The following is a 56,023-nucleotide window of genomic DNA, read 5'->3' on the forward strand; positions in this document are numbered from 1 at the left end:
GCGCTCACCACCAATGTCGATGCCGCGAAGGCGCTGGGCATCACCACCACCTTCGGTTTCTGGGACTGGGTGGGCGGGCGCTATTCGCTGTGGTCGGCCATTGGCCTGCCCATCGCGATCGCGATTGGCTCGGCGGGCTTCCGCGATCTGCTCGCCGGAGCGCACGCCATGGACGAGCACTTTCGCACGGCGCCCCTGGCGCAGAACCTGCCGGTGCGTCTGGGCCTGCTGGACATCTGGTACCGCAACTTCCATGGCTTCACCAGCCGCTGTATCGCGCCCTACCACGCGGCATTGCGCCGCCTGCCGGCCTATCTGCAGCAGCTCGAGATGGAAAGCAACGGCAAGCGCGTGGGGCTGGACGGCCAGCCGCTGCCCTATGCCACGTCGCCCGTGCTGTGGGGCGAGCCGGGTACCAACGGCCAGCACGCGTTCTTCCAGATGCTGCACCAGGGCACCGACGTGCTGCCGCTGGAGCTCATCGCCGTGCGCCAGCCCACCCATCCCCTGGAAGGCCACCACGACAAGCTGCTGGCCAACGCCCTGGCGCAGGCCCAGGCGCTGATGGTGGGCAAGGACGGGGAGGACGGCCACCGCCACTTCCCGGGCAACCGGCCCAGCACCTTCCTGCTGCTGGATGCGCTCACCCCCGCGTCGCTGGGCGCGCTGATCGCGCTGCAGGAACACCGCGTGTTCGTGAGCGGCAGCCTGTGGGGCATCAACAGCTTCGACCAGTGGGGCGTGGAACTGGGCAAGGTGCTGGCCAAGGACATCGAGGCGCGCCTGGCCAGCGGCGATGCCGCAGGGCTCGACGGCTCCACCGCCGGGTTGCTCGCCCGGCTGCGCGCCGGCATTTGACAAAGACCGGTGGCGGCCGTCCTGCGGCGGCGCGACCACGGGCACTGGCGATTTTTCGAGGAGACACCATGACCGCACCCCGGCCGGATTTCCGGTCCGCCGACTTCCTGCGCGCGCACATCCGCCAGACCATGGCGTTCTACGAGCCCGTGGCCACCGACGCGAGTGGCGGCATGTACCACTTCTTCCTGGACGACGGCACGGTGTACGACACGCGCACCCGCCACCTGGTCAGCGCCACGCGTTTTGTGGTCACCCATGCCATGCTCTACCGCACCACGGGCGAGGCGCGCTACCAGAGCGGCATGGTGCACGCGCTGCAGTTTCTGCGCACTGCGTTCCTCGACCCCGCCACCGGCGGCTACGCCTGGCTCATCGACTGGCAGGGCGGCCGTGCCACGGTGCTGGATGGCACGCGGCATTGCTACGGCATGGCGTTCGTGATGCTGGCCTATGCACGGGCGCTGGAGGCCGGAGTGCCCGAGGCACGCGGCTGGCTGGCCGATGCCTTCGACACCGCCGGGCAGCACTTCTGGCAGCCCGCGCAGGGCTTGTACGCCGATGAGGCGTCGCCCGACTGGGTGCTGGCGGACTACCGGGGCCAGAACGCCAACATGCACGCCTGTGAGGCCATGATCTCGGCTTTTCGCGCCACCGGCGAGCAGCGCTATATCCAGCGCGCCGAACTGCTCGCGCAGGGCATCTGCCAGCGCCAGGCCGCGTTGTCGGACCGCACCTCGGCCCCTGCTGCCGAGGGCTGGGTGTGGGAGCACTACCACGCCGACTGGTCGGTGGACTGGGACTACAACCGCCACGACCGCAGCAACATCTTCCGCCCCTGGGGCTACCAGATCGGCCACCAGACCGAATGGGCCAAGCTGCTGCTGCAACTGGACGCCCTGGCGCCGGCGGACTGGCATCTGCCCTGCGCGCGCTTCTTCTTCGACACAGCGCTGGAGAAGGGCTGGGATGCCGTGCACGGCGGCATCGTCTACGGCATGGCGCCCGACGGCAGCATCTGCGACGACGGCAAATACCACTGGGTGCAGGCCGAGAGCATGGCGGCTGCGGCGGTGCTGGCTGTGCGCACCGGCGACGAGCGCTATTGGGACTGGTACGACCGAATCTGGGCGTATTGCTGGGAGCACTTCGTGGACCACGACCACGGCGCGTGGTTTCGCGTCCTCGACGGTGCCAACCGCAACCACACGCGAGAGAAGAGCAACGCGGGGAAGGTGGACTATCACAACATGGGGGCGTGTTATGACGTGCTGGGGGCGATGAAAACGGGTGATTGAGCCGTGGGTGGGCTTCGTCGCCTCGGCTGGCACCGCACGCGGCTGCGGCGGCGCATGCATGGCGGGGCGGTATGGTGCACAGGAACGATCCCGCCAAAAGGAGCAGTTCATGAACAGGTCGCTCGCCCGAATCCACTTCGGGCTGTCAATCTTCTACGGCATCGGCGCGGCGCTGCTTTGCGTCATTTACTTGGCCGGTGACAACGCGAGTGGAAGCGGAGTGTTGATTCTTGCGGGCATCTTCGGCACGCCTTTCGTGCTTCATTGCGCCGCATTGCGTGGTGTCCGCTCCGGCCATTTGTGGGGTCGGAATTTATCGCGAACTCTCGGAATCCTGCTGCTTTTTGCATTCCCCATCGGAACGGTTCTGGGTGTGCTGATCCTGATGCGGACCCGGCGGACGGACTGGGAGCAAGGGTTGAAAAGTCGCGCTGGCCCCCGCCCGGTGCTCACCCGGTAAGTTCGGCAGTCGCGACGTCTACTGCGCTCAACTTTGAATGGGCAATGTGCCGCGAGGCCCCGCCCCTCGCGCCTTCGCCTGCCCGGTTCAGGCCTTGAAGCGGTTCACCGGAAGACCGGTCACCGTGACCCGTACGCTCAAGAGCGACCCCGCAGGAATCGCCGCCTCCTGTTCCTCCACCGGCCTTCCCGCCCGCGCCGACGTGATGTACAGCGTCCGCAAATCCGCCCCTCCAAAACACACCATGGTCGGGCACTGCACTGGCACTTCAATGCGCTGCAGCACTTGCCCCGCTGGAGACAGCTGCAGCACACAGGCCCCCTCGTACATCGCCACCCAGTAGTTGCCTTCCACATCCACCGCCGCGCCATCCGGCCGGCCGCCGTAGCGCTGGCCTTCCACCTTGCGGCCGAACTGCACCCAGGGCTGTCGGTTGGCGATGGCGCCCGTCGCCACATCGAAGTCAAACCGGTCGATGCGGTGCTCCGGGGTGTTGGACCAGTACAGATACCGGTTGTCGGGGCTGAACGCGAGGCCGTTGGCGGTGAAGTTGTCGCCCGCCATGTAGTGCACGCGGTAACCGCCCTCGGCCGCCTCCAGGCGCCAGAGCGCGGCGTCGGGGGCCGTGCGCGGGCTGATGACCGACCCCGCCCAGAACCGGCCCGCCGCATCGCAGCGGCCATCGTTCAGGCGCAGCACGCGGGTGTCGTGGCGGGCGGGGGGCAGCAGGGCCAGCAGGGTGAACGCGCCGGTGGTGGTGTCCAGCAGGTAAAAGCCGTCCCGTAACCCGATTACTATCTTTTTGTCCGCGGCGGGTGCGCAGCAGCCGGGTTCGCTGGGGGTCTTCCATTGCCGGTGCTGGCCGTCCGCCGGGCGCCAGGCGTTCACCGTGAATCCTTGGATATCGCACCAGTAGAGGCAGTTTTCCTCAGGGTGCCAGAACGGCGATTCGCCCAGCTCGGAGGGCGGAAGGGGCAGGCGCTGCAGGGTCATGGGTTGAAGTGAGATGGTTATCGAGTTACATTCTAGGGCACTCAAACAGTAGCCCCGTATCCAATCCGAGGGCTTACCCACCGATGGAGCATCCCATGCATTCAGTCGTAGCGCGCGTGACGGCCCGCATCATCCAGCGCAGCACGGACACCCGCTCTGCCTACCTCGCCGGCATCGACGACATGCTGGCCCGCAAACCCACCCAGGAGCGCATGGGCTGCGCCAATCTGGCCCATGCCTATGCGGCGCTGCCTGGCGCCGACAAGTTCAAGATCACGGTCGAAAAGGCGCCGAACATTGGCGTGGTCACGGCCTACAACGACATGCTGTCGGCCCACCAGCCGTACCAGAGTTACCCCGCCATCCTGCGTGACGAGGCCGCGCGCCACGGCGCCACCGCGCAGGTGGCGGGCGGCGTGCCCGCCATGTGCGACGGCGTGACGCAGGGCACGCCCGGCATGGAGTTGTCCCTGTTCTCCCGGGACGCCATTGCCATGGCCACTGCGGTAGCGCTGTCCCACGATGTGTTCGACGGCGTGCTGCTGCTGGGCGTGTGCGACAAGATCGTGCCCGGCTTGCTCATCGGCGCGCTGCACTACGGGCATCTGCCCTGCGTGTTCGTGCCCGCGGGCCCCATGGGCACGGGGCTGTCGAACAAGGACAAGTCCAAGGTGCGCGAGCAGTACGCGCAAGGGCTGGTGGGGCGCGACGAACTGCTCAAGGCCGAGTCCGCCGCGTACCACAGCCCTGGCACCTGCACTTTCTACGGCACGGCCAACAGCAACCAGATGCTGCTCGAGGCCATGGGCCTGCACGTGCCCGGCGCGGCCTTTGCACCGCCCGGCACCGAGGAGCGCGAAGCCTTCACGCGCCAGGCCGTGCGCACCGTGCTCGACATCGGCAAGCGCGGCCAGCGCTTCACGCCCATCGGGCGGATGGTGGACGAGCGCTGCATCGTCAATGCCATGGCGGCCTTGCTGGCCACGGGGGGCTCCACCAACCACCTGATCCACTGGGTGGCCATTGCGCGCAGCGCGGGCATCCTGATCGACTGGTCGGACTTTGACGAGCTGTCGTCCGCCGTGCCGCTGCTGGCCCGCGTGTACCCCAATGGCGATGCCGACGTGAATCAGTTCCAGGCCGCGGGCGGGCCCGCATGGATCCTGCGCGAACTGCTGCAAGGGGGCTTCATGCACCCGGGCGTGGGCAGTGTGAACGCGGGCGGCATCGCCGCGGGCGGGCAGGGCGCACCGGCGGTGTCGGGCGACGAGACCGTGCTGCGCCCGGTGTCCCATCCGTTTTCCCCCACGGGCGGCCTGCGCCTGCTGCAGGGGCGCCTGGGCCGCGCGGTGATCAAGGTCTCGGCCGTGCCCGAAGACCGCCACGTCATTGAGGCGCCCGCGCGCGTGTTCGATTCGCAGGAGGCCTTGCTGGCCGCGTTCAGCGCGGGCGAGGTGCAGCAGGACATGGTGGCCGTGGTGCGCTTTCAGGGCCCGCAGGCCAACGGCATGCCCGAGCTGCACAAGCTCACCCCGCCGCTGGCGGTGCTGCAGAACCAGGGCTTCAAGGTGGCGCTGGTGACGGACGGCCGCATGAGCGGCGCGTCGGGCAAGGTGCCCGCCGCCATCCACGTCACGCCCGAGGCGCTGGCCGGCGGCCCGCTGGCCAAGGTGCTGGATGGCGACATCGTGCGGGTGGATGCCGTGGCCGGCACGCTGGATGTGCTGGTCGATGAGGCCACCTGGGCCGCCCGCCCCCTGGCGCCCTACACCGCGCCCCCCGCCACCGGCTTCGGCCGCGAACTCTTCACCAACTTCCGCCGCCACGCGGGCGGTGCGGAACAAGGCGCCTGCACATGGCTGTAGCAGGATGCACCCCCTGAGTCGCTGCGCGCCTTCCTCCTCCCTCCCCGCGCGGGAGGGGGACGCACCCGGTGGCCTGGCAAAGCCCGTTCCACGGGTGCACTGGCATCGCGCCGCGCTAGTTTTGTAGGCCGCTTGCGGCATCCGACACCGAACACACCAAGGAGCACAAACCCATGAATCCTCTCGACATCGCCAGCCATGGCCCGGTCATTCCCGTCATCGTGATCGACCGCGTGGAAGACGCGCTGCCCCTGGCCGAGGCCTTGCTGGCCGGTGGCGTGAAGGTGCTGGAGGTGACGCTGCGCACCGCCGCCGGCCTGCCCGCCATCGCCGCCATCGCGCGCCAGTTGCCCGAAGCGGTGGTGGGCGTGGGCACGGTGCTCAACGCCGACGATGCGCGGCGCGCCAGCGAGGCCGGGGCGCGTTTTGCCGTGAGCCCTGGCTACACGTCCGAGGTGGGCAGCGCCTGCAAGGGGCTCAACCTGCCACTGCTGCCGGGCGTGGCCACGTCCAGCGAGATCATGGCGGCCTTGGCGGACGGGTTTTCGTTCCTCAAGCTGTTCCCGGCGGAGGCCGCGGGCGGCATCCCGCTGCTCAAGTCCTGGGCCAGCCCGTTCGGCCAGGTGAGCTTCTGCCCCACGGGGGGCATCACCCAGGCCACCGCGTCCAACTACCTGGCGCTGCCCAACGTCCGCTGCGTGGGCGGCTCGTGGCTGACCCCCGCCGACGCCGTGCGTGCGGGCGACTGGGCGCGCATCACCCAGCTGGCGCGCGACACGCATGCGTTGCGCAAGTCCGCGTGAGCACCAGGATTCATGCTCAAATAGGCCGTCAGCGCTTATCCGGCAAGCGCTGCAAGCTATAAAAAAAGAAGCAAAATTTGCCCTGTGGCCCGGCTGCCGGGCGTGGGGCCGCCGATGGGATGGTGGGACGTGTGGACTGGATGCCCTGTGCGCCCCTATCATGGCGCGGGGCTTGGCCCTGCCACAACGGCTTCACGTTTCAAAGAGAGGGAGTTCTGTATGGATTTTGTTTCGGCTGTCAAAAGCTGCCTGACGCAGTACGCGGGTTTCTCGGGTCGCGCCGTGCGCTCCGAGTTCTGGTGGTTCTTTCTGTTCCAGGTCGCGGTGATGGTGGTCGCCAGCTTCCTGGGCGACGTGATCTCCGGCATCGTCTCCCTCGCGCTGGTGCTGCCCGGGCTGGCCGTGGGCGCGCGCCGCCTGCATGACATCGGCCGCTCGGGCTGGTGGCAGTTGCTGACCCTGACCGGCATCGGTGTGCTGGTGCTGATCTACTGGTGGGTGCAGCCCAGCGAGGGCTGATCCCGCGCCAGGCAGGCCCGCCTGGCCTGCAACCCGCGAAGCCCGCTTGCCTTACGGCCGGCGGGCTTTTTTGTTGGGGCCGCGCTTTTGGGCACATGGGCATCGCCCTGGTTCTTCTAGAGGGAGTCCGCCGCCCGGATCGTGAATAAAAGTGGCCCTGACGCTTGATATACAAGCGCAAGCCGCTATTAAATTTGATGAATTCAGGAAAAAATCGGGGGCCAGGGATGTTGTCGTTGTACGACATCCCGCGCCGGATCCGTCCAGGAGGCTGCTTTGATTTTTAAAATGGTAATCATTCTTACTTCCATTCTGAAAAATCATGGCAATCCAACATCGGCAGACGGCGGTCTGCATGGGCATCGCGCTGGCCTTCGGTTTGGCCCCTACCTGGGCGGTGGCACAGGGCGCGGCGGCCACGCTGTCCGAGGTGCGCGTCGACGCCAGCGCGGAGAAGGAGACGGCTACCGGCCCGGTGGTGGGCTACCGCGCGCGCAATGCAGCCACCGCCACCAAGACCGACACGCCGCTGTCGGAAACCCCGCAGTCCGTCACCGTGGTCACCCGCGACCAGCTGGTGGACCAGGGGGCCACCACGTTCCAGGAGGCGCTGCTGTACGCGGCGGGCGTGCGCAGCGACGCCTACGGCCTTGACAGCCGTTCCGACAGCGTGCGCGTGCGCGGCAGCTCGCCAGACACCTACCTCGACGGACTGCGCCAGAACTACAACTGGTACACCAGCAGCACCCCCGCCGAGCCCTACACGCTGGAGCGCCTCGAGGTGCTGCGCGGCCCTTCGGGCATGCTGTTCGGCGCAGGCACGGTGGCCGGCGTGGTCAACATGGTGAGCAAGCGCCCCCTGCAAGAGGCGCAGCGCGAGGTGGGCGTGCAGATCGGCAGCTGGAACCGCAAGCAGCTGCAGGCCGACCTGACCGGCCCGCTCACCCAGGACGGCGAATGGTCGTACCGCCTGGTGGCCGTGGCGCGCGATGCGGACACGCAGACCGATTACGTGCAGAACGACCGGCGCCTGATCGCGCCCTCGCTCGCCTGGCGGCCCAATGCCGCCACGTCGCTCACCCTGCAGGCCCATTGGCAGCAGGACCGCACGGGCAGCACGGCGCAGTTCCTGCCCTGGTCGGGCACGCTGCTGCCCAACCCCAATGGCATGCTGCCCATCAACCGCTTCATCGGCGAGCCCGGCGACTACTACGACAGCGACCGCGAATCCATCGGCTACCTGTTCGAGCACCGTTTCAACGATGCCTGGACGGTGCGCCAGAACCTGCGCCTGGCGCGCAACGAGAACCGCGGCGGCTACCACTACGCCGATTTCTTCACGGTCCCCGGCGGGTTCGGCTGGGACCCCGTGAGCCAGCGCCTGACGGGCCGCATCTACGGCAAGAACATCACGCGCACGCGCATGGCCGCGGTCGACACCCACCTGCAGGGCAACCTCACCACCGGCGCGCTGAGCCACCAGCTGCTGCTGGGCGTGGACTGGAACCGGCAGACCGAGAACAAGAACGAGGCGGACGATGCCTACAACACGCCCATCGACGCCTATGCGCCGGTGTACGGCCACCGCCTGAATCCCACGCTCATCGCCAGGCCCGAGAACGTGCAGCGCCAAAGCGGCCTGTATGTGCAGGACCAGATGAAGTGGGGCCCGTGGATCTTCATCGCCGGCCTGCGCCACGACCGCGCCGTGAACGGCCTGGCGGGCCAGCCGGATGACCGCACGAGCGACACCACCAAGCGCCTGGGCGTGATGTACCAGCTGGCCGGGGGCTGGACGCCCTACATCAGCTACGCAGAGTCCTTCAGCCCCGTGAGCGGCACCAACGCCTATGGCCAGCGCTTCAAGCCGCTGCAGGGCGAGCAGATCGAGGTGGGGGTGAAGTACGCGCCCGCGGGCAGCTTCACGCAATTCACGGCGGCGGTGTACGACCTCAAGGAAAAGAACCAGAAGGTGGCCGACCCGACCAACCCCGACAACTCGCTGCAGGTGGGCCAGACCCGCAACAAGGGCCTGGAGCTGGAGTACAAGGCCCGCGTGGCCACGGCCTTCGACCTGACGGCCCATTACAACTACACGGACGTCGATCCCCTGCTGGAAGGGCTTCCCCGCCACCAGGCCGCCGTGTGGGGCGTGTACCGCTTTTCCATCGGCGGTGTGCGCGGCTTCTCGGCGGGCGCGGGCTACCGCTGGCTGTCGTCGTTCCGCGACGGCACCGGCCCCGAGGTTCCGTCCGCCGGGGTGGTCGATGCCCTGCTGGCCTACGACACCCAGGACTGGCGCTATGCCCTCAACATCAGCAACCTCGCCGACAAGAAGTACATGAGCACCTGCCTGTCGCGCGGTGACTGCTGGTGGGCCACGCGCCGCAACGTGGTGCTGAGCGCGACATATAGGTTTTAACCCCCCTGAGCCGCTTCGCGTCTTCCCCGAGGGGGACGCCGCCCATGCGGCGGGGCGGCCCTTGCACGGCGGCACTGGCACGGGACAGTGCCCATGCGAAGGCCGGGCCCTTTGCTCTGGGCTGGCGCTGCGCAGTGAATCGCGATACAAATGTCGAAAGAGCGGCCCGCGCCACGATGTGCTTCACGTGGTCCAAGTAAAAAACCCCGCAGGTCTTGCGACCTGTGGGGTTTTTTGTGGGCTACCGGGCAGAACCTGGGCTCCACCCGGAGCGGCCGGCCATTACATGCCCATGCCGCCCATGCCACCCATGCCGCCCATGTCGGGCATGCCGCCGCCAGCACCGGCCTCGTCCTTGGGTGCTTCGGCAACCATGGCTTCGGTCGTCAGCAGCAGCGATGCCACGGAGGCAGCGTTCTGCAGGGCCGTGCGGGTGACCTTCGTGGGGTCCAGGATGCCCAGCTCGAGCATGTCGCCGTACGTGTCGTTCGAAGCGTTGAAGCCGTAGTTGCCCTTGCCGGCCAACACAGCGTTCACCACCACCGAGGCTTCGCCGCCGGCGTTGTTCACGATTTCGCGCAGGGGCGCTTCGATGGCCTTGAGCACCAGCTTGATACCGGCTTCCTGGTCAGCGTTGTCACCCTTGATCGAGTCACCCACGGCTTGCTTGGCACGCAGCAGGGCCACGCCACCACCGGCCACAACGCCTTCTTCCACAGCTGCGCGCGTTGCGTGCAGCGCGTCTTCCACGCGGGCCTTCTTTTCCTTCATTTCGACTTCGGTGGCAGCGCCGACCTTGATCACGGCCACGCCGCCAGCCAGCTTGGCCACGCGTTCTTGCAGCTTTTCGCGGTCGTAGTCGGACGTGGCTTCCTCGATCTGCACGCGCACTTGCTTGACGCGGGCTTCGATGTCACCCGCAGCGCCAGCGCCGTCGATGATGATCGTGTTTTCCTTGCCCACTTCGATGCGCTTGGCCTGGCCCAGGTCGGCCAGGGTCACCTTTTCGAGGGTCAGGCCCACTTCTTCAGCGATGACCTTGCCGCCCGTCAGGATGGCGATGTCTTCCAGCATGGCCTTGCGGCGGTCGCCAAAGCCTGGAGCCTTGACGGCCACGACCTTCAGGATGCCGCGGATGGTGTTGACCACCAGCGTCGCCAGGGCTTCGCCTTCGACTTCTTCGGCAATGATCAGCAGCGGACGGCCGGCCTTGGCGACTTGCTCCAGCGTGGGCAGCAGGTCGCGGATGTTGCTGATCTTCTTGTCGAACAGCAGCACGAAGGGGTTGTCCAGAATCGCGGATTGCTTTTCTGGGTTGTTGATGAAGTAGGGCGACAGGTAGCCGCGGTCGAATTGCATGCCTTCCACGACGTCCAGTTCGGAGTCGAGGGACTTGCCGTCTTCCACGGTGATCACGCCTTCCTTGCCGACCTTGTCCATGGCGTCAGCGATCAGCTTGCCGATGGTTTCGTCGGAATTGGCGGAGATCGAGCCCACCTGGGCGATTTCCTTGGAGGTGGTCGTGGGCTTGGAAGCCTTCTTCAGCTCGGCGACCAGGGCCGTCACGGCCTTGTCGATACCGCGCTTGAGGTCCATCGGGTTGATGCCGGCGGCCACGTACTTGAAGCCTTCGCGCACGATGGCCTGGGCCAGCACGGTGGCGGTGGTGGTGCCGTCACCAGCGTTGTCGCTGGTCTTGGAGGCCACTTCCTTCACGAGCTGGGCGCCCATGTTCTGCAGCTTGTCCTTGAGTTCGATTTCCTTGGCCACGGACACACCGTCCTTGGTCACGGTAGGGGCGCCGAACGAGCGCTCCAGCACCACATTGCGGCCCTTGGGGCCCAGGGTCACCTTGACCGCATTGGCCAGGATGTTCACGCCTTCAACCATGCGTGCGCGGGCTTCGCCGCCGAAAACTACGTCTTTTGCTGCCATGTTTGGCTCCTACAAGATTTGAATCAAAAATGCTTCTAGCGCTTATTGGTAAAGCGCTAGCAGCTATGAAAAAGTGAGTAAACCGAAGGAGAAAGGATTACTTCTCGACGACTGCGAACAGGTCGTCTTCCTTCATGACCAGCAGTTCGTCGCCCTTGACCTTGACGGTCTGGCCCGAGTACTTGCCGAACAGAACGCGGTCGCCGACCTTCACGTTCAGGGCGATCAGTTCGCCCTTGTCGTTCTTCTTGCCGGGGCCAACGGCCAGCACTTCACCTTGATCGGGCTTTTCAGCGGCGTTGTCAGGGATCACGATGCCGGAGGCGGTCGTGGTTTCGCTTTCGATACGCTTGACGATCACGCGATCGTGCAGAGGGCGAAGGTTCATTGCATTGCTCCTGTTTTCAGTGAAAAAAAGCTGACTTACCAGCACCCGGGGGTCCAGGCGCTGCGAAATTTCCGGCAGGCGGTGCGGTGTTAGCACTCGTCTGTGGTGAGTGCTAATGATACGGGCATTTGTGGCGGTTTCAAGACGCCGCGCACATTTCGGCTGTCTGTTACTGCGGATGTTGCGGAACGTGCGGAACGCCACTCTACTTTCGTTGTTCCGCCATTCAACTTTAGATTTCGGCACCCGCGACCGTGAACCTGAGGAGCACCTCGCATGAACGCCATTTAGCTGAGCACCAGCCACAGAGGTTTGAACTGGAAGTGAGCAATAACGCACTTTGCCATTGACCACTGCGGTCGTACTTCAAGGTCAGCTACAGGCTGTACCAAGTCATTCGCGTCGACAACCTGAGCGACGGCTTCGTATTGAGCGGTCAATCGACGGGCAGCCGCACCGACGGCCACTGCTCCGCCGAGACCGGGCGTTCGATCGTTGCCGACGGGGATACCGGTGCGAGTGACCGGTTTGGTGTGTGACCGGCGCGTGTCGACCCAGAGGAACCATGCGCCGTCGTGAACCGAAGGTTGTCCTCTGTCTTTTCCTTGGTTGCCTTCCCGTGGCTTCCACCTCGTTGACTGCCCCCCCGGGTTCGTGACGACTGCGATCGTGCACATGACGGGGCGCCGCGCCCATATTATGGTGAGCTGTGTGATGTCATCAGTTCTGAGGACAGACAACGGCCCGGCGCGATGGCAGCATCGCGCGCACCACTCGCCTGTGCGCAGGCGCATGGCTGAAGAACTATCAAAACAATAGCTGCTTGCGCTGAATGGATAAGCGCCGGAGGTCAAAACATGCCAAGAAACCTGCTGTCCGCGCGCCACCGTGCCGCCTTGTGTCTGGCCTGGCTGCTGGGGGGCTGGCTGCTGCTCCAGGCGGGCGCTGCGCAGGCGCAGGCTGTGGGCTGGGCCAGCGGTGCCAGCCTGGCTGCCGCGCGCAGCGACCACAGCACCACCGTACTGCCCAATGGCAAGGTGCTGGTGGCCGGTGGGCAAGTGGCAGGCAACGCGCGCACCGCCAGCGCCGAACTGTACGACCCTGCCACCGGCGCCTGGGCGGCCACGGGCGCCATGGCTGCGGCGCGCCAAGGCCACACCGCCACGTTGCTGCCCAGCGGCAAGGTGCTGGTGGCGGGGGGCATGGATGGCGCTGTCCTGGCCAGTGCCGAGCTGTATGACCCCGCCACTGGCACCTGGGCCGCCGCTGGCGCCCTGGGCCATGCCCGCCGCGAAGCCACCGCCACGCTGTTGGCCAATGGCAAGGTACTCGTGGCGGGGGGATGGCCCCCCGGCCCAGCCACCAGCCCGGCGGAGCTCTTCGACCCCGCCGCGAACGGCGGCTTGGGCGCCTGGTCCGACACCGGCGCCCTGGCCCAGCCGCGTTTTGAACATACGGCCACCTTGCTGCCCGATGGCAAGGTGCTCGTCGCAGGGGGCACGGCCAATGGCAGCGCCGCTTTGAATAGCGCCGAACTCTACGACCCCGCCCTGGGCACCTGGACCACCGTCGGCAATACGCTGGCCACCGCGCGCTATGACCACACAGCCACCTTGCTGCCCAGCGGCCAGGTCCTTGTGGTGGGCGGAGCCGACAGCCTGGCCCTGGCCCTGGCCCAGGCCGAGCTGTACGACCCCGGTGCCGGCACCTGGACCGCCGTCAGCCCGCTGACCACGGGGCGCTTCAGCCACACGGCCAGCCTGCTGCCCGACGGCACGGTGCTGGTCGCGGCAGGCTCCAACTTGATCCATGGGCTGCTCGGCAGCGCCGAGTTGTTCAACCCCGGCACCAACAGCTGGACTGCGGCCCCCGCGCTGGCCAGCCCGCGCCTCTACCACACGGCCACGGTGCTGCCCGATGGCACGGTGCTCGCCGTGGCTGGCGCCGGCGCCGGCCCGCTTCTGGCCAGCACGGAGGTCTACACCCCCGCCAGCGGCGCGTGGAGCGCGGCGGGCAGCATGGGCATGGGGGGCAGCGTCACGCGGGCCTCGCTGCTGCCGTCAGGCAAGGTGTTGGCGATTACCAGTTTGTCGACCTCCGCACGGCTGTATGACCCCGTGGGCAACAGCTGGAGCCCTGCCGCCAACCACCTCACCAGCCGCGAAATGCCCACCCTGACCTTGCTGGCGTCCGGCCAGTTGCTGGTGGCCAGCGGCACAGGTGCCAGCGCCGAGCGCTACGACGAGAACACCAACACCTGGACGGCCACCGGCCCCATGAACGCCGCACACAGAGGCGGGGGCGCCGCGCTGCTGGCGTCGGGCAAGGTACTGGTGGTCGGCGGGGCCAACGGGACAGGCCCATCCAGCAACACCGTGGAGCTCTACGACCCCGCGACCGACACCTGGGCATTGCGCGCGCCGATGCTCTCGGTCCGGCACTACTTTGGCAGCAGCGTGATGCTGCCCGATGGGCGCGTGCTGGTGGCGGGCGGGTTCACCAACGGTGGCCGCACCGCCCTCGCGGAGATCTACGACCCCCAATCAGACACCTGGACCGCCACGGGCGCGCTGGCCATCCCGCGCAGCGACCACACCACGACCCTGCTGCCCTCGGGCAAGGTGCTGGTGGCGGGCGGCGCCACCGGCCCCTTCAACAGCCCCACCGCCGAGCTGACCGCCGAGCTGTACGACCCGGCGACCGGCACCTGGTCGCCCGCGGGTACGCTGGCCTCAGGTACCGGCGGCAGCGATCCAACGGCCATGCTCCTACCCGGCGGCCAGGTGCTGTTGGTTGGGGGCTACCTCAGCGGGGCACGAAGCGGCAGCCAGCTGTACGACCCCGCTGCCAACACCTGGGCCAGCACGCCACCGCTGATCACGGGCCGTGCGCAGCACGCCAGCGTGCTGTTGCCTTCGGGCCACGTGCTGGCCGCGGGCGGCATTGGTTCCGGTGGCAATTTGGCCAGTGCCGAACGCTATGACCCCGCTGGAGGCACCGTGCCAGCGGCCCGCGTGCCCCAGCTTGCCAGCGGCCCGGCCCGCCTCGTGGACGGTACCGCCTTCACCCTGGGCGGCTTGCGCCTGCACGGCGACAGCGAGGCCAGCGGCGGTGGCACGGGCGCATCGCCCACGCCGCTGCCGCTGGTGCAGCTGCGGCGGCTGGACAACGGCGCCACGCGCTGGCTCACGCCCACGGCATCGTCGGCCACCACGGTGGACGTGGCCGCGCCGGGCGTGTTGCCGCGTGGCCGCTACGCGCTGCGCGTGTTCGTCAACGGCATGGTGTCCGACGCGTTGCCGACAAGCACCCATGCCACGCCCGCGCTGGCCCTGGCCGCCAGCGCCAACCCCAGCCCCGTAGGTGCCAGCGTCACCTTCACCGCCACGCTGTCCGGGGCGGACAGCCCCACGGGCACGGTGGCGTTCAGCGCAGGCGGCGTGCCGCTGTGCGCGGCCGCGCCCCTCGTCGGCGGCGCGGCCGTCTGCGCCGTGAACACCCTGCCCATGGGCACGCAGGCCATCACCGCCAGCTACGGCGGCGACGCCAACAACATGGGCGCCCTGGCGGGCATCACGCACACCGTGAGCCCGGTCAGCCTGCCGCTGCCCGGCGGCGGCATGGGGCAGCAGGTGGTGGTGGGCATCAGCGGCGGCCCGGTGGGCTGCGTGGTGGGCAGCCTCGCGTTGAGCGCTGCCACCGCAGGCGACAACCTGCCCGCCAACGCCACGGCCCCGCTGGGCGTGCTGCGCTTTGCCGCCACGGGCTGCGCGGGCGCCACGCTGACGGTGCAGATGGACTACCCCGCAGGCAGCCTGGCGGGCCTGCAGCCCCACAAGTTCGGCCCCGCCAGCGTGGGCGCCCCGGCGTCCACGTGGTTCCCTCACGGTAGCGTGGCGGGTAACCGGCTGACCTTCACCGTGACGGACAACGGCGTGGGCGACGGCGACACCACCACGCCGGGCGCGATCACCGACCCGCACGCGATGCTGCTGTTTGCCGCGCCACCCGTAGTGGGTGCGCAGGCCATCCCCACGCTGTCGGAGTGGGGCGTGCTGCTGCTGTCGGCGCTGCTGGGCGCCCTGGGCTGGCGTGGGCGGCGGCGCCTGGGGGTTTGAATGAAACTGGCCTCCAGCGCTTTTCCAATAAGCGCAAACAGCTATTGATTCAATAGCATTCCGCTTTTCTCGGCCTCCAGCAGGCGCGTGAGCAGCGGGTGCATCAACTTGCGCGCGCCGTAGATCAGGTGGAACTGCTCCTGCGCGTCGGGGGTGGTGCCCACCTGCACCAGCCCATGGGTCTTTTGCAGGTGCGCGCCCACCGACACGGGGGCCGGCATCACGCCCATGCGCCGGTTCCTACGTTTGCTTCGCCCTGGCCATCGGAAGGCGCCACCAGATGGATTGGCGATGGCAGAAAACCCCCGTCACTACAGGGAGGTCCAACTGCGCAGCTTGCCGGGGTTGAGCAAGCCCTGCGGATCGAAGCGGCGCTTCGTGCCCACCACGGCAGGATCCAGGTTGTTCTGCTTGCCGTCCTCCACGATGTACACATGCGGGTTGTTGATCTGCACGCCGTGGTCGCGGTAGATCTGCATGATCTGGTTCAGGCGCTCTTCGGTGCTGTAGCGGATGAGCTGCAGCCCGCTGCAGTTGAAGGCGCCCTCCTTGGTGCGCAGGAACTCCAGGTGCATCATCACCTCGCCGCCGAGGGCCTTTTCCAGCGCCTTCACCTGCTCCAGCCGGGTGGCGGGGTTGAAGCCGCTCTGGATGTAGGTGAGCGTCTTGTCCACCTTCAGCGCATGCAGGGTGGTGTGGTTCCAGGTGTATTCGAGCAGGGTCTTGTGGCTCTTTTCCACCTCGTCGGCGGTCTTGCGGTAGCTGACGGTGCCGCTGTACCGGGTGGCCATGTCGCGCATGCCGTCTTCGGAATGCGGGGCCACCAGCAGCATCACCGCGTGGCAGCCTGTGGGCAGGTGCTCGGCCAGGCTGGTGAAGTAGGCCGGGATGGGCGCGGCCAGAAAGCACACCTCCTTTTTCTCCAGCCCCGGTGCGGCGCCAAAGCGGTCGGCGAATTCCAGCGCGGCCTCGAAGTCGGTGAAGGTGACGATGCACTCCGTCCACGCCACGGCGGGGGTCAGCGCCACCTCCAGCTCCAGCACGATGCCGTTGGTGCCGTAGGTGTGGTGCAGCAGCATGGCTTCGGGGCCGCGCAGCTCGATGACCTGGGGCTCGGGCTCCACCGTCATGGCGCGCACGGCCAGCACGTTGCCCGGCGCGGCCAGCGGCCCGTGGTTGATGGAGCCAGCGCCGCCAAAGCCGCCGCCGAACAGCCCGCCCAGCGTGGCGCTGCGGTAGGTGGAGGGCAGCCAGCGCAGCTCCTGCCCCAGGGGCTTGGCCTGCGCGTCGAAGTCCGACAGGCGGATGCCCGCCTGCGCCCGGCCCACGGCGCCGCGCACCCAGCCAAAGCCGTTGTAGCCCGACAGGTCCAGGATCACCCCGCCATGCAGCGGGGTGCTTTGTCCGTAGTTGCCGGTGCCGCTGCCGCGCACGGTGAGGGGGATCTGCGCGCGCGCACAGGCCGCCACCACCTGGCGGATCTCATCCTCGGTGCGCGGGCGCACGGCCACGTCGCCGCGCTTGCCGGCCAGGTCGCGCTTGAGCACGGGGCTGAACCAGGCGAAGTCCTGCGACAGTCGGCCCACGCGCAGCGGGTCGGCAATCCAGTCCAGGCCGGGCAGTTGTTCGGGCAGTTGGGGGGCGGTTACGGTGGTCATATGTGTCTCTCCTGTCGGTGCGGCGGGTGGTGGCGGGCAAAGCGCGGCCCTACCACGCGTGCGCGGTGTCAAAAAGTGGATGCGGTTCGGTTGGGGGGTAGGGTCAGTCGTGCGAGTTCTCGCTGGCGTGCCAACTGCCCAGGGCCAGCCGGGTACCCCAGGCCATCAGGGCGAACAAGGCGACACCGGTCAACGAGATCAGCAGCAGCGCGGCGAACATGCGCGGTATGTTGAGCTGAAAGCCCGCCTGCAGGATCTGGTAGGCCAGGCCCGCGCCCTGGCCGCCCGTGCCCGCCACGAACTCGGCCACCACGGCGCCGATCAGCGCCAGCCCGCTCGATATGCGCAGCCCGCCGAAGAAGTAGGGCAGCGCGCTCGGTATGCGCAGGCGTAGCAGGGTCTGCATGCGCGTGGCGCGGTTGAGCTGGAAGTAGCTTTGCAGGTCCGGCTCCACGCTGCGCAGGCCCAGCGTGGTGTTGCTGATGATGGGGAACAGCGCCACCAGCGCGGCGCAGATCACCATCGACGCGGTCGGGTCCTTCACCCAGATGATGATGAGCGGCGCCACCGCCACGATGGGCGTGACCTGCAGCAGCACGGCGTACGGGAACAGCGCCGTCTCGATGCGCTTGCTCTGCACGAACAGAAACGAGATCAGCACCCCGGCCACCGTGGCCACGGCAAAGGCCAGCACGGTGATCTTGACGGTGACCCAGAGCGATCCGCCCAGGGCCGCCCAGTCGGTGAACAGCGTCTTGAGCATGAGCAGGGGCGAGGGCACCAGGTAGGGCGGCAGCTCCATGGCCGTGACCAGGCCCTGCCATAGCGCAATGAGCACCAGGCCCACCAGCACGGGGTAGACCACGCGCTGCACGCGGGGCTGGGCTATCAGCGGCACGCGCGGTGCTGGCGGCTTGGGGGCTGAGGCAGCGCGCACGGGTGTGCTGCGTTCAGCCGCTGAGGGCGCGGCGATGGGCGCTGCAGGGTAGGGGGTGCTCATGCTGCGGTCTCCTCGGTGTCGGCGCTGGCGCGCAGCAGGCTGTCCTGCAGCTGCTTGGCATAGCGGCTGAATTCGGGCGAGACCATGAAGTCCGCCGTGCGCGGGTAGGGCGCGGCTATGCGGAACTCCTCCACCACGCGGCCGGGGCGCGCGGCCATCATCACCACGCGGCTCGACAGGAACACCGCCTCGTGGATCGAGTGGGTCACGAAGATCACCGTGAGCTTCTTCTTGCGCCACAGGTCCAGCAGGTCCGCATCGAGCTTGTGGCGCGTGATTTCGTCCAGCGCACCGAAGGGCTCGTCCATCAGCAACAGATCAGGCTGGGTCACAAGGCCGCGCGCGATGGACACGCGCATCTGCATGCCGCCCGACAGGGCGCGCGGCAGCGCGTTGGCAAACTTCGACAGGCCCACCAGGGCCAGGGCCTCGGTCACACGGCCATCGGCCTCCTGGCGCGGCACGCCGGCCAGGTCCAGCGGCAGGCGCACATTGGTCTGCACGCTGGCCCAGGGCATGAGCGTGGGCGACTGGAATACGAAGGCCATCTTCTTGCCGCTTTCGTCGAGCTGGGCCACGGGCTTGTGCCACAGCTGCAGCCGGCCGTCGGTGGGCTCCAGCAGGCCGGCCACCATCTTCAGCAAGGTGCTCTTGCCGCAGCCCGAGGGGCCGAGCAGGGTGACGAACTCGCCTTCCTCGATGGTCAGGTCCACCGGCAGCAAGGCCTGCGTGCCGTTGGGGTAGGTCTTCTCGGCCGACAGCACCTGCACGGCAGGGGTGCTGCGCGGCGCGGGCGCCAGGGTGGGGGAATCAGCGGGGGCGGTGGGGGTCATGGTGCGCGCCTTTCGATGGATGCGCCCCGCCGCAAGCAGCGGGGCGCTGTTTCAGGGCAGTAATGGCGATCCGAGGGTCAGGGCATGACCTTCAGGTCTTTGGTGAAGGAGGTCGTGTAGGTATCGGCCAGCTTCACCTTGGCCGGATCGATCAGCTTGGCCTCCACCAGGAAGTCGTAGCTCGCCTTGGCGCGCGCATCGGTCATCACGCCGATGCCCATGCTCGCCGCATCGCCACCCGTCACCATGCCCATCTCCTTGAGCTTGGCCACGCTGTAGGCCAACTGCTCATCGGTCATGTTCGGGTTGTCCTTCTTGATCAGGGCATTGGCCGGGGCCGGGTCGGCCAGGTAGCTCTTCCAGCCTTCCATGGTGGCCTTCACGAAGGAGGCGACGGCGGTGCCGCGCTCCTTGACTGTCTTGTCCATGCAGCTCACCGTGGTGGCATAGGCGGGGTAGCCCTGGTCGCTGAACATCAGGGTGTTGGCCTTCACTCCGGCCTTGGCGATGGCGAAGGGCTCGGACGTCAGGTAGCCCTGCTGGGCAGTGTTCTTGTCGGCCACGAAGGGCTGGATGTTGAACGTGTAGGGCCGCGTCTGCGCATCGTTGAAGCCGTACTTGGCCTTCAGCCAGGGCCAGTAGCCGCGCTGGGCCGACGATGCGATGAGGATGGTCTTGCCCTTCAGGTCCTCGAACTTCTTCACGTCGTCGTGCGCGATGAGCACCTGCGGGTCCTTCTGGAAGACGGCCGCCACCGTGGTCACCGGCACGCCGCCCTCGCGCATCTGGATCATCTGCAGGTCGCTAGATCCCATCACGCACTCGGCCTGGCCGGCCGCCATCATCTGCACGATGTTGACCTGCGGGCCACCCATCTTGATGGTCACGTCCAGCCCGTACTTCTTGTACAGGCCCGTGGCCACAGCCTGGTAGAAGCCGCCGTGCTCGGCCTGCGCGTACCAGTTGGTCATGTAGGTGAACTTTTCCTGCGCGTGGGCCTGCATGGTGCCGGCGGCACCCACAGCGAGCAGCGCGGCTGCACCAAGTTTGGAAAGGCGGGAGGCGGTCTTCTTCATCATGGCAGTGCTCCGGTAGGTGGTGGAGGGGGAACAGGGACGAAAAGGGGGGATGGATGCGGCTGCGTTCGCAGGTTTCAAGCCAGGGCGGTGGAGCTCTCCACATGGCCCGTGTGATTGGCGCGGCCCCAGGTGGCTTCGGCGCGCGGGGCCCAGCGCAGCTGGTACAGCTCGGTGATGGCGGCGGCCCAGCTCACGGCCAGCGAATCGAGGATGGCGTGGCCCTGCTCGGCCGTGGCGGGCAGCGGGTCGCCGATGATGCCGCTGGGCCCGAAGTCGCGCGCGCTCCAGGCGCAGGCGGGGCGACCGTCGGGCGACAGCAGGGGCGACTCGAACACGGGCGGGTAGTTCACCACCGCGCGCTCCATGTGCACGGTGTCGGGCGCCAGGGCCAGCATCAGCGCCGTCTCGGCATGGCCGGCGTGCATGGCCAGCTTCTTTTCCTGCTCCGACAGGTACTTGCCCGCCACATGCGGCACACGCCAGGTGAAGCTGGGCACCACGATGAAGTCGCCATGGCGCAGGCGCAGCTCGCGTGCGCACATCTCCATCACCTGGGGCTGGCCGCCGTGGCCGTTGACGAACAGCAGCTTGCGAAAGCCCGCGCGGTAGACCGACTCGCCCACCTCATTCATGGTGGCCAGCAGCGTCTCTCCGCTGAGCGTGACGGTGCCCGGAAAGTGCAGGTGCTCCTCCGACTTGCCGTAGGTGATGGGCGCCATGGCAAAGGCCGGCACCTCGGCCGGCAGGCGCGCCATAGCATGGCCGACCACGCCCGCGCTGATCACCGTGTCCACCGCGCAGGGCAGGTGTGGGCCGTGCTGTTCAGTGGCGCCCGTGGGCAGCACGATCACGGTGTTCTCCTTGTCCGGCAGGTCGGCGATCTCGGTCCAGCTCAGGTAGGGCAGGTAGCGGTGGGGCGGGGTGTAGCCGTGCAGCATGGGGCGGGTCTTTCGTGGATGGAGGGATGTGCGGGAGGTCAGCGCAGCGGCAGATAAGCCGTGGCTTCCACCTCGATGAGGATGTCGGCGGTGGGCAGCATGCCGGTGACCTCCACCACGGTGGAGGCCGGCGGCTCGCCCGGGAAGAACAGCTTGCGCACGCGGCTGTACTGGGGGAAGTGGTCCAGGTGCTTGAAGTACTGCACCAGCTTGAACACGTCGGACATCTGGCCGCCCGCGGCCTCGATGGTCTGGCGGATGCGGTCGAGCACATACCAGCTCTGCGCCAGGATGGGCCCCTCCTTGATGTCGCTGCTGAACTCGCCCGTGCGGCCGATCAGCGTGGCCGCCTCGTCGGGGATGTCGGCATAGCCGCGCACGATGCGGCTGGCCGCAGGGTCCACGGCGATGATCCCGGAAAGGAACACCAGGTCGCCCGCGCGCCGCCAGACGGCATAGCGGGCCAGGGGTTGGGCAATGCCTGAGGGGATGGTGGACGCGGTTGTCATGCAAGGCTCCGTGCGGGAATGGCGGTGGGAGAAGACGGGGCGGGCGCAGCACCTGCCACGTGCCACGCCGCGCTGGCATGGCCGCTGGTGACACGGCCCTGGCGCAGCACCACGCGCTGCTGCGTGCGCGACGGAAAGCCCCAGCCATCGGCCTGCTGGAAGACGATCAGGTCGGCCGGCATGCCGGGCTGCAAGGGCAGGGCATCGGGCCCGCGGCGCAGCCAGTCGCTGCGGCACAGCGCCTCGGACCAGCGGTCGAACGGCGCGTCGAGCTGCGCCGCCAGCACGCCGGTGGCCAGGGCCTCCAGCGGGTCCAGGCTGCCCACGGGGCAGAAGGGGTCCTGGATGTTGTCGCTGGCCACCAGCACCGGGATGCCGCGCGCACGCGCCTCCTTGACGAGGGTGATGCCGCGCTGGCGTGGTGTGCGGCCCGTGGTGGCGTCCTGCAGCAGCAGGTTGGTGATGGGCAGGGTGACCAGGGTGATGGGGCAGCGCGCCACGGCGTCGAGCGTGGCCAAGGCGGTGGCCTCGTCCTGTGCGGCCAGCGCGCAGGTGTGGCCGCAGACCACGTGGCCCTCGAAGCGCAGCTCCTGCAGCAGCGCGGCCGTGCTGGCCAGGCCCTGGGCGCCGGGGTGCAGTTCCTCGTCCACATGCAGGTCCACGTTCAGGCCATGGTGCTGCGCGGCCTCGAACAGGTGGCGCAGGGCCTGTCGGTCCCAGTTGGTGGAATGCACGAAGCCCCCCAGCAGCGCGCCCGGGCCGCTGTCGGCCACGGTGGCGGCCAGGCGCATGGCGGTGGCGCGCTCGGTGTACAGGTGCAGGGGGACCAGGGCCACGCGCTCCAGCAGCAGGCGGCCCGTCCATTCGTGGGCCAGCGCGCGCAGCACATTCCAGGCGAGGGGCTGGGCATCGGGCTCCCACCAGTCGCAGTGCGTGCGCAGGTGCACCGTGCCGGCCTCGTAGGCCCACTGCAGTGCGCGGCTGGCGCGGGTGCGGATGTCGGCCTCGGTCCAGCCCTGGCGGTCCACCATCATGGCCTCGATGGCGCCCAGCAGGCCGGGCTTGACGGTGCCCATGCGCGGCAGGGTGAAGGCCTTGTCCAGGTGGGTGTGCGCGTCCACCAGGCCGGGCAGCACCAGGGCGCCGGCCAGGTCCCAGGTGGCGCCTGCCGGCGTGGACTGCGCGGTGCTGTGCGGTGCGATGGATACGATGCGGCCCTGCACCAGGTGCACATCGGCCAGCGCGGGCAGGCTGCCCTGAGTAGGCCACTGGTGCGGCAGCAGCCAGCGCGGCAGCCGCGCGCGCAGCAGCTGGTCGGGGGTGTTGGATGCGTGCATGCGGTGCTGCCTTTATGCGAAGCGCGCCATGGCCTGGCCCACGCGCGCCTTGAAGGCCGCCAGCCGCTGCGGCGTGGCCACATTCATGTGGTAGTAGGCGTGGTAGTCCACGCGCGCCTTGCCACCGGTCAGCAGGCGCATGTAGCGCGTGACGGACTTGCGCGGCGGGTCGCCCATGAGCAGGGCCGTCCAGCGCGGGCGGCCATAGGTGACCACGGCCGAGATGCGCTTGATGTGCGTGAGCGAGGGCTTGACGTTCTGCGGGTCGCTGATGTCGAAGGCCACGCCGGGCATCAGCACGCGGTCGAAAAACCCCTTGAGCATGGCCGGCATGCCGAAGCACCAGGTGGGAAAGCAGAACACCACCGCCTCGGCCCACAGCAGCCGGTCCACATAGCCCTGCACCGGCAGGCGGTTGCTCGGCACCCCGTGGTAGCCCAGGCGTTCCTCGCGGCTGAGCACGGGGTTGAAGCCCTCGGCATACAGGTCGCAGTCGTCCACCTCGTGGCCGGCCGCACGCAGGTTGCGCACCACCTCGGCATGCAGGGCCGCGTTGTAGCTGGTCTCCACCGGGTGGCAATAGATCACGAGGATGCGCATGGCGGGGGCTCCTTCTTCAAAGGTCGAGCGTGAGCGTGGGGCCGTGGCTGCGCGCGCAGCACACGGCTACATGGGTGGCCTGCTCCTCAGGGCTCAGGCAGCTGTCGCGGTGGTCGGGCGCGCCTGCCAGCCAGCGCGTGGCACAGGTGCCGCACACGCCCTGTTCGCACAGCGTGTCGATGGCGATGCCGGCGAGCTGCAGCACATCGGCCATGCTTTCGCCAGGCTGCACGGGCAGCCGCATCTGGCTGCGCGCAAGCACCAGTTCAAAGGAAGCCGGTTCCGTGGCGGGCAGGGGCGCTGCCGTGGCTGGGTTTTGCATGTTTGACCACTTGATTTGATCGATTGGTCAAACTATTGCAAATGCTGTGCCAGCAGGGCTTTCGGGCCGTGGCCTGCCTTGCCCTGGGTCAAAGCGCTGTATGGGCGCTGCTGCTACGCCCGCAAGAGTGCAGGCCTGTTCACTCTGGTGCGAAATCGGGTGCCAGGCCGCAGCCCAGCAGCACGAAATTGGTGAGCTCGCGCACGATGGGTTCGCGGTCGATGGTCTCTTCGGGCGCCAGGCCCAGCATGATGTGCACCTGCACGCCGTAGTCGGCGTAGTGCTGCGTCATGCCCCAGATCTGCATCAGCAGCAGGCGCGCGTCCAGCGGGCGCATGCGGCCCTCGGCGATCCAGCGGTCGATCAGGTCCACCTTCTGCTGGGTGGACTTCACGGCCACGGGCCAGTACCGGCCCAGGTTGCGCCCGCCGCCCAGCACCTCGGTGGTGAAGATGCGCGACAGCCCCGGATTGTCCAGTGCGTAGTCGAGCTTCTTGCGCACATAGGTGCTCAGCACCTTCTTGGGGTCGTCGCTCTCGCTGTCGAACTGGAAGGCCCCCGACCAGCCGTTGAGCACCGAGTACAGCAGCTCCTCGTACAGCTCTTCCTTGCTGGCGATGTAGTAGTGCAGCTGCGGCTTGGTCAGGCCCGCGCGCTCGGCGATGGCCTTGGTGGATGCGCCCTTGAAGCCGTGGCGGCTGAACTCGGCGATGGCCGCCTCGCGGATCGCGCCCAGGATGCGCTCGCGCCCCTGCTTGGAGCGGCTGAGCAGTGCACCGGAGACATTGCTGCTGCCATCGGCTTCGGGTTCGGTCATGGACGGGGCTTTGGGCGGCATGGTGGGCGATTGTCGCTGGTTGCTCAGAGCTTCCAGAAGCCCACGTGCGAGGCACTCGCTTCCGCGATGAGGGCCGGGCCTATACATTCGATGGCGTGTGGCGATGCCGCAAACACGTCGCGGCACGAGAGTTCGGCATCGCGCTGCTCGGCGCGTTCGCCGCGGAACCCGCGCAGGCGCACCGCGTCGATGCCGAACACCACGCGGCCGATGCCCGACCAGAAGATGGCGCCCGCGCACATCACGCAGGGCTCGGCCGACGAGTACAGCGTGGCCTGGGCCAGCGCATCGCGCCCCACGCGCGGGCTGAGCTGGCGCACGGCATTGGTCTCGGCATGGCCGGTGCAGTCGCCGGTTTCAGTGGTATTGCAGTAGGCCTCGGCCAGCAGCCTGCCATCGGCGCCGATCGCCACCGCGCCAAAGGGCCGGTTGCCGCGGGCACGGGCCTTGTCGGCCAGGACGATGGCCTGGCGCAGGTACCTGCCGTCGCGCTCGTCGATGGTGGCCTCCTGCGGCAGCAGTGCGGCGGGTGCTGCGCTGCCGTTCATGCCACCACCTTGCGGTCGGCCAGGGCCGGCAAAAAGGCCGGGTTGAACACGCGCTCGGGCGCGGGCTTGCGCGCCAGGTTGAACACGGCCGCCACCTCCTCGATCTGGTGCGCCAGCACGGCGCCCTGCACGCCACCCAGGCCCACGGCCTGCGATTCGGCCGTCTGCAGGTATTGGCGCGTGATGGCCCAGCGCTCGCGCTCCACGTCCATGTTCAGAATGGCCTCGCGCGCCTTGATGGCGGCAAACGTGGCCTCGGGGTTGGCCAGCGTCTCACGCAGGGCGCGGTTGCTCGCGCGCAGGAACGCCTTGGCCACCTCGGGCTTCTCCTGCAGCAGCTTGCCGGCCAGCACGGCATTGCCATACAGGTTCAGGCCCGCCTTGTTGTATTCGAGCACCGACAGGTCCTTGGGCGGCACGCGTGCGAACAGCGACACGGCCGAGTCGTGGAAGTAGGTGGCGGCATCGACATCGCCGCGCACCACCACGTTGTCGCGCGCGCTGAAGTCGGTGGTCACCCAGTCGAACAGCTCGGGCTTGGTCTTGAGTGCGCGGGCCACCATGGGCCAGCTGCGGCGCGTGGCTTCCACGGCGGCCGCCGCCACCTTCTTGCCCTTGAGCGACTGGAAATCGGTGGTGATGCCGCGGTCCTTGCGGCCGATGATGACGAAGGGCGCGCGGTTGTAGTACTGGTAGATGGCCTGCACCGGCGTGTCGGCGTTCTGCGCGTGGAACTCGGCCAGCGAACTGATGTCGCCCAGGCCGATGTCGTAGGCACCGCTGGCCACGCGTGTGATCGATGCCACGGAGCCCGAGCCCACGTCGATGGTCACGTCCAGGCCCTCGTCCTTGAAGTAGCCCTTGGCCTGCGCCAGGAAGAAGGGCGAGGTCTGGCTCGTCACCCGAAAGTCCAGCGTGAACTTGAGCGGGGTGAGTGATGCGCCCTGCGCATGCACCACGGCAGGGGCACCCAGCGTGGCGGCGATGGAAGGGGCGAGGGTGGTCAAGAGAAAGCGGCGGCGTTGCATCAACATGGTGGTGGCCCAGGTTCGGTGGAATGCCCTGTACCCACAGGCGTGTGCCGCCGCGGGACCGGGTCGAACTGAGCAATTTCCGGGCGCTACCACCCGCAAGGGATGGCAGCGCTGAACGCTTCTACTCGGCAGGAGCTGATGCAGAAAGCGTGCCCGGTGTCGCGAAAGCGCTGCGCCGCGCTGAGCGCCAAGCACGTTTTGCCCAGATCTTGCCTTGGCGCAAGCCGCTGCGGGGCCCCCTGTGCGATGGAGCTGGCAAGCGCTGGGCACGCATTTGCGGTGCGCAGGCTTGGTGCGCCGCTGCCCTGGTTTGGTGAGTGCCCGGGCCTTGGGCCGCATGGCGCGGTGCGGCTTTCCTATGGAGTGCGCGACGGCATTGCTGGCCTGCTGTTTGCTAGCATCCGGGGTAAGAGTAGAAGCGTTCAGTCCAGCCCATCCGCATTGCGTGGACCGGCCGGCGGGTCATTGCTCTTGAAGCCGGTGGCGGCTTGCGTGCGGTGCGTGGTGCCTGTTGAAGGCCCGCGCAGCCTGCGGGCCGCTGCCATTGTCCCCTTCAAGAGCCACATGGCGCCGTGCCGCATCTTCACTCCTTGCTGCGGCCTGCCGTGTGCCTTGTTGCCATTGACGACTCAACGAGGAAATCACGCCATGCGCAGCACTGCCGCAAACCCCACCACATCCCCCGTCTACGAACCGACCGTCGCTCCCGACGTGCTGGGCGAGCTCGAAAAAGAATCGCGCATGGGCGGCGCGATGGACAGCGAGACCTCCACGCGCGAAGTGCGCTGCATCGACATCTCCGACTTCGACAACCGCAAAGAGGAAATCGCCGAGCAGCTGTGGAGCGCGTCGGTCGACATCGGCTTCTTCCAGGTGACGAACCACGGCATCCCCATCGAGGACATCCGCGCCGCCTTTGCAAGGGCACAGGCCTTCTTCGACCAGCCCCAGGCCACCAAGGCCCAGTGGCCCCTGTCGCGCAACTCCGGCTGGGAGCACAAGGCGCAGATCCGCCCCTCCACGCGTACGCCGGACCAGAAGGAGTCCTACCAGGTCACGCGCCCACGCATGGCGGGCCTCTGGCCCACCGAGGCCGAACTGCCCGGCTTCCAGGCCGCCACGCTGGCATTCGAGCGCCAGTGCTGGGAAGTGGGCATGCGCCTGCTCTCGTGCTTTGCCTACAAGCTGGGCTTTGATGCGGACTTCTTCACCCGCGCCCACGACCCCGACCTGCCCACCTACCAGAGCACGCTGCGCATGCTGCACTACTTTGCGGTGGATCCGGCGCTCAAGGACGAACTGGGCCTGTGGCGTGCCGGCGCCCACACCGATTTTGACTGCCTCACCCTGCTGTTCCAGCGCCCCGGCCAGGGCGGCCTGCAGGTGCTGCCCGGCAAGGAGGCCGAGGGCCGCCAGTGGACCAGCGTGGAGCCAGCCGAGGGCGTGATCACCTGCAACATCGGTGACATGCTCACGCGCTGGAGCGACGACCAACTGCCCAGCAACTTCCACCGGGTGCGCAACCCTCTGCCGCACGAGTACCAGGGCGCGCGCTACAGCCTGGCTTTCTTCTGCCAAGCCAATGAGGACGCGCTCATTGAAGGCCCGGCGAAGAAGTACCCGCCCATCACGGGCGCGGAATACCTGCGCCAGCGCATCAGCGCGAACTTCTCGAATAGGTACTGACCACAACGCCGTGGGCTGTGTTGAATCGTCGCGGGGCCTCAAACGCGTCTCGGAAAATTTGATCCAAATACCTTGCTCCGCTTGCTGGATTGCCTGGTCTTGGACCAACGCCGTCAGCGTATGGAAATCACTTCCGCTTCGTATACATCAATCTGCGGAGCCTCCTCACACAAGCTTGCCATCGAGTGTGCGAAATCGCGCGAGGCTTCTACTCGGAAATGGGCCTGCAACGCGGCCAAGTCGCTCCAGCGCTCAATGAACACAAAGCGCAACGGCTGCTGCACGTCGCGGCTCACCTCGTGGGACACGCATCCCGCCTCCATCCGGGAGCGCAGGACATGTTCCAGGGCCAGCCGCTCAACGGTGTCCTCCGTGTCCTTGCGTGCGATCACATGGCCGGTAACGATGATCATGGTGTGCCTTCCTGTCGTCGGTGGTTGAAATGATGATGCCGCGCTAGCGCGCGCTGGCGCCGCCGTCGATAGGGATGATGGCACCGGTCATGTAGCTCGAGGCGGGTGACGCCAGCAGCAACGCGAGCCCCTGGATCTCGCGCGGCTGGGCGATACGGCCAAGCGGGATGTAGGTGCGCATGCGTTCGGCGCTTTCCGGCAGGCGCAGGCGTCCTCCGTTGATGCCGGTGGCAAATGGGCCGGGGGCGATGGCGTTCACCAGGATGTTGAAGGGCGCCAGCTCGATGGCCGCCTGGCGCACGATGTTGTTCACCGCAGCCTTGGAGGCCACGTAGGCATATCCGGAGTGCGCCTCCGCCCGCAGCCCCGCGATGGACGAGGTCACGATGATTCGCCCCTGGCCCCGGGGCTTCATGTGGCGGGTGGCCGCGCGCAACGTGGCCAGCACGCCGCTCAGGTTCACCTGGAGCACCCGCTCCCACGAAGCCGGGTCCACGTTCTCCAGGCGCCCAGGCTCCACCAGGAATCCGCGCCCGGCGCTCATGCCCGCGTTGGCGAACACGCAATCGATGGGCCCCTCTGCCGCCACTGCGTCGATGTTGCGGTCCACATCGGTGCCATCGCTCACGTCGATCACCCGCTGCTGCACCTTTGCGTGCGTCTTGCGCAGGCGGTGCACCTCGGCGTCCAATGCCTGGGCGTCGCTATCGGACAGCACGACTTCCGCGCCCGCGTCCAGCAGGGCTTCTGCGATGGCCAGCCCGAGGCCACTGGCGGCACCGGTCACGAGCGCACGTTGGCCGGTCAGATCGAACAAGGAAGGCAACAAGGCCATGGCGGCTCTGCTGTGCATCAACGCTCCACCTGCAGGGGAATGAGGTGGTCCCAGCGCTCGGCAGCCTCGATCATGTAGTGCACGCTCAAGGTGACGCGTTGAAAGAACCACTGCCCATCCAGATGGATGTACTCGTCGTCAAAGCGGCCCACCACGTAGTAGCTCTTGCCGTCCCGCACGGGCCGACCGTCCAGGTAGCTGGACCCCGTGCCCCGGTCGCCCTGCACCTGCACGACATGGCTATGGATGAACTGCCGGGCCGATTGGACCGGAAACGCAGCGAAGAACGCACGGATGTTGTCCCGGCCCCGCACCTCGGGACGCCCGCCGTAGGCCACGTAGGCATCGGGGGCAAACAATTCGTAGAGGCGGTTCCCCGCATCCTCATTCACCATTTCGTGGTATCGGGCGCGCAGCGCGCGGATGGCTTCAATGCTCTCCATGCGTTCAACGCGTTCCGTGAGCGCTCGGACAAGGTCCTGCGAGGCTGAAAGGTCGGCTGGTGGGTGGACTGCGGTCACTGAAGACTCTCCTGGTGAATGTGGTGGAAATCGCCCATGATCTTTTGGCTGCGGTCCCTCACGGACGCACCCGTGTGGGCATGGGGAATGACGTAGAAGCGGCGCGCATGAATCGCCTCGACCGCGGCGCGCGCTACATCCTCGGCACTGATGGCAGAAGCGGCCATGCCAGCACGCACCGCCAGTCGTCGTCCGTGGCATTCCAGGCTGTCCCGAGCACCGCCACGCCGGCGTTGTTGAATAGCCAGTCCACACCGCCCCACCGGTTCCAGCTGGCCTCGGCCAGCCGCTCCACGTCCGTGGCGTCGGACACGTCGCAACACTGTGCCAGGCAGGCGGCGCCTGCCGTCTCCACCAGCACCTGCGTGTGCGCCAGGATCTCTGCCTCGATGTCGGCCGCCACCACCGCCATGCCTTCGCGGGCACAGGCCAGCGCGAGCGCGCGTTCGATACCGCTGCCCGCGCCGGTGACAACGGCTACCTGGGGCGTCGGCATCAGAGACTCGCTCCGGACTTGCGGATCACCTCGCCCCACTTGGCGGCCTCGGCGGCCACGAAGGGGGCAAACTGCTCGTGCGGCATGCCCATCTTGACGCTCGAAACCGCGTCCAGGGACGCCGTGACCTCGGGCGAGTTCAGTGCCTGGCCCACCGCATCGGACAAGCGCTTGACGATGGGCGCAGGCGTGTTGGCTGGTGCAAAGACACCGCCCCAGTTCATGGCCACCACGCTGGGGATTCCGGCCTCGGCCATGGTGGGCACATTGGCGAGCACGGTCAGGCGGCTGGTGCTGGTGACGACCAGCGCGGCAATTTTCCCGTCCCGGATCTGCGCCCGGGAGGTCTGCACGTAGTCGAACATCACATCGAGGTTGCCGGCGATCAGATCGACCATGGCCGCCGTGCTCGACTTGTAGGGGATATGGTTGAAGCGCGCGCCGGTCTGGGTTTGCAATAGTTCCAGGCAAAGGTGCGCTGACGTACCGTTGCCACCAGACCCAAAGTTGAGTTTTCCTGGTTTCTGCTTGCCGAACGCGATCACATCGGCCATGGTGCTGAACTTCAGGCCTGGATGGGATACCAGAACGTTGGCGTTCCCCGTCAGACCGTGGATGGCCACGAAGTCCTTGACCGGGTCGTAGCGGATGTTCTTGAAGAGGGCGGTGTTGGTGCCCTGCGTGCCCTGCGTTCCGATCAGGAGGGTGTACCCGTCGGGCGCCGCACGGGCCACGAATTCGGCGCCGATGGACCCGCTCACACCGACCCGGTTGTCGATGACCATGGGCTGGCCCAGGTTGTCGCTCAGCGCCCGTGCGATCAAACGGGCCTGGACATCGACCACGCTTCCCGCGGAGAAGGGCACGACCAGTGTGATGGGGCGCTGCGGGTAAGCGTTCTGTGCAAATGCCGAGGGCGAGAGTGCCAAAGCACCCATGGATGCCGAGAAGTGGCGGCGGTTCATCATGGTCTTGTCTCCTTGTTGTGTGTTCGGCAGTGCCGCGTGTGAATGCAGCACCTCTCACCACATGATCGGAACCGAAGTGGCTTGCTGGAGCGTTTCGCCCTGCTTCAAACCATCGCGAACCCGCCGGATGCACCGATGGTCTGCCCCGTGATGAACAGCGCGCGGTCTGACGCCAGGAACGCGACGATGCCGGACACATCCGTTGGGCGGGAGAGGCGCCCCACGCCCTTGGAGATGGGGTATGCGTTGAGCATCTTGCCCAGCAGCTCGTTGTTTTCCACCGTGGCGTGGATGTTCAGCGGGCCGTCCTTGATGCCCTCGTGGGACACGGCGCCAAGGGCCACCGAGTTGACCGTGACGGCGTGGCGGCCGTGCTCCCGCGCGAGGGCCTTGGCGAACCCGGCAATCGCCGCCTTGGCGCCCGAGTAAACGGCCATGTTGGCCTCGCCGATGCGGCCTGCTTCCGAGATGATGTTGATGATGCGGCCCGTCTTGCGCCCGACCATGCCGGGCAGCACGGCGCGGCAGCAGTGCATGGTGCCGTAGACGTTGAGGTTCACGATCTTGGCCCAGTCCACCACGGGTGTATCCACGAAGGCGGGTGTGCGGCCACCTTTCTCGCGGCGCTCGGGAATGATCCCCGCGTTGTTCACCAGCACGGTGACGGGCGCGCCGAAGTGCTGGGCAGCACCTGCCACCATGGCATCGACCTCCTCCAGTTGGGTGATGTCCGCAGGCGCTGCATAGGCCTTTCCGCCAGCGGCGTTGATTTCATCAACCACCGCTTGGGCACGCTCGGCAAAAAGGTCGTTCACCACCACGCGCGCCCCTTCGGCTGCGAGTTCGATGCAAATTTGCCTGCCCACGCCTTGTCCGCCGCCAGTGACGAGAGCGACCTGTCCGTTCAATCCGAGTTCCATGGGATTCCTTTCGTGCGTGTTGTCTGAATGAAGTCACCAGTGCGGTATTGCACTAGCCGGTATTGCACTAGCGTCCTTTGAATTGGGGTTCGCGTTTCTCGACGAAGGCGCGCATGCCCTCGATGCGGTCTTCGCTGTCCACGATCATTGCGGCCGCGTAGCGTTCGTACTCCAGGCCCGAGTCCAGGTCGGTCTGCATGCCGCGGTTGATGGCGCGCTTGGCGAAACGGACTGCCAGCGGGGGGTGTTGCGCTATGCGCTGGGTCAGTTCCAGCGCAGCCGTCATCAGCTCGGCCTGCGGCACCACACGGCTGACCAGGCCGTAGCGCAGCGCCGTCTCTGCATCCACCAGGTCGGCCGTCAGGATCAGTTCCTTGGCCCGGGCTTCACCCACCAGCCGTGGCAGCCGCTGCGTGCCACCGGCCGCCGGGATGACTCCCAGCTTGATTTCTGGCAAGCCGAAGCGCGCGTGGGAGGCCGCGATGCGCAGGTCACAGCACAGCGCAATCTCCAGCCCGCCGCCCAGGGCCACGCCGTTGATGGCAGCGATGACGGGCTTCTCGAACTCTTCGATGTTGCGAAACAGTTCGTGGGTCGCCTTCTGGCGCACGAAGTACTCCGTGCCGCGCACCACATCGGTGGCGCGCTCCTTGATGTCGGCGCCCGCGCAGAACGCCTTGTCGCCGCTGCCGGTGATCAGAACCGCGCGCACTTGGTCGTCGTTGCGGGCCAGTTCGAAGAAGGCGCGGGCGAGGTCGGGCTTCATCGTGCTGCCCAGCGTGTTCATGCGGTCGGGCCGGTTGAGGGTGATCACGGCCACGCGGTCGCGCACCTCATAGAGCAATGTGCCCAGGTCCTGGATGTCAGGGGTAGTCATTGGATTGCTTTCCACAAAGAAGTGTGCGGCGCCGTCAGGCCGATGCCGACAGCACGTGGGCGACGGAGACCGAGCCGAGCCCGATCATGTGGGCCATGCCCCAGCGCGCGTTGGGGTGCTGGCGACCCTCCGCCTCGCCCCGCAGCTGGCGCGTGATTTCTGCCAACTGGCCGATGCCCGTGGGCCCGAGTGGGTGGCCCATGCCGATCAGGCCGCCCGATGCGTTGATGGCGCAGCGGCCACCGATGTGCGAAGTGCCACGCGCCAGATAGCGGGCGCCCTCGCCTGGGTCGCACACACCGATGGCTTCGCTGTACAACAGCTCTTCCACGGAGAAGGCGTCGTGCAGCTCCAGAAGATCGAGCTCCTTGGGCGCAATGCCCGCTTGTTCAAAAGCAGCCTCCGCGCTGGTGCGGACCAGCTCCACAGCGCTGTCGCCGTACTGCACCTCGGGGCGCTCGCTGCCTGCCACGGAAGCCTTCACGCGCACGCAGCGCCGCGCATCCAGTCCCAGCTTTCGGATGGCGTTGCCAGAAACCAGCATCACCGCCGCGGCCCCTTCGCCGCGTGGACAGCATTGCTGCACCGTGAGGTCGCCCACCACGCGCGGCGATGCGAGCACCTGCTCCAGCGTCCGGGGCTTGCGAAACTGAGCAAACGGATTGCGCGCTGCGTTGCCGTGGTTCTTCACCGCCACGCCGGCCATCTCCTCCACGGAGGCGCCGCGCTCGCGCAGGTAGGTGCGCGCCATCATCGCGAACTTCACCGCCGGAATGGTGGCGGTCTCGCTGAGCCTTTCCAGTCCGTCCTTGTTGGCAGCGCGGCGCCCGTCACCGTGCTTGTCCACGCCCACCGCCAGCACCACATCGCTCATGCCGCTAGCCACTTCCATGCATGCCTGCCGGAAAGCGAACGATCCAGAGGCCGACGCGTTTTCCACCTGCGTCACCGCCAGACCCGTGGATCCCAGGTGGCGCAGCATCACGCGGCCGGCGGCCATGCCAATCGAGGTTGTGCCCACGTAGGCACTCTGCACACGGGCCCAGGAAACACCCGAGTCCTCGAGTGCGGCACGCACAGCCCTGAGGCCCAGCTCGGTGTAAGGCGTCTCGGTGGGGAACTGATAGGGGTGCAGACCGACACCGGCGATGAACACACCGCCATGGGCATCCAGCCAGTTGCCTGAAGTGGATTGATTGGTATTGCTCACTGCACGGCTCCTTCATTCGCGGGCACAAAGCGGCAGGCGTAAACACCTTCTTCCCGCTTCACCTCGGCAACGGCACGAACCGCCATGCCGTGCTTCAGCGCCGTCTCGTCCCCAACGGCCATCACACCTTCTTCGACGATGCCGGGCGCGATGCGGATGTCTCCAGCAATGCTGGGCGCCGCCATGCCAGGCAACAGCGGCACGTGCAGGGTCACGAACTCCAGCAACTCTCCGCCCCCCGGGCGCGTGACGCGTTGCGCTCCGCTCAGCGGGTCTCCGCAGTGCATGCATCCCGGTGCGTTGGCAGGAAAACTCATCCCACCGCAGGCGCCGCACTGCGCAAAGAAGAAGTTGAGCGAGTGGCCGTCATCAGCCAGCTCATACAGAGTCGGCTGCAACGGCTTCAAGGAGGTCTTTGAATCGGTCATAGAAAGAAGGGGGTGAAAGGGAAAGGTGCGGGGGCGGGCATGTAGTGCCCGCGACCCCGTCAATCGAGCTTGGCGCCCGACTGCTGAACAACTGCACGCCACCGGGTCATCTCCGATTTCACGAAGGCACCCAGCTTGGCGTCGCGCAGGCCGGCGAGCGGGACACTGCCGAATTTCTCGGTGGCCTGCAGCATTTCGGGGTGAACGATGGCCTTGGCGATCTCGTCGCCCAGGCGCTTCACGATGTCCGGCGGCGTCTTGGCCGGAACGAACACCGCGCCCCAGGCCGTGGATTCCGCTTCGGGAACGCCCAGCTCGCCCACGGTGGGCACGTCGGGGGAGCTGGACAAACGCTTCTTGGAGGTGACCGCCAGCGCCTTGAGCTTGTTCGCCTGCACCTGGGGCAACACCACCGCCGGGTAGTCGAACATCAGGTCGATGCTCCCGGCCATCAGGTCGCTCAGTGCCGGCGCGCTGCCGCGGTACGGCACATGGGTCATCTTGATGCCCGCGGCGGTCTGGAACAACTCGGCCGTCAGGTGGGTGCCCGTGCCAGGCCCGGCAGAACCGTAATTGAGCTTGCCGGGATTGGCCTTGGCATAGGCGATCAGCTCGGGCACCGTCTTGAACGGGCGTGAGGGGTTGATCACCAGCATGAGCGGTGTTTCGGACATGGCATGCACGGGCACGAAGTCCGTCACGGGGTCGTAGCGCACGTTCTTGTACAGCGCCAGATTGGCGCCATGCGTTCCCTGCGTGCCGTAAATGATGGTGTAGCCGTCTGGCGGCTGGCGCGAAGCCGACTCCACACCGATGGAGCCACCGGCACCGGGACGGTTGTCCACCACCACCGACTGTCCCAGCTGTGCGCTGAGCAGCTTGGCCAAAAGCCGCGACGTGTTGTCCGTGATGCCCCCGGGTGGGAACGGCACCACGAAGGTGATGGGCTTGCTCGGCCACGCATCTCCTGCTGCATGCAGGACGCCAAAGGCCAACGAGGCAATGACAAAAACAATCAGTTCTCGGAAGGTTCTACGCATGCTTGTCTCCATTTTTGTTGCCACTTCATTGCGGCTGGTCGTAGAATACTTCAATATTTCGTAGAAATGCAAGCAATCTTGTGAGCTGCATTCAAAAGAAAATTTGAATCACATAAGGAATGGTCTGCTGCAATCGCGCTCACCTCAAAGTTATGATTCGTTGACATCTACGAAATACCGGAGAACTTATGCCCACCATTGTCCCCGCCGCTTCTCGCACCATGGCCCTGCTGGAGGTCTTTGCCCGGGAGCGCCGCGAACTCTCCAATTCAGACCTTGCGCGCCTGATGGACCTTCCCGAGAGCAGCTGCTCCGATCTGCTGCACACGCTGCATGAGTTGGGCTACCTGATGCGGACGGCGCGAACCCGACGCTTCTATCCAACGGCCCGTCTGCTCACGATTGCCAAAGGCATCGCTGCGGGTGATTCGCTCTACGCCGTGGCGTCCGAGGCGTGCGAGTTGCTGCGTGACAAGACGGGAGAGACAGGGATGTGCGGCCGCGTGGAGGCGGGCGTGGTCAAGGTGCTGGCGTTTGCCGAGGGAACTCATCCGCTGCGCTATGTGGAAAACGTGGGCAACAAGATTGCGTTGCACGTGTCCGCGCTGGGCAAGGCGGCGCTGTCGCTGGGTACACCCGAAGAAGCCGCACGCCAGCTGCGGCTCAAGCCGCTCAAGCAGATCGCCCCCGGGTCCATCACGGACCTCGCAGCACTGGAGGCACAGATCGAACAAGCACGCCAGCAAGGCTGGATCTGGGTGGAAAACGAAGGCTTCGACGGCCTGGCCGCCATCGCCGTCGCTGGCTACCTGGGCGATGAACCCCTCGCGCTGTCGATCGCCGGCCCCACCGAACGCCTTCGCCGTACCAAGGACGCCTGCCTGCAAGCCTTGCAAGAGGTGCAGGCACTTGTGTTCCACCCCCAGAACGCGGCTCCCACGCTGCGCGCCACGGCATCCGGCCGGCGCGGCGCGGGCGCCAAAGACACCACCGCCGCCTAGCGGCGGATCCATGCATTCAACCCAGGAGACATAGCCATGTATGCAACGATGAATTCCGAACAAGAAATGCTGCGCGACAGCGTGCGCCGCTTCATGAAAAGCGAAGTCGCTCCCCGCGTCGCCCAGCACGACAGGGACAAGACCTTTCCCTTCGAGCTTCTCAAGGAGCTGTCGCAGTTCGGATACATCGGCGGCAGGCTGCCCGAGGCCCTGGGCGGCATGGACATGGACCAGATGACCTGGGCGATGCTCATGGAAGAGGCGGGCTACACGTGGCTGTCGTTGCGTACGATGGTGAACATCACCAATGCGGCCATCAACAAGCTGGCCGCAGAGGCGAACGAGGAGCAGCGCGAACGCTTCCTGAAGCCCTTGCTGGCATCTGACCGCCGCGTGTTCAACGCCATCAGCGAGCCAGGCACGGGCTCCAACATCGCCCAGGTCCAGACCCGTGCAGACCTGCAGGGGGACCACTACGTCCTCAACGGCCGAAAACTGTGGATCACGAACGGGGCATTTGGCGACTTCGGCATCGTGGTCGCGCGTACGTTCAGCCCCGACTGCCAGGGGCAGCTCTCTACCTTCCTTGTGGAGCGCGAGGTGTCTCCGTATGAAGTGCGCAACGTCGACACGATGGTGCTGCGCAGCACCGGCACGGCGGAGCTGGCATTCGACAATGTCAAGGTGCCCCGCGAGAATCTGCTGGGCGAGGAAGGCAAGGCGCTCAAGAAGATGCTCATCGGCCTGGACGGCGCCCGTGTCAACATTGCCATGGGTGCGGTCGGCGCCGCGCAAGCGGCCCTCGACCTCTCGATCGACTATGCCCGCACCCGCACACAGTTCGGCAAGCCCATCGGCAGCTTCCAGCTGGTGCAAAAGCTCATCGTGGACATGACGATCCGGGTGGAAGCCGCACGCGCACTGAGCCTGCGTGCCGCTGCCGCGCTGGATGCCAATGCCGATGCGCGCACCGCCTGCTCCATTGCCAAGCTCTACGCCACCGAGGCTGCGCATGAAGTGGCCAGCATGGCACTGCAAGTGCATGGCGGGCTGGGTTACGCCACCGACTACCCCATTGAGCGCATCTTTCGCGACACGCGCGGCGGAACGATTCCCGAAGGCACCACCGAAGTGCAGACCTTGATCGCAGGTCGGGAAATCCTGGGCATCTCGGCGATTGCCTGAGCCTCCACGCCACCCCAATAACGACCAGGAGACAAGATTGACAGACCTTTCACGACTGATCCGCCCTCGCTCGATTGCCCTCGTGGGCGCCTCGGACCGCCCGCAAAGCATCGGCGAGCGCACGCTGACCAATCTGCTGGACCATTCCGAGTTCGACGGAGACATCTACCTCGTCAACCCGACCAAGGCGGAGATCCGCGGGCACCGTTGCTGGCCCAGCGTTGCGTCACTGCCAGCCACGCCCGACGTTGCTGTGATCGTGGTGCCCGCATCCGGCGTGCTGGCCGTGGCGGAGGAATGTGCCAACCGGGGCGTCCTTTTTGCCATCGTGTTGACATCGGGCTTTGGCGAGGCAGGCGAAGAAGGCGAACGCGCTCAGGTGCGCCTCAAGGAAATCGCCGACGCGGGCGGCATGCGCCTGTACGGGCCGAACTGCCCGGGCCTCACCAACGTCAACCACCGCCTGGGACTGACTTTCTCGCCATCCTTCCCGCACGACCTCGTCAAGGGTCCCATTGGCCTGGCCACGCAAGGTGGCGGCCTGGGGCGCAACGTGATGCAGGCCATGGACCGCGGCATTGGCATTGGCCTGTGGGCCTCCACCGGCAACGAGGTGGACTTGCAGGTGGCCGACTTCATCCATTACATGGCCGATGCACCCGACATCAAGGTGATCGTGACCCTGCTGGAAGGCATCAAGGATGGCGCGAAGTTCGTGGCTGCCGTGAACCGCGCAGCCGCCAATGGCAAGCCAGTCATTGCGCTCAAGGTCGGCAAGTCTGAGTACGGGCAAAAGGCGGCGCAATCGCACACAGCGTCCCTCACGGGGTCGGCCGAGGTGAACAGCGCGGTGTTCAGACAGTGCGGTGTGATCGAGGTCGATGACATCGACGAGCTTGTCGATGCAGCCTGGCTGTTCGCACGCGCGGAGCCGCCCCCAAGCGAAGGGGTGGCCATCTACACCTCTTCGGGCGGGACGGCGGCGTTGACGGCGGATGCTGTGGGCACCGCAGGCCTGACCCTCGCTCAGTTCACCCCGCACACGCGGGAGGTGCTGGCCTCGCTGCTGCCCGACTTCGCGGCGCTGGACAACCCGGTGGACACCACCGCCGCCGTGCTGAGCGATGCTGCGCTGATCGAAAAATCGCTGAGCGCGGTGGCCGTGGACCCGAACCTCGGTTGCGTGATCGTTCCGATTGCACTGGACTATGGCGACACCACGATCCAGCTGGCGCGCACCATCATCGCGGCGCAGAAAGGCTGCGCAACACCCATCATTCCCATCTGGATGAGTGACCGCATGGGGGAGGGGTATCGCATGCTGGTCGAAGGCGGTTTCGCCCCGCCGCGTTCGGTGGGCAAAGCCATCAAGGCCATTCAGCGCTGGGTTGAATATGGCCGCTGGAAGCGCTCGCGTGGCACCCAGCCGCCCATGCAGCCTGTGGTCGTTCTGCCGCCAGCCGCCGCCACCCTCAGCCTGTCTGAAGCGCAGGCCAAAGGCCAGCTGCAGGCTGCGGGGATCGGCCTGCTGCCCAACATGCTCGCGTCCACCATGGAAGAAGCGTTGGTGACCGCCAACGCCATGGGCTACCCCGTCGTGGCCAAGATCGCCAGCGAGCAGATCGTCCACAAGTCGGACATCGGCGGCGTCAAGGTGGGGCTGCAAAATGCCGACGAACTGCGCCAGGCCTGGGCGGACATCATGGACGCCGCGAAGCACCACCGGCCCGACGCGCACATCGACGGCCTGCTGATCGAGAAGATGGCGCCCCGCGGCGGGCTGGAGCTGATGGTCGGCGTTACGCGCGACCCGGTGTTCGGCCACGTGATGACCTTCGGCCTGGGGGGCATTTACGTGGAGATCCTGCGCGATGTGACACGCCGCATGTTGCCGCTCAGCGCCAGCGAGGCCGCGGCGATGGTGCGTGAGATGCGGTGCTTTCCCCTGCTGGAAGGTGCGCGCGGCCGCCCAGCGGCGGACCTGGAGGCGCTGCAGACGCTGCTGCTGCGCATCTCGGACTTCGTGATGCACAACGCTGGCCGCATCGAGGAAATGGACCTCAACCCGGTGTGGATTGGCGCCCGCGGAGAAGGCGTTTTGCCGCTGGACGCCGTGATCATCGAAAGAACCGCCGAAGGAGCGTCCGCATGACGGCCACCGCCGCCCGGCCGCCGTTGCAGTGCATCACGGTGGTGGATTTCAGCGAGCTGCTGCCGGGGCCGTTTCTGACGCAGAACCTGGCGGAGATGGGCGCACGCATCATCAAGATCGAGCGCCCGCCGCATGGCGACAACGCCCGTCACCTGGGCCAGGGCGCTTTCGAGGCCGTGAACCGGGGCAAGCAGAGCCTGTTGGTGGACCTCAAGGACGAAGCCCAGCGCGACAAGGTCCGCGAGCTGATCGCGTCGGCCGATGTCGTGGTCGAGTCCTACCGCCCTGGCGTGATGGCGCGCCTGGGCTTGGATGCCGCTTCGCTCTGCCAGGCGCATCCGCAACTCATCTATGTGTCTCTCAGCGGCTACGGCCAGACCGGTCCCTGGGCCGACCTGCCGGGGCATGACATCAACTACCTGGCTGCCGCGGGGGTGCTGGCCGTCTCGGGTACGCCGGACGGCGCACCCGCGCAGAGCTTCGGCCTGCCCGTGGCCGATCTGTGCGGAACCATGTACGCGCTGTCCGCCACACTCGCCGCGCTGTTTCAGCGCCAGGCCACCGGCCGGGGGCAGCATCTGGACGTGGCGCTGGCCGATTGCGCCTTGCACTGGATGAACCCGCGGCTGGGCGCCTACCGCTCCGCAGGCGCAGGCACGCTGCAAGCGCAGCGCGAGGCAACGCTGGTGAAGGCGGCTTACGGCGCCTTCCGGTGCAAGGATGGCCGCTACGTGTCGATTGCTGCGCTGGAGGATCATTTCTGGAAGCGCCTGTGTGCGGTGCTGGACCTGGCTCCCTTCGACGGCGCGAAGTACGCCACCCACAAGGCGAGAAAATCTGTGGCGGATGCGATCAACCTGCGCATCGAGCAGGCCATGCAGCACCTGGATTCGCACGAGGCCTTTGAACTGCTGTGCCGGCACGATGTGCCCGCCGCGCCAGTGGTGCCGCCCGCAGAGTTGGCCGCCCAGCCGCACTTTGCCTCACGCGGCAAATTCGCTCCCGGCGAAGACTTGCCCTTGGTCAGGTTCCCCGTTCCACTCGAGGGAATGGGCGGTGCGGACCTTGCAGGCGCACCGCAGCTCGGCAGTTCAGGCTGGTAGGCCATGGGCAGCGTCTTGCACACGCGGATCACCCGGCTGCTGGGGATCGACCACCCCATCCTGGGCGGCGGCCTCATGTGGCTGTCCGACGCACGGTACGTTGCCGCGCTGGTGAATGCGGGCTGCATGGGCTTCATCACGCCCCGGTCGTACGCCAGCGAAGCGGATTTCCGCGAAGCCCTTGCGCTGTGCTCGGAACTGACCCATGGCAAACGGTTTGGCGTCAACCTCACGCTCTCGCACCGGCCCGAAGCCAACACCATGATTCCGCGCTGGATGGATGCAGCCCTGACGCACGGCGTGAGGATCTTCGAGACAGCCGGACATGCACCGGCGGACCTCATCACCGCTCTTCACAAGGCAGATGCCATCGTCGTTCACAAAGCCTCGAACATCCGCCACGCTCTTTCGGCGGAGCGCGCTGGCGCCGATGCCATTGCCCTGGTCGGCATGGAGGAAGGCGGGCACCCGGGCATGAATGAGCTGCCCACGATGCTCATGGGGGCGCTGGCATACGGCCAGTTCAGCGTGCCGGTGGTGCTGGGCGGCGGCATCGGCCGCGGCAGGCAATTGGCTGCGGTGCTGGCCCAAGGGCTTGACGGCGTACTCGTCGGCAGCCGCTTCCTGGTGTGCGAGGAAATCCAGGCGCACCCCCGCTACAAAGAGCATCTGCTGACCTGCGACGAGCACTCCACGGTGCGGCTGCTGCAATCGCTGGGCACCACCTGGCGCGTGCTGCTCAACGACACTGCGCGCCAGGTTCAGGCCATCGAACGGGCAGGCGCCACCGAACACGCCGCGTTCGGCGACCTCATCAGCGGAACGGTCGCGCGCGACCGCTGCTACGCCGAGGGCGACTGGCGTCATGGCATGGCCTCCCTGGGGCCAGCCATCGCATTCGCCAAGCGTATCGAGCCGCTGCAGGCCATCGTGAACGGCCTGGTGGACGAAGCAGTGCAGGCCATCACGGCCCTGCGCACAGTGCATTCACTGGATTCAATGGAGCAAGAATGAACCGACTGCCTTTCATGGAGCGGCTGGTGGTGCCCGTCATTGCGGCCCCCATGCTACGTGTCTCGGGAATCGAACTGGTCTCCGCTGCCTGCGCCGCTGGCGTCATCGGCGCATTTCCCACGGCCAACTGCACGTCTCTGGACGAGTTCGAGACCTGGCTTCAGCGGCTTCAGCGCGAGGCCGAAGAACAGCCCAGCCGGGCGCCCTATTGCCCCAATCTCATCATGCGCCGCGACCCCGCACGCCTCAAGGCCGAAGCGGACTTGATCGTGCGCCACGGCGCAGAGCTGGTGATCACCAGCGTCGGGTCGCCCGCGTCGGTGATTCCCATCTTGCACGACGGCGGCTGCCTCGTGTTTGCCGATGTGGCCTCGCTGCACCATGCAGAGCGTGCTCTGGAGGCGGGCGTCGATGGCTTGGTGCTGCTCTCGTCCGGCGCGGGCGGGCACACCGGCTGGGCCAACCCGTTCGCTTTCGTGCGCGCCGTGCGCCAGCTGTTCGATGGCCCCATCGTGCTGTCAGGTGGCCTGTCCGACGGTGTGGCGTTGCGCGCAGCGACGGTCCTGGGTTGCGACCTGGGGTGCGTGGGAACGCGATTCATCGCCACCAAGGAAAGCCTGGCTGGGGGAGACTACAAGCAGATGCTTCTGGAAAGCTCCATGGACGATGTGCTTGCGACGCGTGCCTTTACGGGGTTGCCCGCGAACTTCTTGAAACCGTCCATCGTCCGTGTCGGACTCGACCCCGATGGACTGGACGAGACGGTATCCGTGCAGGAGGCCCGCAAGAAATTCGGAGGCGGATCTGAAGGACCCGTCATCCAACGGTGGTCGGATCTGTGGAGTGCGGGGCATTCGGTGTCGGGTGTGACGTCCCTGCCGACTGCCGCCGAACTGGTTCAGTCCATGAATGTGGAGTATCGGTCGTTCAAATAGCAGGACTCAGGCTCGAGGCCCTCCGAGGTCAGGCCTCCAGTCGTGCAATGCGCGACACCGCATCAGGCTACCCCACATGGGCACGCAGCCAGGCCACGATGTCGGCAGTCACCTCATCACGATTCGTCTCATTGAGGATTTCGTGGCGGGCAGCCGTGTACAGCTTGACTGTCACGTCGGTGATGCCTGCATCGCGGTAGCGCTGACCCAGCAGCTGAATCAGCGCACCGCCCCCCGCGAGCGGATCTGCGTCGCCAGAGGCAATGAAGATTGACAGGTCACTGCGGATACCTGCTAGCAGCGCTGGATCCGCCAGCCGGGAAGCCGGAGCGAACAGCGACGGGATCACATCGTCCGGCACATCCCACCCACACCACGGATCCGCTACATAGGCATCGACCTCCGCACCGTCCCGCGAAAGCCATTCGTATCCCGTACGGTGCTCAAAACCTGCGTTGAATGCCTCCAATCCGGCAGGCGCGTCTGCGGGAGCATTGGCCATCGCTGCGGCGAGCGCATCCAGCGCGGTTGAACCTGAGAGCAACACACCTGACCAGGTCGATGCGTGATCCAGGATCGCCGCCTGCGCCGCAAACGAACCCATCGAATGCCCAAACAGAAACAGCGGCAGGCCGGCGTGCTGCGTGCGCAGCAGTGCGCCGTACTGGGCCACATCGGCAATGAGCCCGCTGAAACCTGCGGCGCCAAAGTCCCCCAACCTGCCACCAGCGGTGCGCCCGTGCCCGCGATGATCCACGGCATGGACGATGAAGCCGGCAGCGTTCAAGGCCTTCGCAAAGCGGTCGTAGCGCTCGCCGTGCTCGGCTAGTCCGTGAGATATCTGCACGGCGCCCACGGGTTTGCCGGGGGTCTCGGCCCAGGTGTAGGTGATGACCGGGATGCCGTCTGCGCTAGACAGAAAGGAGGAGGATGTCGATGTGCTCATCGGGTCATTCTGGCATGGTGATCTGATCCAGGTGTTTCGGGCACATCACCTGCAGCCAGCCCTGCCTTTCCGTCACCATTCAACTGTTGTCTTCCGGTGAATTCATGGTCACCATTCACTTCAGCCAGCCCAGCATCCACTACCCGAACATGCCCCTTCCCCCTGTCCTCGACCGTTTCCTGCAAGCCCAGGATCCCGTCTGGCCCCGCGTGATCGCCGAGCTGCGGGCGGGCAAGAAGCGCACGCACTGGATGTGGTTTGTGTTCCCGCAGATCAAGGGACTGGGGCATAGCGACGTGGCCCAGCGCTATGCCATCCAGTCGCTGGCCGAGGCGCAGGCCTACCTGGCGCATCCAGTGCTTGCCGGCCGGCTGCGCGAGTGCTGCCAGATCCTGCTGGGCCTGGGGACGTGCTCGGCGCTGGATGTGTTTGGCACGCCGGACGATCTCAAGCTGCGCTCCAGCATGACGCTGTTTGGCGAAGTTTCTGCGCCGGGCAGCGTGTTTCACGCCATGCTGCAAAAGCATTTCGACGGGTGCAAAGACCCGCGTACCATCGAATTTTTCGATTGAAAATGGCATCTACCGCTTGTCCCATAAGCGTTGTTTGCTATTGATTTTGAATATTGCTCCTCTCTTTCTGGAACATGTGTGGCGCGCGTACGCATCCGATAGCCCGCGGACAGCGGTCGCACGTTCCAGCGCTGCTGCACTGCCCCTCAAGCGCCCCTGGGCAAAAACAGCGCGAACAGCATGGCAATGGCACCAGGGCCGATGAGATACAGCACGCCCTGTCCGCCCCACGTCGTCTCTACCGCAAGGAAAGCAGCGCGCCGAGAATGGGGCCTTCTATGGTGCCGATCCCTCCCCGCCAGCGCCATGAAGATCATTTAGGCCGTCCACCGCGCGCTGAAATAGGTTTTGGGCGGAGACATGAGGACTCGGCATCTTGAATGCTCCGATGGCGTGGTGCTGCTTGGTGTGACTAGCTGGCGCTGGCACTGGGGTACGCCGGAGGCTGGTCGCGCTGCGAGTGACATGTGGTCACCGGGCAGAGGGCGTCGGAGGCGGGCGCGGTGTGCCGAGTATCTCCAGCGCCTCTCTCGCGATCGCCAGCGACAGCTCTTCCTGCAGGATGCCGGCCTTGAGCACCAGGTGCTGCAGGCGGCGCTCTCGGCTCGCTTCCTTGCCCATGAAGTCGCGCTGTTCGATGCGCTGGTAGACGGCCAGCTTGTCCTCGTGCATGGCCTGCAGGCGGGCGATTTCCTTTTCCAGACCGGTGGGGCCGACGGCGGCCTCGGCGCGCAGGCGCACCATGAGTTCGTCGCGCAGGGGCGTGGGGTCCTGTTGCTCGGCGATCCAGCGGCGCAGTTCCTTGCGGCCCGCGGGCAGCAGGCGGAACTGGCGCTTGCGGCCGCGGCCCGTCTCGGCCGGCAGGGCCTCGATCCACCGTGCTTCTTCGAGCCGCGCCAGCTCGCGGTAGATCTGCTGGTGCGTGGCGTGCCAGAAGTAGCCGATGGACTTGTCGAAGCGCTCGGCGAGTTCCGAGCCCGAGCAGGGGTGCTCGACCAGGGCGGTGAGAAGGGCGTGGGGCAGGGACATCGGAAGAGGGCGCCGGAGAAAGCTGCGTAGTTCGCCATCTTGCCTGAATCGGGACTGCTCTCCATTGTTTACGCAACCAGTTGCATAAATGCGTGATGCTGGCTATATTTGTGCAACTGGTTGCATAAACAAGGAGACCCCCGATGAACGCCGTCCCGAAACCTGCCCCGGCTCCACAGGCTGCTGGTAGCGGCAGTCCCTATCCCCATCTGCATGCCCCGCTGGACCTGGGCTTCACCACGCTCAGGAACCGCGTGCTCATGGGCTCCATGCACGTGGGGCTGGAGGAGGTGGCCAACGGCTTCGAGCGCATGGCGGCCTTCTATGCCGAGCGGGCGCGTGGCGAGGTGGGGCTTATCGTGACCGGCGGCATTGCGCCCAACGAGCGCGGCCGGCCCATGCAGGGCGGGGCCATGCTGGTCAACGAACACGAGGCCGGGCAGCACCGCAAGGTGACGCAGGCCGTGCACGCCGAGGGCGGCAAGATCGCCATGCAGATCCTGCACTTCGGCCGCTATGCCTACCACCGCGACCTGGTGGCCCCGAGCGCGCTGCGCGCACCCATCAACCCCCACGTGCCGCACGCGCTCACGGCGGAAGAGGTGGAGCAGACCATCGAAGACTTCGCGCGCTGCGCCGCTCTGGCCCAGCACGCGGGCTACGACGGGGTGGAGGTCATGGGCTCCGAGGGCTACCTGATCAACGAGTTCATCGCAGCGCGCAGCAACCACCGCGATGACGAATGGGGCGGCAGCTATGCCAATCGCATGCGCTTTCCGGTGGAGATCGTGCGGCGCACGCGCGAGCGGGTGGGGCCGAATTTCATCATCATCTACCGCCTGTCCATGCTCGACCTGGTGGAGGGCGGCTCCACGCTGGCCGAGGTGATACAGCTCGCCCAGGCCATCGAGGCGGCGGGCGCCACCATCCTCAACACCGGCATCGGCTGGCACGAGGCGCGCATCCCCACCATCGCCACCAAGGTGCCGCGCGCGGCCTATGCGTGGGTGACGAAGCAGGTGATGGGGCGGGTGGGCATACCGCTCATCACCTCCAACCGCATCAACACGCCCGAGGTGGCCGAGCGCCTGCTGGCCGAGGGCTGCGCCGACATGGTCTCCATGGCGCGGCCGCTGCTGGCCGACGCCGATTTCGTGCGCAAGGCACGCCAGGGCCGGGCCGACGAGATCAACACCTGCATCGCCTGCAACCAGGCCTGCCTGGACCACACCTTCGGCGGCAAGATCACGAGCTGCCTGGTGAACCCGCGCGCCTGCCACGAGACGGAACTGGTTATCGCGCCCACCGCCGCCAAGAAGCGCATCGCTGTGGTCGGCGCCGGCCCTGCCGGCCTGAGCTTTGCCGTCACGGCCGCGCAGCGGGGCCATGCGGTGGTGCTGTTCGATGCGGGCAGCGAGATCGGCGGCCAGCTCAACATCGCCAAGCAGGTGCCGGGCAAGGAGGAGTTCTACGAGACCCTGCGCTACTACCGCCGCCAGCTGGAGCTGCATGGCGTGGAGGTGCGCCTTTCCACCCGCGTGGCCGCGCAGGAGCTGGTTGGCCAGGGCTATGACGAGGTGGTTGTGGCCACGGGCATCCGGCCGCGCACGCCCGACATCGACGGCATCACCCACCCCAAGGTGCTGAGCTACCTGGACGTGTTGCGCGACAAGCAGCCCGTGGGCCAGCGCGTGGCGGTGATCGGCGCGGGCGGCATCGGCTTCGACGTGGGCGAGTACCTCACGCACGAAGGCGAGAGCGGGGCCCTGGCGCCCGCCAAGTTCAACGACGAATGGGGCATCGACACCGCCTATGCCCAGGCTGGCGGCCTGCGCGCCGCGCAGGTGGAGGCGCCCGCGCGCCACGTGCATCTGCTGCAGCGCAAGGCCAGCAAGGTGGGCGACCAGCTGGGCAAGACCACGGGCTGGATCCACCGCACCTCGCTCAAGGCGCGCAACGTGGGCATGAGCTCGGGCGTGGCCTACGAGCGCGTGGACGACGCCGGTCTGCACATCACCATCGACGGCCAGCCGCGCGTGCTCGATGTCGACCACATCGTGGTCTGTGCCGGCCAGGAGCCGCTGCGCGAACTGTACGACGTGCTGCTGGCCGCGGGCCAGAGCGCGCACCTCATCGGCGGTGCCGATGTGGCCGCCGAGCTCGACGCCAAGCGCGCCATCCTGCAGGGCACGACGCTTGCAGCCTCGATCTGATTTCTTTGAAAACCACCCCAGGAGACATCCCATGACTGAAGCCTTGAAGAACATCCACCCCGCCGTCGCCCGCTCGCTCGACACCTGGCACCACATGGTGGCCAGCCGCGACCTGTCGAACCTGCTGAGCATCGTGCACCCGGACGCGGTGTTCCGCTCGCCCATGGCGAACACGGCCTACACCTCGGCCCCGGCGCTGATGCTGGCCCTGTCCACCGTGATCCAGGTGTTCGAAGACTTCACCTACCACCGCCAGCTGGCCACCGACGAGGGCCTGAACATCGTGCTGGAGTTCAGCGCGCGCGTGGGCGACAAGCAGCTCAAGGGCATCGATCTGGTGCGCTTCAATGAAGAGGGGCAGATCACTGAGTTCGAAGTCATGGTGCGCCCCCTGAGCGGCCTGCAGGCGCTGGGTGCCGAAATGGGCGCGCGGCTGGGTGACAAGCTCCCAGCGTTCAAAGCCAAGGCCTGATGCGTTCATAAAAAGAAGAGACAGGAGACAAGCCCATGACCGCCACCGCCGCACCGCCAGCGTCCTCGCCCTGGGAAGGGTCCTACCCCGAGGCCCTGCGCAACTACCGGCTCGACCTGGCGGCACTGCCCGCCAACGCCGTGCACCTGGCCACGCAGGCCGCCACCGACCATGGGGACCAGCCCGCCTTCACCTTCGTGCTGCCCACGGGCGCCAACGTGGTGCGTAGCTTCAAGGAGATCGATGCGCTGTCGGACGCCTTTGCCGTCTGGCTGGTGCGCGAGCAGGGGTTGCAGGCGGGAGAGGTGCTCGCGCTGCAGATGCCCAACTGCCTGCATTACCCGATTGCGGTGTTCGGCGCGTGGAAGGCCGGGCTCATCGTGACCAACGTGAACCCGCTGTACACCGGGCGCGAGCTGCGCCTGCAGCTCGAAGACAGCGGTGCCAAGCTGCTGCTGGTGTGTGACCTGTTCCTGCCGGTGGCACAGCCTGTGGCCGAGGCGCTGGGCGTGCCCGTGATCACCGCCAGCCTGTGGGACTTCTTTGAGGAACCGGTGGCATCAGCCATCCGCGCCAAGATGGCCGGTCCTGCGGACTCCACCGCGGCGCCGCTGCCGCGCATGGCCGACGCGCTGGTGCGCGGGCAGGCGCTGGAGCCCGTCGAACACCGCAGCCACCCCGTGGCGGTGTACCAGTACACGGGCGGCACCACCGGGCGCAGCAAGGGGGCGGTGATCACGCACGGCAACATCCTGGCCACCTTGCGCATCACGCGCGATTTTCTCGACGCCTACGACGGGCCGAAGCAGGGCGAGACGATGCTCACCGTGCTGCCCATGTACCACGTGTTCGCCTTCATGGTGAACTTCCTGGTGTTCTTCGAGGTCGGTGCACGCAACGTGCTGGTGCCCAACCCGCGCCCCATGTCCAACCTGCAAAAGACCTTCGAGCAGTTCGACGTGCAGTGGACTGCCGGCGTGGACACGCTGTTCGCCGGCCTGCTGGCCGAGCCCTGGTTCCAGGCCAGGCCACCGAAGCTGCGCTACGCCTTCTCGGGTGGCACGGCCCTGCGCACGTCGACCGCGCAGGCCTGGCAGGCGGTGGTCTGCCCCATCCTGGAGGGCTACGGCATGACCGAGACATCGTGCATCGTCTCGTGCAACCCGCCCTCGGCTACGCCGCGCCTGGGCACCGTGGGCGTGCCCATGCCGGGCTGCCGGGTGCGCATCGTCGATGACCAGGGGCGCGATCTGCTTCAGGGCGAGCGCGGCGAGTTGCTGGTGCAGGGCCCGCAGGTGGTGGCCGGCTACCTGCATGCGCAGGAAGATAGTGCCAGCGCGATCCGGAACGGCTGGCTGCACACGGGCGACATTGCGCAGCTGGAGGAGGGCGGTTTCATCCGCATCGTCGACCGCAAGAAGGACATGATTCTGGTGTCCGGCTTCAACGTCTACCCGAACGAGGTGGAAGACGTGCTCGCGGCCCACACCGACATCGCCGAGGCCGCCGTCATCGGTGTGCCGGATGCCGGCACCGGCGAGGCCGTGCGCGCCTTCGTGGTCGCGCGCAACCCGGCGCTCACGCCCGAGGACGTGGAGCGCCACTGCCGCACCCAGCTCACGGCCTACAAGGTGCCACGCCAGATCGTTTTCCGCGAGCAATTGCCCAAGTCGCCGGTGGGAAAGATCCTCAGGGCGTCGCTGCGCGAAGAGGCCTGAAAGGGGTCTGAGCAACGGCCTGGTCTGCAGCGGTGAGGCCAGGCCTTGCAGCTACCGAACAGTCGATGGAATGATGTTGGTGGTGCCAAGAACGATCAAGCCCTTGCGAGCGGTGGGGCGGGCCGAAGCGGTGATCCCCGGGGGAAATGCCGTGTCCCCGGTGTGATCTATTTCTCCGCACATGGATCACGTGGCAGCGCAGCAATGAACACTGAATCCATATCCCTCATCACAATAGCTGTTGTCTATTGACAAAATATTACAAATCTACTGACCATAACGCAGATGAACATTGGGGGACTGCGATGGGTTTTCAGAACATGACGATGCGGGCGAGGTTGGCACTGTCGTTTGGCTTGATGGTGGTGCTTATCGTGGTCCTGTCCGCGTTCGCCATCAAGGACATGAGCAGCGCCAAGACGCAATTTCATGACTTCGTGACCGGTATCGACGCACGGGCACATGTGGCCCAAGGAATACGGAGCGCCGTCGACGCGCGCGCCGTGGCCGCCCGGAACATGGTGCTGGCGACCAAGCCTGCAGAACGCGACGCGGAAAAGGCGGCTGTCGTCAAAGCCCACGAAGACGTCCAAAAACGCCTGGCCCTGCTCAAACAGGCGGTAGAAGGCCCAGGCATTCCAGCCAACGTCAGGACGCTGGTGGCCGAACTCGCAAAGATCGAGCAGTCATATGGGCCGGTGGCCCTGTCCATCGTCGATTTGGCGATGGCCGACAAAAAGGACGAAGCCATTGCGAAAATCAATGACGAGTGCCGGCCGCTTCTCGCCGCCCTGATTGCCAAGACCGACGAGTACCAAAAGACAACCGATGAGCGCTCCAAACAGCTGGTGGATTCCTCCGAGGCCGATTTCGAATTCCAGCGCCGGCTCTTGATCGGCCTGGCATTGCTGGCCACCGTGATGGCGGTGGCATGCGGGGTGGCCATCACCCGCGGAGTGCTGAGGGCCCTGGGTGCCGAGCCCGATGCACTGAGCAGTGCCGCCAGCAAGGTGGCGGGCGGCAACCTGTCCAGCATTGCGGGGGCGAGCGCAGCCCCCGGCGGCAGCGTGCTGGCATCGCTGAGTGCCATGCAGCAGAACCTGGCCAGCATCGTGAGCAAGGTACGGGGCGCCACCGACTCCATCTCCACCGGCACGAGCGAGATCGCCATGGGCAACGCAGACCTGAGCCAGCGCACCGAAGAGCAGGCCAGCGCTTTGCAGCAGACCGCCGCCACCATGGAAGAGTTCACCTCCACGATCCGCAACAACGCCGAGAACGCCAAGATGGCCGATCAGCTGGCCATCAGCGCATCCGCCGTGGCCACACGGGGCGGCGAGGTGGTCTCCAAGGTCGTCACCACCATGCGGGACATCAACGACAGCTCGCGCAAGATCTCGGACATCATCGGTGTGATCGATGGCATCGCCTTCCAGACCAATATCCTGGCGCTGAACGCCGCGGTAGAGGCAGCCCGCGCCGGCGAGCAGGGCCGAGGCTTTGCGGTGGTGGCCACCGAGGTGCGCAATCTCGCGCAGCGCAGCGCCAGCGCCGCCAAGGAGATCAAGGCGCTGATCAACGAAAGCGTGGAGAAGGTGTCCGTGGGCACGGGCCTGGTGGATCAAGCCGGGCAGACCATGGTCGAGGTTGTGGGCGCGATCAAGCGGGTGACGGACATCGTGGGCGAGATCAGCTCCGCCAGCTCCGAGCAGAGCACGGGCATTTCCCAGATCGGCCAGGCCGTCAACCAGATGGACCACGCCACGCAGCAGAACGCGGCTCTGGTGGAGCAAAGCGCCGCCGCCGCCAAGAGCCTGGAGCTGCAGGCCCAGCAACTCACCGAAGCCGTGAGCACCTTCCAACTGGAGGATGCGCCTGGAGCTACGCTGAATCGTCCTTCGGCACGCGCCGTTCCCCGCGCGCTTCTCGAACAAGCTTAAGCGGCAGGAGGTGAGCGGTCGCTGTGGCCGTTCAGCAGAGACGCCTTGAGAGCCCGGGAGTCGTCATGCGCCCTGTCGCGAGGAATGGCCTCCTACTAAAACCTGGGCGCTTCATGTTGGCCCTCGCTGTGATGGCGCTTACTACATATCCGCACTGAGGGATGACATGGGCATTCAATCGGACCGTCCGTAGCGTCCGCTCACCTCAACGCTCAGCATCGCCTCTACCCCATGCAGTCAGTCTGTCAGTTACTGGACGCGGCAAAGCTGGGTGCCGAATCTCGCATAGAACCATGCGCGTGGCGTCAGCACGTCGATGATCGAGAGATCGTTGGAGCCTGCGCACCGTGCTGGCGCAAAGGTATTTGAGGTCCGACAAACTGAGCTTTACCCCGAGCGCGATGGGCTCTTCGCTTGGTACAAGAGCTGCGCTGCTTGAAACGGCGATCGGTTCGGGACGGTCATCGACTATAGGACACAGATCGTCCGATGTGGCGATGTCTACACCTCTGCTCAACTCGAACGCTGAACTGGACTGCCTTGGCCGATATTTCCCAGGGCTGCGCCTGTGTCGGGATCGCTGCAACCTAGATGTTGATCGTTCCAGCCATGGGCAGCGCCCTGGCACCTCGTAGACTGAAATTTCTCTGTACAAATATGGCCCAGGCACAAAGGGGATTCAATTGGTCCTCTCGCAACATGGGGCGATGGCAGTCTGGGAGGCGAAACAGGCGAATGCGATTGAACCCGAACCAAACATTGTCTACGGGAAACCAGAAGGGAACCGGACACAATCTAAAGTCCAGTGGCATGGAATCCTCGCGAACCAATCCAGAGTGGCACAGGTATCTAAACCTTTCTGTCGTGTGCTGCCAAGGGCTCAAACAAATCAATGATTTACGTAACGCTCGAGACGAAGGCGCGATGGCGTTCCGCACCTACAATGCCCCGCATAAGCAAGGCCCTGTGCATTTGTTTGATCTTCTGGGCGCCTGAAGCCTGCGATGTGGTCGCCCGACAGCTACTGTGGCTGTTTTGACCCCCGCAACGGGATGCTCCTAACCTAATTAACTTAAGAGGGGGAGACCACCTGATGGCATCCTTGCAAGCAACTACGGCATTGATGGGAATAGGCTTAGCTGTGCTGATCCTCTATCTGGTTCGCCGCGATCATCTGTACCTCATGCATGGCCTTTTCTGGGTGGTCGTGGCCGGCGCCGCAGCACTTTTGGGGATGTGGCCCGGCTTGATCGACGGCTTGGCACTGCTTCTCCGCATCAGCTACCCCCCGGCGCTATTGTTACTTTTTGTTTGCATTGTTCTTCTCTTGAAGGCCTTGCATGTTGATATGGTCAACACCCGTATCGAACGCGATATGCGCCGTCTCAATCAACGGCTGGCTATTCTGGAGGCCGAGATACGCCGCTCACGCGACAAGGCCTCTTCGTCTGATATCCCCCATCCATGATCCATCCACTGCTGCCAGTCATCTTGTGTGGCGGCTCAGGCACCCGTCTGTGGCCGCTGTCGCGCGAAACCTATCCCAAGCAATTTCTCTCCGTTCGGGGAAACGGAATTTCCATGCTGCAAGACACGGCCAGGCGCCTGGACGGTGTAGTGCCCCACATCCCCAGGGCTGCGCCCATAGTGGTGTGCAATAGCGAGCATCGGTTCCTGGCGGCGCAGCAACTGCAGGAAGCTGGCTTCGACGATGCCACTCTGGTGCTGGAACCCGTAGGCCGCAACACCGCACCCGCATTGACTCTTGCGGCCTTGGTGGCAGATCCGCATGCCATCTTGCTGGCCATGCCCGCGGACCATGTCATGTCCGACGTAGCGCGGCTCCACCAAGCCGTTGAAATCGCTTGGCAGCTCGCCCAGGGGGGTGACATGGTGACTTTTGGCATCGTGGCCAGCCGTCCAGAAACCGGGTATGGCTACATACAAAAAGGTGAGGCCATCGAAGGCGGTAACGCATTTGCCATTCAGAGCTTTGCTGAAAAACCCGACTTGGCCCTGGCGCAGGACTATGTTGCCAGCGGTAGCTATCTATGGAATAGCGGTTTGTTCATGGTGCGCGCCGACCAATGGTTGCGCGCCATGGAAGTGCTGCAGCCTCAAATGCTCCAGGCTTGCCAAGCTTCCATCGAAAGAAGTGTCCGCGACATGGACTTCGTACGCCCAGACAACGAAGCTTTTGCTGCTTGTCCGGCAAATTCCATCGACTATGCCGTGATGGAGCACCTGCCCGGCAACGATGCGCTGGGCATAGCCGCCCGCGTGGTACCACTGGATGCGGGATGGTCTGATCTGGGGGCATGGGACGCTCTCTGGGATGTTTTGCCACATGACGCTGACGGCAATGCGCATGCCGGCCAGACGCTGGCCATCGACACTCGCAATAGCCTATTGTTTTCCGAGTCTTGCTTGGTAGCCACCGTGGGGATGGACAACGTGGTGGTGGTGGAAACTCCTGACGCCATATTAGTGGTGGAAAAAAGCCGTACGCAAGACGTTAAAAAAATCGTGGCTGAACTCAAAGCCCAAAAGCGCAGCCTGGCTTCAACCCACCGCAAAGTTCACCGGCCCTGGGGCTGGTACGACAGCATCGATGGCGGCGAACGCTTTCAGGTCAAACGCATCGTGGTCAAACCCGGTGCCCAATTGAGCCTGCAGATGCATCATCACCGCGCCGAACATTGGATCGTGGTCAAGGGCACCGCCCAGGTCACCAACGGGGACAAGGTTTTTTTGCTGGGCGAAAACGAGTCCACCTTCATCCCCCTGGGGCATGTGCACCGGTTGACAAACCCTGGCAAAGTGCCTCTTGAAATCATTGAAGTGCAATCTGGCAGCTACCTGGATGAGGACGACATAGTGCGGTTTGAGGACACTTACGGCCGGGCGGTGCCGGCACCGCAAGGCAGCAGTGCCAAAGAAGGTTGACCTTGCTATGCCCGGCCTACCCATGCTGAAAGCCCTGTGGGGCTACCGTGGCTTCGTGTGGAGCAGCGTCATGCGCGAGTTCCACGGCAAGTACCGCGAATCCTTGCTCGGCGCATTCTGGTCAGTTGCCAACCCGCTGACCATGATCGTCATTTATACCGTCGTGTTCGGTCAGCTCATGCGACCTGGTCTTGCAGGCCATGAGCAAACACCGTTTGCATTCAGCATCTATCTGTGCGCCGGGGTCCTTACCTGGAGCCTGTTTGCAGAAATGCTCGGACGACTGAATGGCGTATTCCTGGAGCACGGAAACCTGATCAAAAAATCCAGCTTTCCACGCATTTGCCTTCCGGCCATTGTGGCGGTGTCTGCGCTGGTCAACTTTGGCATTGTGTTTGGGCTGTATCTCGCCTTTCTGGCACTGATTGGCCACTGGCCGGGCTGGGCCTTGTGGGCGATGGTGCCGTTATTGGCCTTGCAGGTGCTCTTTACGCTGGGACTGGGCATATTTTTGGGCACGCTCAATGTGTTCTTCAGAGACGTGGGTCAGCTCACGGGCATCGTGGTGCAGTTCTGGTTCTGGCTCACGCCTATTGTGTATGTATTCGACTCCTTGCCAGCCGCTGCGCGGGCGGTGCTGCAGTACAACCCGATGCAGCCTTTGATGGTGGCCTATCAGACTCTATTTTTGAATCAGCGTGTTCCAGATTTTGCTAGCTTGGCTCCGCTCGTTTTTCTGACGATGTTCTTTTTGATTTTGGGCGCTTGGTTCTTTTTGTCGCGCGTCGGTGAACTGGTGGACGAACTCTGATGGGAACTATTGTTGTTTCGAATGTTAGTAAGGCATATAAACGCTACCCCAATAAATGGGCGAGGATGCTTGAATGGATAACTGGTCGCGATCAACATAAAAAAACATGGGTGCTGCGAGACATCAATTTCACTATTGAGCCAGGGGAGGCAGTGGGAATTGTGGGGGTCAATGGTGCAGGTAAGAGCACCTTGCTGAAAATAATTACGGGAACCACACAGCCGACTACTGGCGGCG

General features: G+C 65.9%; 51 protein-coding genes and 1 pseudogene (2 of these 52 running past the window's edge). 24 read left to right on the forward strand and 28 right to left on the reverse strand.

Features of this window, described 5'->3' with window-relative positions; genetic code table 11:
• From pgi to AC07PV_RS12655, 3 genes are all read left to right on the forward strand, one after another.
• A protein-coding gene (pgi, locus tag AC07PV_RS12645) for a glucose-6-phosphate isomerase (RefSeq protein ID WP_494630403.1) crosses the window boundary here: on the forward strand, positions 1 to 858 show its 3' portion. 708 nt of this gene lie to the left of the window's left edge; the window shows 858 of its 1,566 coding nt (coding positions 709-1,566); its start codon lies off the left edge, out of view; the stop codon is at positions 856 to 858.
• A gap of 68 nt (positions 859 to 926) precedes the next feature.
• Positions 927 to 2,156, forward strand: a complete 1,230-nt coding sequence (locus AC07PV_RS12650; RefSeq protein ID WP_494630404.1) for an AGE family epimerase/isomerase — start codon at positions 927 to 929, stop codon at positions 2,154 to 2,156.
• 109 nt (positions 2,157 to 2,265) lie between these two features.
• Complete coding sequence (locus tag AC07PV_RS12655) at positions 2,266 to 2,616, forward strand: hypothetical protein (RefSeq protein ID WP_218293344.1); 351 nt, start codon at positions 2,266 to 2,268, stop codon at positions 2,614 to 2,616.
• An 87-nt stretch (positions 2,617 to 2,703) separates the two neighbouring features.
• Here the strand turns inward: AC07PV_RS12655 and AC07PV_RS12660 are convergent, their stop codons facing one another.
• A complete protein-coding gene (locus AC07PV_RS12660) occupies positions 2,704 to 3,609 on the reverse strand; it encodes an SMP-30/gluconolactonase/LRE family protein (protein ID WP_494630406.1) in 906 nt (301 codons plus the stop codon).
• Positions 3,610 to 3,704: 95 nt separating this feature from the next.
• Between AC07PV_RS12660 and edd the strand changes: the two genes are divergently transcribed.
• From edd to AC07PV_RS12680, 4 genes are all read left to right on the forward strand, one after another.
• Positions 3,705 to 5,474, forward strand: a complete 1,770-nt coding sequence (edd, locus tag AC07PV_RS12665; protein WP_494630407.1) for a phosphogluconate dehydratase — start codon at positions 3,705 to 3,707, stop codon at positions 5,472 to 5,474.
• A gap of 173 nt (positions 5,475 to 5,647) precedes the next feature.
• Positions 5,648 to 6,277: a bifunctional 4-hydroxy-2-oxoglutarate aldolase/2-dehydro-3-deoxy-phosphogluconate aldolase gene (gene eda / locus AC07PV_RS12670; RefSeq protein WP_494630409.1), complete on the forward strand. Its 630-nt coding sequence runs from the start codon at positions 5,648 to 5,650 to the stop codon at positions 6,275 to 6,277.
• Positions 6,278 to 6,496: 219 nt separating this feature from the next.
• Positions 6,497 to 6,796 (forward strand): DUF805 domain-containing protein, encoded by a 300-nt coding sequence (locus AC07PV_RS12675; protein WP_218293348.1) that lies wholly within the window; start codon positions 6,497 to 6,499, stop codon positions 6,794 to 6,796.
• 322 nt (positions 6,797 to 7,118) lie between these two features.
• Positions 7,119 to 9,218: a TonB-dependent siderophore receptor gene (locus AC07PV_RS12680; protein WP_494630410.1), complete on the forward strand. Its 2,100-nt coding sequence runs from the start codon at positions 7,119 to 7,121 to the stop codon at positions 9,216 to 9,218.
• A gap of 282 nt (positions 9,219 to 9,500) precedes the next feature.
• On the opposite strand, the gene groL is transcribed toward AC07PV_RS12680, so the two are convergent.
• Together groL and AC07PV_RS12690 are read right to left on the reverse strand one after the other, a co-directional pair.
• On the reverse strand, positions 9,501 to 11,153 hold the full coding sequence (groL, locus tag AC07PV_RS12685; protein WP_010462232.1) for a chaperonin GroEL: 1,653 nt from the start codon (positions 11,151 to 11,153) through the stop codon (positions 9,501 to 9,503).
• A gap of 97 nt (positions 11,154 to 11,250) precedes the next feature.
• Positions 11,251 to 11,541 carry a co-chaperone GroES gene (locus AC07PV_RS12690; protein ID WP_005799501.1) on the reverse strand — a complete coding sequence of 97 codons (291 nt, stop codon included), beginning with the start codon at positions 11,539 to 11,541 and terminating at the stop codon, positions 11,251 to 11,253.
• An 857-nt stretch (positions 11,542 to 12,398) separates the two neighbouring features.
• Here AC07PV_RS12690 and AC07PV_RS12695 point away from each other — a divergent pair.
• Positions 12,399 to 15,659: an IPTL-CTERM sorting domain-containing protein gene (locus tag AC07PV_RS12695; protein ID WP_494630412.1), complete on the forward strand. Its 3,261-nt coding sequence runs from the start codon at positions 12,399 to 12,401 to the stop codon at positions 15,657 to 15,659.
• A gap of 41 nt (positions 15,660 to 15,700) precedes the next feature.
• Here AC07PV_RS12695 and AC07PV_RS12700 read toward each other — a convergent pair.
• The 13 genes and pseudogenes from AC07PV_RS12700 to AC07PV_RS12760 all read right to left on the reverse strand — a co-directional run.
• A pseudogene (locus AC07PV_RS12700) lies at positions 15,701 to 15,889 on the reverse strand (LysR family transcriptional regulator); the annotation flags it as partial.
• 81 nt (positions 15,890 to 15,970) lie between these two features.
• Positions 15,971 to 17,317, reverse strand: a complete 1,347-nt coding sequence (locus AC07PV_RS12705) for an FAD-binding oxidoreductase (RefSeq protein ID WP_494630414.1) — start codon at positions 17,315 to 17,317, stop codon at positions 15,971 to 15,973.
• 103 nt (positions 17,318 to 17,420) lie between these two features.
• On the reverse strand, positions 17,421 to 18,317 hold the full coding sequence (locus AC07PV_RS12710; protein WP_494630416.1) for an ABC transporter permease: 897 nt from the start codon (positions 18,315 to 18,317) through the stop codon (positions 17,421 to 17,423).
• The gene (locus tag AC07PV_RS12715; protein ID WP_494630417.1) at positions 18,314 to 19,150 is read right to left on the reverse strand and encodes an ABC transporter ATP-binding protein; all 837 of its coding nucleotides are present in this window, start codon (positions 19,148 to 19,150) and stop codon (positions 18,314 to 18,316) included. Before AC07PV_RS12715 ends, AC07PV_RS12710 begins: the two co-directional genes overlap by 4 nt.
• Before the next feature lie 77 nt (positions 19,151 to 19,227).
• Positions 19,228 to 20,226 (reverse strand): ABC transporter substrate-binding protein, encoded by a 999-nt coding sequence (locus tag AC07PV_RS12720; protein ID WP_492255357.1) that lies wholly within the window; start codon positions 20,224 to 20,226, stop codon positions 19,228 to 19,230.
• A gap of 77 nt (positions 20,227 to 20,303) precedes the next feature.
• On the reverse strand, positions 20,304 to 21,167 hold the full coding sequence (locus AC07PV_RS12725; RefSeq protein ID WP_494630419.1) for a creatininase family protein: 864 nt from the start codon (positions 21,165 to 21,167) through the stop codon (positions 20,304 to 20,306).
• 38 nt (positions 21,168 to 21,205) lie between these two features.
• Positions 21,206 to 21,676 (reverse strand): RidA family protein, encoded by a 471-nt coding sequence (locus tag AC07PV_RS12730; protein WP_494630421.1) that lies wholly within the window; start codon positions 21,674 to 21,676, stop codon positions 21,206 to 21,208.
• Positions 21,673 to 23,013 carry an amidohydrolase family protein gene (locus tag AC07PV_RS12735; protein ID WP_494630422.1) on the reverse strand — a complete coding sequence of 447 codons (1,341 nt, stop codon included), beginning with the start codon at positions 23,011 to 23,013 and terminating at the stop codon, positions 21,673 to 21,675. Before AC07PV_RS12735 ends, AC07PV_RS12730 begins: the two co-directional genes overlap by 4 nt.
• 12 nt (positions 23,014 to 23,025) lie before the next feature.
• On the reverse strand, positions 23,026 to 23,613 hold the full coding sequence (locus AC07PV_RS12740; protein ID WP_494630424.1) for an NAD(P)H-dependent oxidoreductase: 588 nt from the start codon (positions 23,611 to 23,613) through the stop codon (positions 23,026 to 23,028).
• Between the two features lie 16 nt (positions 23,614 to 23,629).
• Positions 23,630 to 23,935 carry a 2Fe-2S iron-sulfur cluster-binding protein gene (locus tag AC07PV_RS12745; protein ID WP_494630425.1) on the reverse strand — a complete coding sequence of 102 codons (306 nt, stop codon included), beginning with the start codon at positions 23,933 to 23,935 and terminating at the stop codon, positions 23,630 to 23,632.
• Between the two features lie 139 nt (positions 23,936 to 24,074).
• Positions 24,075 to 24,752, reverse strand: coding sequence for a TetR family transcriptional regulator C-terminal domain-containing protein (locus tag AC07PV_RS12750; RefSeq protein WP_218340394.1), 678 nt, complete (start codon positions 24,750 to 24,752; stop codon positions 24,075 to 24,077).
• A gap of 44 nt (positions 24,753 to 24,796) precedes the next feature.
• Entirely contained in the window at positions 24,797 to 25,321 is a 525-nt protein-coding gene (locus tag AC07PV_RS12755) for a nucleoside deaminase (RefSeq protein WP_218340393.1), read from the reverse strand.
• Positions 25,318 to 26,349, reverse strand: a complete 1,032-nt coding sequence (locus AC07PV_RS12760) for an ABC transporter substrate-binding protein (RefSeq protein ID WP_494630552.1) — start codon at positions 26,347 to 26,349, stop codon at positions 25,318 to 25,320. Before AC07PV_RS12760 ends, AC07PV_RS12755 begins: the two co-directional genes overlap by 4 nt.
• Positions 26,350 to 27,096: 747 nt before the next feature.
• Between AC07PV_RS12760 and AC07PV_RS12765 the strand changes: the two genes are divergently transcribed.
• Positions 27,097 to 28,041, forward strand: a complete 945-nt coding sequence (locus AC07PV_RS12765) for an isopenicillin N synthase family dioxygenase (protein WP_494630553.1) — start codon at positions 27,097 to 27,099, stop codon at positions 28,039 to 28,041.
• A gap of 113 nt (positions 28,042 to 28,154) precedes the next feature.
• Here the strand turns inward: AC07PV_RS12765 and AC07PV_RS12770 are convergent, their stop codons facing one another.
• The 10 genes from AC07PV_RS12770 to AC07PV_RS12815 all read right to left on the reverse strand — a co-directional run bounded on the left by AC07PV_RS12770 (position 28,155) and on the right by AC07PV_RS12815 (position 35,749).
• Positions 28,155 to 28,454 (reverse strand): putative quinol monooxygenase, encoded by a 300-nt coding sequence (locus tag AC07PV_RS12770; protein ID WP_218340392.1) that lies wholly within the window; start codon positions 28,452 to 28,454, stop codon positions 28,155 to 28,157.
• 43 nt (positions 28,455 to 28,497) lie between these two features.
• A complete protein-coding gene (locus tag AC07PV_RS12775) occupies positions 28,498 to 29,289 on the reverse strand; it encodes an SDR family NAD(P)-dependent oxidoreductase (RefSeq protein ID WP_494630426.1) in 792 nt (263 codons plus the stop codon).
• A gap of 17 nt (positions 29,290 to 29,306) precedes the next feature.
• A complete protein-coding gene (locus tag AC07PV_RS12780) occupies positions 29,307 to 29,810 on the reverse strand; it encodes a nuclear transport factor 2 family protein (RefSeq protein ID WP_369641589.1) in 504 nt (167 codons plus the stop codon).
• A 133-nt stretch (positions 29,811 to 29,943) separates the two neighbouring features.
• Positions 29,944 to 30,306, reverse strand: coding sequence for an SDR family NAD(P)-dependent oxidoreductase (locus AC07PV_RS12785; protein WP_492244392.1), 363 nt, complete (start codon positions 30,304 to 30,306; stop codon positions 29,944 to 29,946).
• Complete coding sequence (locus AC07PV_RS12790; RefSeq protein WP_494630428.1) at positions 30,306 to 31,274, reverse strand: Bug family tripartite tricarboxylate transporter substrate binding protein; 969 nt, start codon at positions 31,272 to 31,274, stop codon at positions 30,306 to 30,308. Before AC07PV_RS12790 ends, AC07PV_RS12785 begins: the two co-directional genes overlap by 1 nt.
• Before the next feature lie 104 nt (positions 31,275 to 31,378).
• Positions 31,379 to 32,194, reverse strand: a complete 816-nt coding sequence (locus tag AC07PV_RS12795; RefSeq protein WP_492254657.1) for an SDR family NAD(P)-dependent oxidoreductase — start codon at positions 32,192 to 32,194, stop codon at positions 31,379 to 31,381.
• A 67-nt stretch (positions 32,195 to 32,261) separates the two neighbouring features.
• Positions 32,262 to 33,071 (reverse strand): enoyl-CoA hydratase/isomerase family protein, encoded by an 810-nt coding sequence (locus tag AC07PV_RS12800; protein ID WP_218293363.1) that lies wholly within the window; start codon positions 33,069 to 33,071, stop codon positions 32,262 to 32,264.
• Positions 33,072 to 33,105: 34 nt separating this feature from the next.
• Positions 33,106 to 34,281 carry a thiolase family protein gene (locus AC07PV_RS12805; RefSeq protein WP_494630429.1) on the reverse strand — a complete coding sequence of 392 codons (1,176 nt, stop codon included), beginning with the start codon at positions 34,279 to 34,281 and terminating at the stop codon, positions 33,106 to 33,108.
• Positions 34,278 to 34,709, reverse strand: a complete 432-nt coding sequence (locus AC07PV_RS12810; RefSeq protein WP_255591222.1) for a PhlB family protein — start codon at positions 34,707 to 34,709, stop codon at positions 34,278 to 34,280. The genes AC07PV_RS12805 and AC07PV_RS12810 overlap by 4 nt, the downstream gene beginning before the upstream one ends.
• Positions 34,710 to 34,768: 59 nt before the next feature.
• Positions 34,769 to 35,749 (reverse strand): Bug family tripartite tricarboxylate transporter substrate binding protein, encoded by a 981-nt coding sequence (locus AC07PV_RS12815; RefSeq protein ID WP_218340388.1) that lies wholly within the window; start codon positions 35,747 to 35,749, stop codon positions 34,769 to 34,771.
• 188 nt (positions 35,750 to 35,937) lie between these two features.
• Here AC07PV_RS12815 and AC07PV_RS12820 point away from each other — a divergent pair, with 188 nt between their 5' ends.
• From AC07PV_RS12820 to AC07PV_RS12845, 6 genes are read left to right on the forward strand one after another with little or no spacing between them, the layout of a single operon-like run.
• Entirely contained in the window at positions 35,938 to 36,750 is an 813-nt protein-coding gene (locus AC07PV_RS12820; RefSeq protein WP_218293366.1) for an IclR family transcriptional regulator, read from the forward strand.
• Between the two features lie 36 nt (positions 36,751 to 36,786).
• A complete protein-coding gene (locus AC07PV_RS12825) occupies positions 36,787 to 37,935 on the forward strand; it encodes an acyl-CoA dehydrogenase family protein (protein ID WP_255591221.1) in 1,149 nt (382 codons plus the stop codon).
• A gap of 37 nt (positions 37,936 to 37,972) precedes the next feature.
• Positions 37,973 to 40,087, forward strand: a complete 2,115-nt coding sequence (locus AC07PV_RS12830; protein WP_218340387.1) for an acetate--CoA ligase family protein — start codon at positions 37,973 to 37,975, stop codon at positions 40,085 to 40,087.
• The gene (locus tag AC07PV_RS12835; RefSeq protein ID WP_492244398.1) at positions 40,084 to 41,190 is read left to right on the forward strand and encodes a CaiB/BaiF CoA transferase family protein; all 1,107 of its coding nucleotides are present in this window, start codon (positions 40,084 to 40,086) and stop codon (positions 41,188 to 41,190) included. Before AC07PV_RS12830 ends, AC07PV_RS12835 begins: the two co-directional genes overlap by 4 nt.
• Before the next feature lie 3 nt (positions 41,191 to 41,193).
• Positions 41,194 to 42,204: an NAD(P)H-dependent flavin oxidoreductase gene (locus AC07PV_RS12840; protein ID WP_218293369.1), complete on the forward strand. Its 1,011-nt coding sequence runs from the start codon at positions 41,194 to 41,196 to the stop codon at positions 42,202 to 42,204.
• Positions 42,201 to 43,139, forward strand: coding sequence for an NAD(P)H-dependent flavin oxidoreductase (locus AC07PV_RS12845; protein ID WP_218293370.1), 939 nt, complete (start codon positions 42,201 to 42,203; stop codon positions 43,137 to 43,139). Before AC07PV_RS12840 ends, AC07PV_RS12845 begins: the two co-directional genes overlap by 4 nt.
• Before the next feature lie 67 nt (positions 43,140 to 43,206).
• Here the strand turns inward: AC07PV_RS12845 and AC07PV_RS12850 are convergent, their stop codons facing one another.
• Entirely contained in the window at positions 43,207 to 44,085 is an 879-nt protein-coding gene (locus tag AC07PV_RS12850) for an alpha/beta fold hydrolase (protein WP_218293371.1), read from the reverse strand.
• A gap of 149 nt (positions 44,086 to 44,234) precedes the next feature.
• Here AC07PV_RS12850 and AC07PV_RS12855 point away from each other — a divergent pair, with 149 nt between their 5' ends.
• Complete coding sequence (locus AC07PV_RS12855) at positions 44,235 to 44,657, forward strand: DUF1810 domain-containing protein (RefSeq protein ID WP_492244510.1); 423 nt, start codon at positions 44,235 to 44,237, stop codon at positions 44,655 to 44,657.
• Between the two features lie 471 nt (positions 44,658 to 45,128).
• Here the strand turns inward: AC07PV_RS12855 and AC07PV_RS12860 are convergent, their stop codons facing one another.
• Positions 45,129 to 45,686 (reverse strand): PadR family transcriptional regulator, encoded by a 558-nt coding sequence (locus AC07PV_RS12860; protein ID WP_492805489.1) that lies wholly within the window; start codon positions 45,684 to 45,686, stop codon positions 45,129 to 45,131.
• A 143-nt stretch (positions 45,687 to 45,829) separates the two neighbouring features.
• Here AC07PV_RS12860 and AC07PV_RS12865 point away from each other — a divergent pair, with 143 nt between their 5' ends.
• The 8 genes from AC07PV_RS12865 to AC07PV_RS12900 form a co-directional block, all read left to right on the forward strand.
• Complete coding sequence (locus AC07PV_RS12865) at positions 45,830 to 47,899, forward strand: oxidoreductase (protein WP_492254665.1); 2,070 nt, start codon at positions 45,830 to 45,832, stop codon at positions 47,897 to 47,899.
• A 31-nt stretch (positions 47,900 to 47,930) separates the two neighbouring features.
• Positions 47,931 to 48,371: a nuclear transport factor 2 family protein gene (locus tag AC07PV_RS12870; RefSeq protein WP_492244401.1), complete on the forward strand. Its 441-nt coding sequence runs from the start codon at positions 47,931 to 47,933 to the stop codon at positions 48,369 to 48,371.
• A 35-nt stretch (positions 48,372 to 48,406) separates the two neighbouring features.
• Positions 48,407 to 50,089 (forward strand): AMP-binding protein, encoded by a 1,683-nt coding sequence (locus tag AC07PV_RS12875; RefSeq protein ID WP_494630431.1) that lies wholly within the window; start codon positions 48,407 to 48,409, stop codon positions 50,087 to 50,089.
• Positions 50,090 to 50,394: 305 nt separating this feature from the next.
• A complete protein-coding gene (locus AC07PV_RS12880; protein ID WP_494630432.1) occupies positions 50,395 to 52,029 on the forward strand; it encodes a methyl-accepting chemotaxis protein in 1,635 nt (544 codons plus the stop codon).
• A gap of 1,093 nt (positions 52,030 to 53,122) precedes the next feature.
• Positions 53,123 to 53,497, forward strand: coding sequence for a DUF2304 domain-containing protein (locus AC07PV_RS12885; RefSeq protein WP_218340377.1), 375 nt, complete (start codon positions 53,123 to 53,125; stop codon positions 53,495 to 53,497).
• On the forward strand, positions 53,494 to 54,975 hold the full coding sequence (locus tag AC07PV_RS12890; protein ID WP_494630434.1) for a mannose-1-phosphate guanylyltransferase/mannose-6-phosphate isomerase: 1,482 nt from the start codon (positions 53,494 to 53,496) through the stop codon (positions 54,973 to 54,975). Before AC07PV_RS12885 ends, AC07PV_RS12890 begins: the two co-directional genes overlap by 4 nt.
• A 22-nt stretch (positions 54,976 to 54,997) precedes the next feature.
• On the forward strand, positions 54,998 to 55,786 hold the full coding sequence (locus tag AC07PV_RS12895) for an ABC transporter permease (protein WP_218293378.1): 789 nt from the start codon (positions 54,998 to 55,000) through the stop codon (positions 55,784 to 55,786).
• On the forward strand, positions 55,786 to 56,023 hold the start of the coding sequence (locus tag AC07PV_RS12900; RefSeq protein ID WP_494630435.1) for an ABC transporter ATP-binding protein. It continues 1,010 nt past the right edge of the window; 238 of the gene's 1,248 nt are visible here — the first part of the coding sequence; it begins with the start codon at positions 55,786 to 55,788; the stop codon falls past the right edge of the window. Before AC07PV_RS12895 ends, AC07PV_RS12900 begins: the two co-directional genes overlap by 1 nt.

The sequence above is a fragment of the Acidovorax sp. GW821-FHT09A11 genome (genome assembly GCF_059418365.1).

What these genes read in the sequence shown, in the direction of transcription:
- AC07PV_RS12650 (WP_494630404.1), top strand. Translation starts at nt 927, where the DNA reads ATGACCGCACCCCGGCCGGATTTCCGGTCCGCCGACTTCCTGCGCGCG.
- AC07PV_RS12655 (WP_218293344.1), top strand. Translation starts at nt 2,266, where the DNA reads ATGAACAGGTCGCTCGCCCGAATCCACTTCGGGCTGTCAATCTTCTAC.
- AC07PV_RS12660 (WP_494630406.1), bottom strand. Translation starts at nt 3,609, where the DNA reads ATGACCCTGCAGCGCCTGCCCCTTCCGCCCTCCGAGCTGGGCGAATCG.
- edd (WP_494630407.1), top strand. Translation starts at nt 3,705, where the DNA reads ATGCATTCAGTCGTAGCGCGCGTGACGGCCCGCATCATCCAGCGCAGC.
- eda (WP_494630409.1), top strand. Translation starts at nt 5,648, where the DNA reads ATGAATCCTCTCGACATCGCCAGCCATGGCCCGGTCATTCCCGTCATC.
- AC07PV_RS12675 (WP_218293348.1), top strand. Translation starts at nt 6,497, where the DNA reads ATGGATTTTGTTTCGGCTGTCAAAAGCTGCCTGACGCAGTACGCGGGT.
- AC07PV_RS12680 (WP_494630410.1), top strand. Translation starts at nt 7,119, where the DNA reads ATGGCAATCCAACATCGGCAGACGGCGGTCTGCATGGGCATCGCGCTG.
- groL (WP_010462232.1), bottom strand. Translation starts at nt 11,153, where the DNA reads ATGGCAGCAAAAGACGTAGTTTTCGGCGGCGAAGCCCGCGCACGCATG.
- AC07PV_RS12690 (WP_005799501.1), bottom strand. Translation starts at nt 11,541, where the DNA reads ATGAACCTTCGCCCTCTGCACGATCGCGTGATCGTCAAGCGTATCGAA.
- AC07PV_RS12695 (WP_494630412.1), top strand. Translation starts at nt 12,399, where the DNA reads ATGCCAAGAAACCTGCTGTCCGCGCGCCACCGTGCCGCCTTGTGTCTG.
- AC07PV_RS12705 (WP_494630414.1), bottom strand. Translation starts at nt 17,317, where the DNA reads ATGACCACCGTAACCGCCCCCCAACTGCCCGAACAACTGCCCGGCCTG.
- AC07PV_RS12710 (WP_494630416.1), bottom strand. Translation starts at nt 18,317, where the DNA reads ATGAGCACCCCCTACCCTGCAGCGCCCATCGCCGCGCCCTCAGCGGCT.
- AC07PV_RS12715 (WP_494630417.1), bottom strand. Translation starts at nt 19,150, where the DNA reads ATGACCCCCACCGCCCCCGCTGATTCCCCCACCCTGGCGCCCGCGCCG.
- AC07PV_RS12720 (WP_492255357.1), bottom strand. Translation starts at nt 20,226, where the DNA reads ATGAAGAAGACCGCCTCCCGCCTTTCCAAACTTGGTGCAGCCGCGCTG.
- AC07PV_RS12725 (WP_494630419.1), bottom strand. Translation starts at nt 21,167, where the DNA reads ATGCTGCACGGCTACACCCCGCCCCACCGCTACCTGCCCTACCTGAGC.
- AC07PV_RS12730 (WP_494630421.1), bottom strand. Translation starts at nt 21,676, where the DNA reads ATGACAACCGCGTCCACCATCCCCTCAGGCATTGCCCAACCCCTGGCC.
- AC07PV_RS12735 (WP_494630422.1), bottom strand. Translation starts at nt 23,013, where the DNA reads ATGCACGCATCCAACACCCCCGACCAGCTGCTGCGCGCGCGGCTGCCG.
- AC07PV_RS12740 (WP_494630424.1), bottom strand. Translation starts at nt 23,613, where the DNA reads ATGCGCATCCTCGTGATCTATTGCCACCCGGTGGAGACCAGCTACAAC.
- AC07PV_RS12745 (WP_494630425.1), bottom strand. Translation starts at nt 23,935, where the DNA reads ATGCAAAACCCAGCCACGGCAGCGCCCCTGCCCGCCACGGAACCGGCT.
- AC07PV_RS12750 (WP_218340394.1), bottom strand. Translation starts at nt 24,752, where the DNA reads ATGACCGAACCCGAAGCCGATGGCAGCAGCAATGTCTCCGGTGCACTG.
- AC07PV_RS12755 (WP_218340393.1), bottom strand. Translation starts at nt 25,321, where the DNA reads ATGAACGGCAGCGCAGCACCCGCCGCACTGCTGCCGCAGGAGGCCACC.
- AC07PV_RS12760 (WP_494630552.1), bottom strand. Translation starts at nt 26,349, where the DNA reads ATGCAACGCCGCCGCTTTCTCTTGACCACCCTCGCCCCTTCCATCGCC.
- AC07PV_RS12765 (WP_494630553.1), top strand. Translation starts at nt 27,097, where the DNA reads ATGGGCGGCGCGATGGACAGCGAGACCTCCACGCGCGAAGTGCGCTGC.
- AC07PV_RS12770 (WP_218340392.1), bottom strand. Translation starts at nt 28,454, where the DNA reads ATGATCATCGTTACCGGCCATGTGATCGCACGCAAGGACACGGAGGAC.
- AC07PV_RS12775 (WP_494630426.1), bottom strand. Translation starts at nt 29,289, where the DNA reads ATGGCCTTGTTGCCTTCCTTGTTCGATCTGACCGGCCAACGTGCGCTC.
- AC07PV_RS12785 (WP_492244392.1), bottom strand. Translation starts at nt 30,306, where the DNA reads ATGCCGACGCCCCAGGTAGCCGTTGTCACCGGCGCGGGCAGCGGTATC.
- AC07PV_RS12790 (WP_494630428.1), bottom strand. Translation starts at nt 31,274, where the DNA reads ATGATGAACCGCCGCCACTTCTCGGCATCCATGGGTGCTTTGGCACTC.
- AC07PV_RS12795 (WP_492254657.1), bottom strand. Translation starts at nt 32,194, where the DNA reads ATGGAACTCGGATTGAACGGACAGGTCGCTCTCGTCACTGGCGGCGGA.
- AC07PV_RS12800 (WP_218293363.1), bottom strand. Translation starts at nt 33,071, where the DNA reads ATGACTACCCCTGACATCCAGGACCTGGGCACATTGCTCTATGAGGTG.
- AC07PV_RS12810 (WP_255591222.1), bottom strand. Translation starts at nt 34,709, where the DNA reads ATGACCGATTCAAAGACCTCCTTGAAGCCGTTGCAGCCGACTCTGTAT.
- AC07PV_RS12815 (WP_218340388.1), bottom strand. Translation starts at nt 35,749, where the DNA reads ATGCGTAGAACCTTCCGAGAACTGATTGTTTTTGTCATTGCCTCGTTG.
- AC07PV_RS12820 (WP_218293366.1), top strand. Translation starts at nt 35,938, where the DNA reads ATGCCCACCATTGTCCCCGCCGCTTCTCGCACCATGGCCCTGCTGGAG.
- AC07PV_RS12825 (WP_255591221.1), top strand. Translation starts at nt 36,787, where the DNA reads ATGTATGCAACGATGAATTCCGAACAAGAAATGCTGCGCGACAGCGTG.
- AC07PV_RS12835 (WP_492244398.1), top strand. Translation starts at nt 40,084, where the DNA reads ATGACGGCCACCGCCGCCCGGCCGCCGTTGCAGTGCATCACGGTGGTG.
- AC07PV_RS12840 (WP_218293369.1), top strand. Translation starts at nt 41,194, where the DNA reads ATGGGCAGCGTCTTGCACACGCGGATCACCCGGCTGCTGGGGATCGAC.
- AC07PV_RS12845 (WP_218293370.1), top strand. Translation starts at nt 42,201, where the DNA reads ATGAACCGACTGCCTTTCATGGAGCGGCTGGTGGTGCCCGTCATTGCG.
- AC07PV_RS12850 (WP_218293371.1), bottom strand. Translation starts at nt 44,085, where the DNA reads ATGAGCACATCGACATCCTCCTCCTTTCTGTCTAGCGCAGACGGCATC.
- AC07PV_RS12855 (WP_492244510.1), top strand. Translation starts at nt 44,235, where the DNA reads ATGCCCCTTCCCCCTGTCCTCGACCGTTTCCTGCAAGCCCAGGATCCC.
- AC07PV_RS12860 (WP_492805489.1), bottom strand. Translation starts at nt 45,686, where the DNA reads ATGTCCCTGCCCCACGCCCTTCTCACCGCCCTGGTCGAGCACCCCTGC.
- AC07PV_RS12865 (WP_492254665.1), top strand. Translation starts at nt 45,830, where the DNA reads ATGAACGCCGTCCCGAAACCTGCCCCGGCTCCACAGGCTGCTGGTAGC.
- AC07PV_RS12870 (WP_492244401.1), top strand. Translation starts at nt 47,931, where the DNA reads ATGACTGAAGCCTTGAAGAACATCCACCCCGCCGTCGCCCGCTCGCTC.
- AC07PV_RS12875 (WP_494630431.1), top strand. Translation starts at nt 48,407, where the DNA reads ATGACCGCCACCGCCGCACCGCCAGCGTCCTCGCCCTGGGAAGGGTCC.
- AC07PV_RS12880 (WP_494630432.1), top strand. Translation starts at nt 50,395, where the DNA reads ATGGGTTTTCAGAACATGACGATGCGGGCGAGGTTGGCACTGTCGTTT.
- AC07PV_RS12885 (WP_218340377.1), top strand. Translation starts at nt 53,123, where the DNA reads ATGGCATCCTTGCAAGCAACTACGGCATTGATGGGAATAGGCTTAGCT.
- AC07PV_RS12890 (WP_494630434.1), top strand. Translation starts at nt 53,494, where the DNA reads ATGATCCATCCACTGCTGCCAGTCATCTTGTGTGGCGGCTCAGGCACC.
- AC07PV_RS12895 (WP_218293378.1), top strand. Translation starts at nt 54,998, where the DNA reads ATGCTGAAAGCCCTGTGGGGCTACCGTGGCTTCGTGTGGAGCAGCGTC.